We start from the raw sequence: 55,275 nt of genomic DNA on the forward strand, positions 1-55,275 counted from the left end.
TTCTCGTGTTTCTGGTTCTGGTGATCGGATTGGGTCTGGTCCCGCCGATCATCGCGTTGGTGCTGCTCGGCATTCCTCCGCTGTTGGCAGGCACGTACTCCGGTATCGCCAACGTCGACGCCAACGTCGTCGACGCCGCCCGGGCGATGGGGATGACCGAAACCCAAGTGCTGTTTCGGGTCGAGATTCCCAACGCGCTGCCACTGATCCTCGGCGGGTTGCGTAACACCACACTGCAGATCATCGCCACTGCGACCATTGCGGCCTACGTCAACCTCGGTGGGCTCGGCCGCTACATCTTCGACGGACTCGCGCTCTACGACTACGGCCGCGTGCTGGTCGGCGCGATCCTGGTGGCGCTGCTGACCCTGATCGTCGACGGCCTTCTCGCCCTCGCGGTGTGGACGTCCGTTCCGGGAACCGGTCGCCTGCGGCGGATGCCGACCGGACTCGCGAAGGTCTGACTCGTCCCACGACGAAAGACACCGGCGAACCACAGGCCCGGGTGGGGGCCGGGTTCGCCGGTGTTTTCTTTCCGTTTTCCTACGCGACGCCCTCGGCTCGCGCTGCTGCCGCAACTGCGTCCGCAACGGCCGGGGCGACACGAGGATCGAGTGGGCTGGGCACGATTTTGTCCGCAGCCAACTCGTCGCCGAGAACCGAGAGGATTGCCTCGGCAGCGGCGAGCTTCATGCCTTCGGTGATGCGACGGGCACCCGCGTCGAGCGCGCCCTTGAACACACCGGGGAAGGCGAGAACATTGTTGATCTGGTTCGGGAAGTCACTGCGTCCGGTCGCGACGATGGCGGCGTACTTCCTCGCCACCTCCGGATGGATCTCCGGATCCGGGTTGGACAACGCGAACACGATGGAGTCCGCGGCCATCGAAGCGATGTAGCTCTCGTCGATCCTGCCCGCGGACAGACCGAGGAACACGTCGGCTCCGGCCAGGGCGTCGGCGGCTCCGCCTGCCAGCGCACGGGGGTTGGTACGCGCAGCGAGATCGGTCTTGACGCCGGTGAGATCCAGGCGATCGGAGGAGACGATCCCCTTCGAGTCCAGCACCACCACGTCCCGGATGCCGGCCAGAAGGAGCATGTTGGCGCACGCCACACCTGCTGCCCCGGCTCCGGAGATGACGACCTTCAGTTCGGAAGTGTTGCGGCCCTGCAGCTTCGCGGCCCCGTTGAGCGCGGCGAGGACGACAATGGCGGTGCCGTGTTGGTCGTCGTGCATGACCGGGCACTCGAGCGCCTCGACGACGCGGCGTTCGATCTCGAAGCAGCGCGGCGCCGAGATGTCCTCGAGGTTGACGGCACCGAAGCTGTGGCGCAACCGCACGATGGTGTCGACGATCTCGTCGACGTCGTTGGTGTCGAGCACGATCGGGATGGAGTCGAGGCCCGCGAACTTCTTGAACAGTGCGGCCTTGCCTTCCATCACCGGCAACGATGCGCGAGGACCGATGTCGCCCAGGCCGAGCACTGCGGAGCCGTCGGAGATGACGGCGACGAGGCGATCGGTCCAGGTGTATCGCTTGGCCAGCGCGGGATCGGCGGCGATGGCGCGGCTGACCTGGGCCACTCCTGGGGTGTAGGCGATCGAGAGATCGCGCTGCGTGTCGAGCGGCGCTGCCAACTCGACCGACAGCTTGCCGCCGAGGTGCCCGGCGAAGATCTCCTCGTCGGTGATCGCTGCCGGCCCTGCCGGTGCGGTGTGTGTTGCTGCGGTGTCTTCGACTGCCGTCACGGTGAAAGCTCCTCGCACTGTCGACCTCGACCAGCAAGGCGACGAAATGTCAACGAAGTGAGTGGTGGAAATGAGGGCCGTCGGAGTGCGCCAGTGCTGGCTGCAAACTGCCGAGAGCGTGTCTCGCATGTGAGGCGGGTGTGCCTGCACGATCAGCGATGGGCTGTAGCCCTGTCGGTGCCCCAGTGTGCCACATCGCCACCCCACCTGACCACAGAGTCGAGAGCGGGCAGATTTATGCCACCACGGCTTCTACTGCCACCATTGTGTCCACAGGACGAGGCCGGTGACGACGAACACCACGATCGCCCCGAGAACAGCCGAGAAACCGCGACGGTGATCGGCGATGCGCTGCGCGAACACGGCCACGACCGCGGCGACGATGTGCGCGGCGACCGAGACACCGCCCGGACCGGGGAAGCCGCGGGAGTGGCCCAGGTACTGCGTGACGGCGACGCCGATGGCGAGTACCACCAGTCCCGCGGTGACGATGCCGCTGAGCCCGCGCAGGAATCGGAGCCCGTACGACGCCCCGGTCATCCGCCGGCCACGAATCCGCGAACCGAATCCGCGATCAACTGCACCGCGATGGCGGCGAGCAACAGACCTGCGATGCGCGCCAACAGCGAGATCCCGCCCTCCCCGAGGAGCCGGATCAGCGCCGTCGAGAATCGCAGCACCAGGAAGAACAGAACGTGAATGGTGATGATGCCCAACGCAATTGCAAGGAACGAACCGACGTCACCGTCGGCCTGACTGACGTAGACGATCACCGCGGCAATGGCACCGGGGCCGGCCATCAGCGGAGTCCCCAGCGGCACGAGTGCCACGTTCACGTCCTCCGCGGCGGTGTCGCCGCCAGCACCCTTTCCGGTGAGCAGCGACAACGCGATGAGCAGCAGCAGCAACCCGCCTGCGCCCTGCAGTGCCGGGATGCCGATGTGCAAGTAGCTCAGGATCGCCTGACCGCCGATCGCGAACACCGAGATGACGGTCAGCGAGACCGCGGGTGCCTGCCACGCGGCCTTGTTGCGTGCTTCTTTGCTCTTGCGGCCCACCAGTGACAGGAACACCGGGATCGCGCCCGGTGGGTCCATGATGACGAACAGGGTGATCAACACCGTCAGGTAGAGCGTCACGTCGAATGTCATGGGCGTGCCGCCGCAATAAGACGGTCGTATTGTTCTGGGGCCGTGGTGTATTCGCCCAGCTTCACCGTCTTGTTGGTGCCGTGGTAGTCCGAGGATCCGGTGACGATCAGGTCCAGTTCGGCGGCGAGATCGGCCATCACCGCGGTGTCCTGCGGCGAGTGGTCCATGTGGTGCACTTCCACTCCCCCGAGACCGCGCGCTGCGAGTTCGCGAATGTGATCGAGGTCGAGGATGCGACCGCGGGCACGAGCTCTGGCGTGCGCGAGCACACTGACACCGCCTGCCGCGGCGATCATGTCCACCGCGACCTCGAGGGGGGTGTCGACCTTCTCGACGTAGTACTTGCCGCTCGTCGCCAACGGGCCGGCGAACGCGGCATCCATGTTCGGAACGTAGCCGGCGTCGATCAGCGCGCGGCCCAGGTGCGGTCGTCCGGCAGCGTCTCCGGCCGAGGCCAGCACCGCGTCGGGGTCGATGGGCAGACCGTCCGCCGCCATCTTCTCGGCAATGGCACGCAATCGAGTGACCCGCTCGCCGCGCAACCGAGCGCGCTCGCCCGCGAACGCCTCATTCGCGGGATCGAACAGATACGCGAGCAGGTGCACCGGAACCGGCTCGCCGTCCTCGCCTCGCCCGGTGCAGGAAAGTTCCATGCCGCGCACGAGCGTGAGACCGGACGGCAGTGCCGAGGCCGCTTCGTCCCACCCCGAGGTGGTGTCGTGGTCGGTCAGAGCCACCACCGACAGTCCTGCCTCGGCTGCGGCGTGGACCAGCTCGGTCGGGCTGTCGGTGCCGTCGGACGCCGTCGAGTGGGTGTGGAGATCGATGAGCACCTGCACAGTGTTCCAGGCCCACTCTCTCGTCGTTTTGCTGGCGTACGATTGCCCGCCATGCCGTCCCTTCCACCACGCCCGTCGCTGCCGTCACTGCATCGACGATCGGCCAAGGCCGGTCCCGAGCCGACACCGCGGATTCCGGTGCCCACGGCCCGCGCGATCGTCGACTGCGCGGTCTACGTCGACGGTGCTCGACTTCCCGGCAGATTCACTCACACGTCGGCCATCGCAGAGGTGCGTGCCCGCGGCGAGGGATTCGTGTGGGTCGGTCTGCACGCACCCGACGAGCACCAGATGAGCGCGATCGCCCAGTGCTACGGCCTGCACGAGCTGATGGTCGAGGACACCGTCCACGCCCATCAGCGGCCCAAGCTCGAGCGCTACGACGACGTCGCGTTCCTGGTGCTGCGCACGGTGAAGTACGTCGAGCACGAGTCGGTGACGACCGCCAACGAGATCGTCGAGAGCGGCGAGATCATGGTGATGGTCGGCCGTGACTTCGTCATCACCGTCCGGCACGGAGAGCATTCGGGGTTGGCCGGCGTGCGTCAGCGCCTCGAAGCGAACCCCGAACAACTCGCCCTCGGTCCGTCGGCGGTCCTGCACGCGGTGGCCGACCACGTCGTCGACGAGTACCTCGCGGTGACCGACTCGATCGAGCGAGACGTCGACGGCATGGAGGAGGAAGTGTTCTCGCCGCACCACCACGTGCCCATCGAGAACATCTACCTCCTCAAGAGGGAGGTCGTCGAGCTTCGCCGATCGGTGACACCTCTGTCGACGCCGCTGGCGCGTCTGGTGCAGGAGCCGAGCGTCCCGAAGGCCGTGCGACGGTATCTGCGCGACGTGCAGGACCATCACACGACGGTCGCCGAACGCATCTCCGAGTACGACGAGGTGCTCAGCTCACTGGTCGACGCGGCGCTGGCGCGAGTGACGATGCAGCAGAACCTGGACATGCGCAAGATCTCGTCGTGGGTGGCGATCGCCGCTGTGCCGACGATGGTCGCGGGCATCTACGGGATGAACTTCGACAACATGCCCGAGCTGCACTGGACGTACGGCTACCACTTGATGGTCGCGGTCGTGTTGTGTGTCTGTATCGGACTGTGGCGGACGTTCCACAAGAACAACTGGCTCTAGGAGGTGGGCCCGGTTGGACGATGTCCAACCGAATCGAGCGGTCGTTGGTGATTGTCCCGACTGCTTCCACGTGACGAACCCACCGGTTCGTCCCGGATGAGACTGCAGAAGTCCTGCAGTGTCATCCGGAAGGGATCGATGAGAATCCGCTCGCTGGTACTGGCTTCGGCCGTGGCCATCATCTTTTCGTACGCCCCAGGGGCCGCGTCGGCTCAGCCGGTTCTCGCAGATCCAGCCGGCCCGCCGCTGACCGTCGCGAAGGCCGATCTCGACGAGGCCCTCACCTGCACCACCGATCTGCACGACGCCACCCGCGATCCGGTCCTGCTCACACCGGCCTTCGCCACCGATCAGCAGTCCTTCGGCTGGAATTACCTGCAGTCACTGCCGGCCGAAGGGATACCGGTGTGCAGCCTCTCCCTTCCCGACGAGGGGTACGGCGACCTGCAGATCGCCGCCCAGTACGTGGTGCACGCAGTCCGCACCATGGCCGCCGACAGCGGTCGCCAGGTCGTCATGATGGGTCACCAACACGGTCCACTGGACGAGCTCTGGGCGTTGACGTTCTGGCCGGACCTGCCCGCGCTGGTGTCGGATTTCGTCTCGCTTGCCACCCCGTACAACGGCACCGACTCGGCGCGCTCGGGATGCGACGAGTCGCAGGAGTGCCCGCCTGCGAATTGGCAGATCGCCACCGGATCGAAATTCCTCACCGCGCTGGCGGCGCGTCCGTTGCCCGCGGGACCCAGTTACACCTCGATCTTCACGACATTCGACCAATTGATCTACCCGCAACCGCACGCGAGCACTCTGGCCGGAGCCGCGAACATCGCCGTCCAGGACATCTGTCCGCTGCGGCCCGTCGAACACTTCGACATCATCGGCGACGACGTCGCCTTTCATCTCGTCCTCGACGCGCTCGACCACGACGGACCTGCTGTGCGCGAGCGCATCTCGGACAACCTGTGTTTCAGCACCGCGATGCCGAACCTGCGCTACGACGCGCGTGCGGCGATCACCGGACTGAAGTATCTGGCCCAGGTACCTCGGCATCTGATCGACGATTCCGTCAGTGCCGAACCGGATTTGGCAACCTACGCGCGGTGAGTGGGCGTCAAAGACTGGCCGCGGACCGATTCGGATCGCGCACGTCGATCCCTGCCTCGGTCCAGGCCTCCCGCAGGGCTGCGGCACCGCGTAACCGCACCCACGCCGCCTCGGTACCGGTCAACGGCACTGCGGCGAGGAAACAAACCGGATCGTAGGGCTCGGGCAGCGTCAGATCGGCGATATCACTGACTCCGAGCAGCACCGCGGTGAACGGCGCGTTGGTCCACAGCGGCTCGCCCAGGTCCAGCAGCGCATCCTCGACGAGAACGACGCCCTCCACCGCGGGAGAGGCAGCGAGCACGGCCAGGGACTTGTGCACGCCCGACGCCACGCCTGCCCCACCGCGAAGGGTGAGCACCAGTTCGGCGCGGGGTCCGCGCGAGGGATCTGCGACGAGTTCGTTGGGATCGGCCATGGGGTGCCGAGAGCAGCCGAGACTGACGTACCGGACCACGTCGGAGTCCGCGCCGAATCTCAGCACGTCCAGCGACTCGAGGCCGAGGAAGGTCACCGACGCCGACGACGGATTCTCGTCGCCGATCTCGGTCACCAGATGTGCGCGTACCGCTGCAATGACACTGTCGCTCACCTGACCCATCCAACACCACCGATGCCCGAGAAGTCCGTTCGGAGGTACCACCGCACCGGAGGTGGGTACCGTCGTACCCGTGGTCTCCGTTCTCGCAGTCGCCGACGAAACGATCGAATCCCTGTGGAGTCCGCAGGTGAAGTCGCTCGGAGTCGACCTGATTCTCGGCGCGGGCGACCTGCCGTTCGATTACCTCGAGTACCTCACCGACGCGTTGAACGCACCGTGCGTGTTCGTGCCGGGCAATCACGACGCGGACCTCACCGGCTACTCGGCCGGACGTGCAGGCTGGATGCGCGCCGGGCTGCCCGCCACCTGGCCCGGACCGGTCGGTGCCGTCAACGTCGACCGTCGCATCGTGTCCGCGGCAGGCGTGCGGATCGCCGGTCTCGGCGGGTCCATCCGCTACAACGGTGGGCCCAATCAGTGGACCCAACGGCAGCAGCGACGGCGATCACGCACCCTGACCCGGACGTTCGCATGGCATCGCAACGTGCGCAAGGATCTTCGGCCCGTCGACATCCTGCTCACCCACAGTCCACCTCTGGGCGTCGGCGACGACACCGACCCCGCGCACATCGGCTTCGACTGCCTGGACGAGGTGACGCGCCGACTGTCCCCACAGTTGTTGTTGCACGGCCACGTTCATCCGCACGGTCACACCCCGGACGATCTGACCCTGCACGGCGCGACGGTGATCAACACCGTCGGATACACCCTTCTCGAGATCGAACCGGGCGGCGAGAGAACGGATTTCGAGACACCGAAGATCGTGAGGCGCAGACATGGCACGTGACACCGGATTCCCGGCCGCCGATGCGGAGAACGACTTCACCCGCCAGCGCCGACGCGCCGACGTCGCACGTCTGGTCGGGTGGCTGCGTCGTCAACCCGACGACGTCAACACCATCCTGCCGTTCGACGAGGTCGTCGCGGCCCTCGGCAAGGTGGGTGAGCGTCACCTCGGACTGCAGGTCATTCGCGTCGACACCATCGTCGGCAGCGTCGATCGCACACGCGACTTCGATCGCTTCTTCCGCCCGACATCGGCGCGCATCCGCGAACGTTGGCAGCGACTCGCGGCTGCTCAACGTCGCGGCGAAGCGATGCCGCCGATTCAGGTCTATCGCATCGGCGGAATGCACTTCGTCGTCGACGGCCATCACCGAGTCTCCATCGCGTTCGCCATGCACCGAACGTCGATCGACGCCGTCGTCACCGAGATCATCACCCGCATCTCCCCCGAAGGAATCACCCGACGTGGCGATCTGCTGATCAAGGATCACCGGCGCATCTTCCTCAGCCGAGTGCCGTTGGTGGGCAAGGCACGCGAGGCCGTTCAGGTGACCGATCCGTTCGATTACGCCCAGCTGAGCGAATCGGTGGAGGCATGGGGCTTCCGGTTGATGCAGGAGGTCGGTGAATTCGTCGACCGCGGTACCGTCGCGCGACGTTGGTTCGGTGAGGAGTACCTACCGGTGGTGCGCATGGTGCGCGCGGCGGAGATCCTCGAGGACCGCACCGACGCCGAGGCGTACCTCTGGATGAGCCGGGAGCGTTACCGCCTGGTGCGCGAACACGTCTGGAACGACGAGATCGTCAGCGAACTGCGGCAGAAGGCGCTGGGTAAGCCCACCCGTCCGCAGTGACCCCGTTCTCGTTTCCGTAGTCGACCGATGTCTGGTAACTACTTAGATGCGTTCAACATTTTTGTTCTCACGCGATTGTGCACTTCCATCACGTAACGAGGTAGTTCGTTCATGTCCACCCGCCGCATTCTGCTGCCCGGACTCTGTTTCGTCGTCATGACCCTCGCCGTCCTGCAGACGATGGTCGTACCCATCGTGGGAACCATCGGCACCCAGCTCGGGGTCAGCACCACCGCAGCCGGCTGGGTACTGACGGCAAACCTCCTCGCCGCGGTGATCGCCACTCCCGTGATCGGACGGCTCGCCGACCTGCACGGCAAGCGTCCCGTCCTGGTCGGTGTCCTGACCGTGGTGCTCGCCGGATCGATGCTGGCCGCCCTGACGGATTCACTGCTGTGGCTGCTCGTCGGTCGGGTGTTGCAAGGCGTCTCGTACGCCCTGTTCCCCATCGCACTGGCCGTACTGCGCGACGAGATGCCGCCCGCGAAACTGGTCGGGTCGATGGCAATCCTGTCCGGCACACTCGGTGTCGGCGGCGGGTTCGGACTGGTGTTGACCGGACTGCTGACCGCCAACGGTGCCGACTACCACCGCGTGTTCTGGCTCACTGTTGCGTTCGTCGTGGTCGCGCTCGCGATCGCCTGGTTCGGCGTTCCCTCGCGGCCGAGAACCAGCGGCGGCTCCGTCGACTGGTGGGGCGCTGCACTGCTCGCGGTGACTCTGCTTCTGCTGTTCCTCGCCCTGACCCAGGGTCGCACGTGGGGGTGGGGTTCGGTTGCCACCATCGGCTGCGCGGTCGTCGGTGTGCTGGTGGGAACCATCTGGTGGGTCTTCGAGAACCGCACCGACGAACCCCTCGTCGCACCCCGCATGCTCACCCACGGGCCGTTGCTCGCCACCAACGTCGCCACGCTCTTCGTCGGCGTCGGGATGTTCGTCAATTTTCTCGCGTGCTCGTTCTTCGTGCAGACCCCACGCGCCGTGGCAGGTTATGGCTTCACCGCCAACGTGCTCGAAGCGAGCGTCGTGTACCTCCTGCCCGGCGCGGCGGTGGGCGTGGTCGCGGCTGTCGTCAGTGGCCGTCTCATCCGGTCGTACGGACCTCGCCGGGTCCTGGTGGCGGGAGCTCTGATCGGTCTGATCGGGTTCGTGTTCGTCGCGCTCGCCCATGATCGGACCTGGCAACTGATCACCGCCGGTATCGTCATCAACCTGTTCGTCAGCCTCGCGTTCGCGGCCCTACCCAACCTGCTCATGGCCGAGGTCAGCGCAGCGGACACCGGAGTGGCGAACAGCGTCAACTCGATCGTGCGCACCGTCGGCACCTCGATCGCAAGTGCCACGCTGTCCACCGTGCTCGCCATGTTCACGATCGACGGAACGACCGTCGCCCGCGAAATCGTCTACACCGCGGCCTTCCTCACCGGTGCTGCAGCATGCGCCGTCGTCGCCCTTGCGGCCCTCGCCATCAAGAGCACCCCGCCGGATCGGGAGTCGACCGTCGTTGCCGATTCCGAATCGACCGATGAGTCGGGGCCGAAGCTGGGAGCACTGCCAGGCGTCTGACGACAACCGACGACGACCGCACCGGTCCGACCAGGCCGGGAACAACGAAAACACCGGTCGTCGCCCTTGGGAGAACGCTCGTAATCTCCTGGGAGTCAGCCGTTTTCCCTGTCGCGGGCCCACCGTGTCGACCTAACGTCGGAGAAGTACGAACACCGACGAAAGGGAACACATGAACACCCGAAAGATTCTCACCCGCGCAGCAGTGACCGGGGCTCTGGTGGCCATTCCTCTGGTGGCGATGGCGGGCACCGCGTCGGCCGATCCGCTGTGGACCGATCGGGGCGACAACCACACCCGATACGACGACAACCGAAACGACCAACCGAACCAATTCGAGCTCCCCGAGCTGTTCCCCCAGGCACCGGCACCGCAGCTGCAGAACCCGGCACCGAACGTGGTGCCGTTCGACTTCTTCCAGGGCTACCAGCTGCCGAGCACCGGCTCTGCGTTCTGAGTGCTGCGCAGTGGTGTGGTCGAGTGCCCTCCAAGGCACTCGACCACACCACTGCCGTAGGCACTACAGCGTCAGGTTCGCACCCGAGGCCTGGTCGAACACCGAGATCTTCGCCGGGTCGAACCACAGTTCCACCTGACCACCCTCGGCGGCCTTGGATTCGGCGGCCAGACGTGCAACCACCTGTGCGCCACCGAGATCGGCGATACCCGCGTCCGCTGCGAGCTCCTGCAGCTCGCTGGATTCGACCCGCGCGCCCTTGAGCGTGAAGTAGACGTACTTGTCGCTACCCATCGACTCGAGTACGTCGACGGTGGCGGTGAAGGTGGCACCGCTCATCTTCTGGTAACCGTCGATCAGAGCCGCGTCCTCGAAGTGCTCGGGGCGGATGCCGACGACCACCTCGCGGCCCGGGTTCTTGGCCTTGATCGCATCCATCCGCTCGAGCGGGATGTCGATATCGCCCAACGCGGTCGAGACACCGTTCGAGGTGAGCTGTCCGGGAACGAAGTTCATCGAGGGCGATCCGATGAAGCCGCCCACGAACAGGTTTCGCGGCTTGTCGTAGAGCTCTTGCGGAGAACCGATCTGCTGCACAAGCCCGCCGCGCAGCACCACGACGCGATCGCCGAGGGTCATGGCCTCGGTCTGGTCGTGCGTGACGTACACGGTGGTGGTGCCGAGCCGCTTCTGCAGGCGCGAGATCTCGGCGCGGGTCTGCACGCGCAGCTTCGCGTCGAGGTTGGACAGCGGCTCGTCCATCAGGAACGCCTTGGGTGTACGAACGATGGCGCGGCCCATGGCAACTCGCTGACGCTGACCACCGGAGAGATTCGCCGGCTTGCGGTCGAGATGCTGGCTGAGGTCGAGGATCTTGGCTGCCTCCTCGACCTTGCTGTTGATCTCCGACTTCGAGAGCTTGGCGAGCGTCAGTGGGAAGGCGATGTTCTGCCGCACCGTCATGTGCGGGTACAGCGCGTACGACTGAAAGACCATCGCGATGTCGCGATCCTTCGGTGCCTTCTCGTTGACGCGCTCCCCCGCGATGCGCAGCTCGCCGGACGAGATGTCCTCGAGACCGGCGATCATGTTGAGGGTGGTCGACTTTCCGCAACCGGACGGCCCGACGAGGATGATGAATTCGCCGTCGGCGATGGTGATGTCGACGTCGCTGACCGCGGCGGCGCCGTCGGGGTAGAGCTTGGTGACTTTGTCGAGAACGATTTCGGCCATGACGGTTATCCCTTCACTGCGCCGGACGTCAAGCCCGCCACGATACGTCGTTGGAAGAAGAGCACAAAAATGATGATCGGGATCGTGATGACGACTGCTGCCGCCGCGATCGACCCCGTGGGCTCCTCGAACTGAGAGCTACCGGTGAACTGCGAGATGGCCGCCGGGACGGTGACCGAACGTTCTGTTGCCGTCAACGAGATGGCGAGCAGCAGGTCGTTCCAGGCGAAGATGAACACCAGAATGGCGGCGGTGACGATGCCGGGGGCGGCCAGCGGGGCGATGACCTTGCGGAACGCCTGTGCGGGCGTCGCGCCGTCCATCTTCGCTGCCTTTTCGAGCTCCCACGGGATCTCGCGGAAGAACGCCGACAGGGTGTATATCGCCAACGGCAACGCGAAGGTGATGTACGGAATGATCAGTCCCGGCCAGGTGTCGAACAGTCCCAGCGAGCGGGAGATGTCGAACAGCGGTGTCACCAGCGAGATCTGGGGGAACATCGCGATGAGAAGTGCTGCACCGACCAGTGCCTTCTTTCCCGGAAAGTCCAGGCGAGCAACGGCATACGCGGCCATCGTGCCGATCACCACGGCGATCACGGTGGTGATCAGTCCGATACCGATCGAGTTCACCAATGCCGAGGTGAACTGATTGGTCGAGAAGATGCCCTTGTAGTTGTCGAAGGTGATCGAACGCGGAATGAAGTTGCCGTCGGCGATGGTGGCCGTCGACTTGAACGAGAGGCTGATGATCCACAGCAGTGGAACCAGTGCGTAGAGCAGGACGAGGACGTTGACGACCGTCCAACCGACCTTCTTGCGAGGCGTAACAGTGGTCATTACTTGCGGCCTCCGTCGTCGGATCCCGGTGCCGATGCACCGAACAACTTGATGAACACGAACGCGATGATCGCGACGCAGAAGAAGATCAGAATGCTGATCGCCGACCCGAGTCCGAGGTTGAACGCACCGAACAGGTTGTTGTAACCGAGAATCGAGACCGATCCGGTTTCGTTGCTGCCTCGGGTGAGCACGTAGATGTTGTCGAAGATGCGGAACGCGTCGAGGGTGCGGAAGAGCACCGCGACGAGAATCGCCGGCTTCATCAACGGAATCGTGATGCGCATCAGCCTGGTCCACGCACCCGCTCCGTCGACCTCGGCCGCCTTGAGCAGATCGTCGGGCACCAGAGCCAGGCCCGCCAGCAACAGCAGCGCCATGAACGGCGTCGTCTTCCAGACCTCGGCCAACACCACGATCGCCAGGGACGGGAACTGCTCGGTGAGCGGAGCACTACCGTCGGGCAGCAGATTGGCGAGATAGCCCGTGCCGGGAGTCCACGCGTAGTACCAGCTGTACGCGGCGGCGACGGTCACGATGCCGTACGGGATCAGCACCACGGTGCGCACGAGTCCGCGACCGAAGATGGTGCGATGCATCACCAGTGCCACCGCCAGGCCGAGGATGAACTCGATGATCACCGAGATGATCGTGATGCCCGCGGTGACGCCGAACGCCGTCCACCAGTAGCCGTCGGACAGCACGGTCACGTAGTTGGAGATACCGACGAATTCACGATCCTCGGGGAATGCGAGGTTGTACTTCTGCAGGCTGAGCCAGAACGCGTAGATGATCGGATATCCGGTGACCGCGATCATCAGCAGCGCGGCGGGTGCGATGAGCATCAGCCCCAGTCGACGTTCGGCCTTCTTGCCGTCGGAGACGTTCTTCAGCGCCGCTTGCTTGTCGACGGGCTGCGATGCGGGCTGTGACTCGGTGGTGGTGCTCATGGAATCAACCCTTCGGAATTGACGGCCTTGGAGACCAGATCTGCGAGCTTGTCCACGTCGGCCACCGGATCGATGCTCTGCGGCGGGTTGAGCGCATCGGTCAGCAGAATCGAAATGCTCTGGTAGGCAGGCGAAACGGGCCTCACAGCCGCCGATTCGATGGAACCGAGCACGCCTTCCCATGCGGGGTAGGAGGCCTGGAACTCCGGATCGGAGTACAGCGACTTCAGCACCGGCGGCACGCCACCGTTGATGGCGTTGTTGCGCTGGTTCTCCTCGTTGGTGAGGCACTCGACGGCCTCCCAGGCGAGGTCCTCGTGCTGAGTGGTCTTCGCGACGCCGATGTTGAATCCACCGATGGTGACCTTCGCGGGCTCGCCCGCATTCACCTCCGGATACGGAGCACTGCGGAAGACCTCGGCGATCCGCGCATCCTGCTGATCGGCTGGCACGTTCGCGAGGTCGAGGAACGAGACGGCACCGGCGATGGCGTTCTCCTTCAGCCCGGGCAGCACGAACGGGTAGTTGACCTGGAAGGCCATCCGTCCCGATTCCATGCCGAGGCGCGCAGTTGCCTCGTCGCTCTGCGAGACCGACGGATCGCGGCCGTCGGCCGTGGCCACTCGCTTGATGATCTCGAGGGCCTTCTCGGTGGCCGCGCGATGCTCGGGAGTGTCGTTCAGCGTCACCGTCGTTCCGTCCTCGGCGACGACCGAACCACCCGCGCTCTCGAGCAGCGAGTTGAACCACACCATGAAGCCCTCGTACTGCTTGGCCTGAACGCCGATCTGGCCCGGCTTACCCTCGGCCGCATTGGCCTCGGCCACGTCGATCAGCTGATCCCACGTCTGCGGCGGTACTCCGTCCGGCACCTCGTCGGGTCGGTACCAGAGCAACTGGGTGTTGGAGTTGAGCGGAACCGCGTACAGCTGGTCCTGCCATTCCGCCGTCGCGAGCGGGCCTTCGAGGGTGGAGCCGTCGCGAAGCTTCGCGGACAGGTCGTCGGGTACCGGCAATGCCCATCCGGCCTCGGCGAATTCGGCCGTCCACACCACGTCGAGTGTCATCAGATCCAGCGTCCTGTCGTTGCCGGCGAGACGCCGCGCGAGCTGGAGACGCTGATCGTTCGCGCTCTTGGGCAGAGTTCGCTGCTCCACGCGGTAGCGGCCGTTCGAGGCGTCCGAACACACCTGTGCCGCAGCGGCGTACTGCTCTGCGCCGTCTGCGGCAGTGTAGAAACTCAGAACCGGAACCGAACTGTCGGACGAACCACACGCTGCGAGCAACGGACTCGTCACCAGAGCCGCTGCCGCCAACACCCCTATTCTCGTCGCTCTTCCACGCCTACGACCACGATGTCTCGGCACTTTCCGCCTCCGTACGTTCAATTACTCGCGCAGCACACTGTGTGGGACTGCCGTGCACGAAAGAAACGTAACCGAACTCACTGGCATAGAGGGCGATTTGGGGCTATTCCGTTACCTGTCGGTTGCCTGGTCGTCCACCAGGTGTGATCAGATCGACAGTTTGGCGAGCAGGTCGCGTGCTTTCTCTGCCGTTCGAGGCTCGCAGAGGACGTCGTAGCGACCCGCCACCAACTGCATGCTCGACGCGAAATCGCGCTGTCCCTTGGTGGCCGCATACGGAATGGAGGCCGAGATCAGGCCGAAGATGATGCCACCGCCGACGCCGATGAGCAGCGCTCCGAAGATGTTCTCACTGAAGATTCCGAGGACCAGACCGAGGAACACACCCAGCCATGCACCCGAAACGATGCCTCCACCAATCACTTTGGGCCACGTGAGGCGGCCGAGGACGCGCTCGACCTGCATCAGATCGACGCCGACGATCGTGACGTCCTGTACCGAGAACTCCTCGTCGGACAGGTAGTCGACGGCGCGCTGTGCCTCGGCATAGGTGGGGTAGGAACCGATCGGCCAACCGGAAGGCGGCGTCGGCAGTCCCTGCCCTGGGCGGCCCGACTGCGAGAGGGGATTAGTCATGACTCCATTGTGCCCCGAAACGGACAACCGGCACACCCGTTGTAGCGGTTCACAGCAGGTTGACGGTCGGTCAGGACGTGGGCGGCACGAAGGCGGTCGTACGCGTCATTCCTGCCGCCCGGCCCTTCGCCGAGACGACGAGCGCCATCTTGCGGCTCGCCTCGTCGATCATCTCGTCGCCCAACATCACTGCGCCGCGGCCGCCGCCCGCCGCGGACGTGTGGAACTCGTACGCGTCGAGGATCATCTCGGCCTTGTCGTAGTCGGCCTGGCGCGGCGCGAAGATTTCGTTGGCCGCCTCGATCTGCGTCGGATGCAGCACCCACTTGCCGTCGAAACCGAGACCTGCCGTGCGGCCGGCCGCCCGGCGGAAAGCGTCGAGATCGCGAATCTGCAGATAGGGACCGTCGATCGCCTGCAGACCGTGCGTCCTGGCGGCGAGAAGAATGGTCATCAGAATGTGGTGATAGGCGTCGCCCGTGTCGTATCCGACCGGCTGCTCGCCGACGACCAGAGTGCGCATGTTGACGCTGGCCATCAGATCAGCGGGACCGAACACCAGGGTTTGCACCCGCGGGCTCGCAGTCGCGATCTCGTCGATGTTGCGCAGACTGCGGGCGCTCTCGATCTGCGGTTCGATCCCGATCGCACCGACGTCGAGTCCGTGCTCTTTCTCGACCTGGGTGAGCAGCAGATCCAGTGCCTGCACGTGCGCGGCGCACTCCACCTTCGGCAGCAGGATGGCGTCGAGAGTGCGGCCGGCACCCGACACGACGTCGATGACGTCGCCGTACGTCCACTGCGTCGTCCAGTCGTTGACGCGAACGACCTTGATCTGGTCGCCCCAGCCATCGGAATTGAGTGCGTCGACGATGCGCGCGCGGGCCTCGACCTTCGCGATGGGCGCAACGGCATCTTCGAGATCGAGAAAGATCGCGTCCGCCGGTAGACCCTTGGCCTTGGCGATCATCTTGTCCGAACTGCCCGGAACGGCCAACACCGATCGCCGCGGGCCCGAAGTATTCACGACGAGCACAACCCCTGTCTGATTCACCCTCTGTATTGCGAAGCCTCTAACCTTGCCATCATGGCAGCACTGAGCAAGGTATTCGCGGCCAGGCTCGCCGGCCTGGGTGTCCTGGGCCCCGACGGCGAATCGATCGGACGGGTCCGTGACGTGGTGATCTCGATGCGCGTCGGTAGAGCGCAACCGAGAGTGCTCGGCCTCGTGGTCGAATTGGCAACTCGGCGAAGAATTTTCGTGCCGATGCTCAGAGTCACCAGCATCGAACCGAACTCGGTCCAGCTCACGACCGGGAACGTCAGTCTGCGGCGATTCACTCAGCGCGCGAACGAGATTCTCGTGTTCGCGCAGATTCTCGACTCCAAGGTGCGCGTCGACGACCCCGAGCTCGACGAGCTGCACGACGTCGATTCCATCGTCGTCGACCTCGGCATCGAACTCACCCGAACTCGCGACTGGGTGGTCGCACGGGTTGCGGTACGCAAGCAACGGCAACGGCTCGCGCGCCGTGGTGCGATCCACGTCGTGGACTGGCAGCACGTGCAGGGGCTCACTCAGAACGAATTGTCGATGCCCGATCAAGGTGTCGCACAGCTTCTCATGCAGTTCGAGGATCTACGCGCGGCCGACGTCGCCAACGCGATGCGTGAGCTCCCCGTCAAACGTCGTATGGAGGTGGCGCGGGCGTTGGACGACGAACGTCTCGCCGACGTCGTCCAGGAACTGCCCGACGACGACCAGGTGGAAATGATGCACTACCTCGGCGTCGATCGCGGTGCCGATCTGCTCGAGGCCATGGACCCCGACGATGCCGCCGACCTCCTCGGCGAGCTGCCCGAGACCGAAGCGGAATCGCTTCTGCGACTGATGGATCCGGAGGACTCGGCACCGGTCCGCCGTCTGCTCGAGCACTCCCCCGACACCGCAGGCGGTCTGATGACCCCCGAACCCGTCGTACTCACCGCATCGACGACGGTGGCCGAGGCGCTCGCCCGGGTGCGCAACCCCGACCTGACGCCCGCGCTGGCCTCGCTCGTGTTCGTGGTGCGGCCACCGACGGCCACCCCCACCGGCCCGTATCTCGGCTGCGTACATCTGCAGCAATTGCTTCGAGAACCGCCGGCGAGTCTGGTCGGCGGCGTGGTGGACAGCGCGCTGCCGCGGTTGTCCCCCGAGGACAGCCTCACCGCCGTGACGCGGTACTTCGCGACGTACAACCTCGTCTGCGGCCCGGTGGTCGACGACGAGGACCACCTGGTCGGGGCCGTGACCGTGGACGACGTCCTCGATCACCTGCTGCCCGAGGACTGGCGAGATCAGGAAGTGGCCGGACAGTGAAAGAAACAGCACGCCAGAGAATGGACACTCCGCGCGGATCGCGGATGTTCAACGTCAATCTCGACTTCGATCTCGGCAAGTCGGGCGAGAAGGCTGCCAGATTCCTCGGTACCGGCCGCTACCTGGCAATCCAGACGGGCATCGTGATCGTCTGGATCTTCCTCAACGTCGTGGCCGTCAACCTCCGGTGGGACCCCTATCCCTTCATCCTGCTCAACCTCGCGTTCTCGACCCAGGCCGCGTACGCGGCTCCGCTGATTCTGCTGGCCCAGAATCGGCAGGACGACCGAGACCGAGTCTCGCTCGAAGAGGACCGTTCTCGCGCACAACAGACGAAGGCCGACACCGAGTTCCTCGCTCGCGAACTCGCAGCGCTGCGCATCGCCGTCGGAGAAGTCGCCACCCGCGACTATCTGCGCCGCGAACTGGACGAGGTGAAGGCACTGCTCGAACAGGCGACGGGACAGCCGGTCGCAACGCCGAAGAAGTCACGCAAGAAGGCAGCCGGCCGGGTGCCGGAGGACGCATCGGGCCCGGATACGGCGACATTCGACCCCGAAGCGCACTAGACCCCTCCTCCGCTGATAACAGCCCGGTAACGGAACAGTCTCGAATCAGGTACCCTCGACCCCGGTCATCAGGTCGGGCCCCGGTTGTCATCCGGGGAAATCAGGAGGTACAGCACGCGTGGGTCGTCACAGAAAAGCATCGACTTCCAAGGTCCGACGGAATTCGGTGATTGCTCTGGCAGGTCTCGTCCCCGCAGGACTCGTCACCGCCGCCACCAGCGCCGGAGCCACGGAATACATTCCTTTCGTCAGTGCGAAAACCTCGCCTGCAGCGCAGGAATCCAACTCGGTGGTCGAAACCCCGCAGCCGATCGCCCAGGAGCAGCAGGCGCAACCGGTGGCCCAGGCCGAGCTTCCGATACCCGCTGCGGTCCCGGCACCCGCCCCGGTCCCCGAGATTCCGCCCACACCCGAACTGCCCACCAACCTCGCGGTCAGCCCCATCGCGATTCCGGTCGTCAACGTCTCGGCCTACAAGAACGCCGAGCGGATCCTGGCCCAGCAGCAGCCCGGCTGCGGCATCAGCTGGACCGTCATCGCCGGCATCGGCCGCGTCGAATCCACCCACGCCAACAACGGCAAGGTCGACGACTCGGGCGAGCTGCACGAGCCCATCCTCGGTCCACGCCTGAACGGCACCCTCGCGGGCAACCAGGTGATTCGCGACACCGACGGTGGAGCTCTCGACGGCGACACCGAATACGACCGCGCAGTCGGACCGATGCAGTTCCTGCCCTCGACGTGGAACCTCTACCACGCGGACGGCAACGGAGACGGCGTCTCCGACCCGCAGAACCTCTACGACGCGGCCCTGGCCACCGGCATGTACCTGTGCGACGACGGCACGGACATGCGCGACCTCGGATCGACCACCAAGGCGATCCTGCGCTACAACAACTCGATGGCCTACGTGGCGAACGTGCTCGCATGGTCGGCCGGATACGCCACCGGCATCGTGCCGTCCTCGGACCAACTGCCCCGCATTCACTGATCGGGTGCACCGCTGTTCATCGGGACACGGCCCACCGCCTAGCATGAAGCAATGGCTGTACTGACCGAATCCGACGTTCGGACCGCGCTCTCGAAGGTGATCGACCCGGAGATCCGCAAACCCATCACCGATCTGGGGATGGTCAAGAGCATCGACATCGCCGACGACGGCGCAGTGGGTGTCGGCATCTACCTCACCACCTCCGGTTGTCCGATGAAGACCGAGATCAGCGACCGCGTCAAGAACGCCGTCGCCGACGTCGCAGGCGTCGGCACCGTATCGGTCGAACTCGACGTGATGAACGACGAGCAGCGCACCGAACTCCGCAAGTCACTGCGCGGCGATTCCGCAGAGCCGATCATTCCCTTCGCGCAACCCGGATCCCTGACCCGCGTGTACGCGGTGGCGTCGGGCAAGGGCGGCGTCGGCAAGTCCAGTGTGACGGTCAATCTCGCCGCATCGCTGACCGCTCGCGGTTTGTCGGTCGGCGTGCTCGACGCCGACATCTACGGTCACTCAGTACCTCGCATGCTCGGCAACGACGCACGACCGACCCAGGTCGAGAAGATGATCATGCCGCCGCAGGCACACGGCGTGAAGTTCATCTCGATCGCGCAGTTCACGCAGGGCAACACCCCGGTCGTGTGGCGTGGACCGATGCTGCACCGCGCGCTGCAGCAATTCCTGGCCGACGTCTTCTGGGGCGATCTGGACGTACTGCTGCTCGACCTTCCGCCCGGCACCGGAGACGTGGCGATCTCTGTCGCTCAGCTCATCCCGAGCGCGGAAATCCTCGTGGTCACCACCCCGCAGCAGGCCGCGGCCGAGGTCGCCGAGCGCGCCGGTGCAATCGCACTACAGACTCGGCAGCGCGTGGCAGGCGTCGTGGAGAACATGTCGTGGCTCGAACTGCCCGACGGCACCCGCATGGACATCTTCGGATCCGGTGGCGGACAGGACGTATCGGACAGACTCACCAAGGCAGTGGGTGCCAGCGTTCCCCTTCTCGGCCAGATTCCGCTCGACACCGCCGTCCGAGAGGGCGGCGACGCCGGGACGCCTATCGTGCTGAGCAACCCGGAATCGCCTGCGGCACAAGCCTTGGAGGCGGTAGCTGCGAAGTTGGCAGTCCGCGAACGTGGGCTGGTCGGAATGTCACTCGGCATCGATTCGGCGCGCAAACTGTAAGTCGCGCTTATACCCGACAAACGACGCGGGAAACAGGGTTGGGGCCTTAGGATTTGCCTTCAATCCTACTGTCGATAGAGAGTGGCCTTCATGAAGAAGCCGCATCGGGTCAGGCCGGTCGTCGTTCCGGTTCTGATCGCACTGCTGATCACCCTGTTGGGATCGCTGCTCGGTCCCGCCATGGCATCCGCACAACCCGCCCCGCCTGCACAGAACTATTCGATCGCGACCGACACCACGTTCGCACCCTTCGAATTCCAGGACGAGAGCGGCAAACTCGTCGGAATCGACATGGACCTACTCGCCGCGATCTCGGTGGATCAAGGCTTCGACTACACCGTCGAGCAGGTCGGTTTCGATACCGCACTCCAGGGCGTCACCAGCGGCCAGTTCAACGGAATGATCGCCGGCATGTCGATCACCGACGAACGCAAGGCCACCTTCGACTTCTCCGAGCCGTACTTCGATTCCGGTGTCCAGATGGCGATTCTGGATTCCAACGACGAAATCACGGGCTACGAGGATCTGCGCGGTAAGTCCGTCGCGGTCAAGAACGGCACCGAGGGCGCGACCTTCGCCGCGTCGATCGCAGACCAGTACGGCTTCACCATTCGCAGCTTCGACGACTCCGCCACGATGTTCGAGGAAGTGCGTACCGGCAACTCGGCGGCCGCCTTCGAGGACTACCCCGTGCTCGCCTACGGCATCACCCAGGGCAACGGATTCAAGACCGTCACCGAGAAGGAAGCCGGTGCCAGTTACGGATTCGCGGTCGCCAAGGGCACCAACGCCCAGTTGCTCGAACAGTTCAACACCGGACTCGAGAACCTGCGCGCCAACGGCCAGTACGACCAGATTCTCGACACCTACCTCAACGCCGATGCCTCCACCGCCGACACGTCCATCCCCGGTCTGATCGCCAGCAGCTGGCAGTTGCTGCTCAAGGGCCTGTGGCTGACCATCGTGTTGACCGTCATTTCCATCGCCATCGCGTTGGTGCTCGGCGGGATCTTCGGTCTGTTCCGCGTCTCCACCAACATCGTGCTCCGCGGCATCGGCACCACCTACGTCGACATCTTCCGTGGCACACCGCTTCTGGTGCAGGCATTCTTCATCTACTTCGGTGTGCCCGCGGCGCTGAACTTCCAGATGTCGGCGTTCACCGCAGGCATCATCACGCTCTCGCTCAACGCCGGTGCCTACATGGCCGAGATCGTCCGCGGCGGCATCCTCGCCGTCGACAAGGGACAGATGGAGGCCTCCCGCAGCCTCGGCATCAGTTACCTCAAGTCGATGCGAAAAGTGGTGATGCCACAGGCAATTCGCACGATGATCCCGTCGTACATCAATCAGTTCGTCATCACGCTCAAGGACACGTCACTGCTCTCGGTCATCGGCCTCGCCGAACTGACCCAGACGGGTCGTCTGATCATCGCTCGCAACTTCGAGTCGTTCAACATGTGGCTCATCGTCGGCGTCCTGTACTTCATCATCATCATGGCTCTCACCAAGCTGTCGAACCGGCTCGAGAAGAGGATCAACAAATGAGCACCGAACTGACCAAGGACCTGCCGGTCGACAACGGTCCGGGAACGAAGATCTCGATCAAGGGCCTGCAGAAGGCGTTCGGCGACAACACGGTTCTCAAGGGCATCGACGCCGAGATCGCCAACGGTGAAGTGGTGTGTGTGATCGGCCCCTCGGGCTCGGGCAAGAGCACGTTTCTGCGCTGCCTCAACAAGCTCGAAGACATCACCGCCGGATCGGTTGTCGTCGACGGCACCGACCTCACGGCCAAGAACGTCGATCTGGACAAGGTGCGCCAGAACATCGGCATGGTGTTCCAGCACTTCAATCTCTTCCCACACATGACCGCCCTCGAGAACGTCATGCTCGCGCCAGTCGAGACCAAGAAGATGTCGAAGTCGCAGGCCAAGGATTCGGCCGTGAAATTGCTCGAACAAGTGGGCTTGTCCGAGCGTGCGGACTACAAGCCGGCCAACCTCTCCGGCGGGCAGAAGCAGCGCGTCGCCATCGCCCGGGCACTGGCCATGAGCCCGTCGATCATGCTGTTCGACGAAGCCACCAGCGCACTCGACCCAGAAATGGTGGGCGAAGTTCTGCAGGTATTGCGCGACCTCGCCAAGGGCGGCATGACCATGGTCGTCGTGACCCACGAGATGGGCTTCGCACGCGAGGTCGCCGATCGAGTGATCTTCATGGCCGAGGGCGTCATCGTCGAAGAGGGCACCCCCGACGAGTTGTTCGGAAACCCACAGAACCCACGTACTCAGGACTTCCTGAACAAGGTGCTCTAGCCCGCCCGCCCCCGCCCCCGTTTGCGTCAATGGACCACTGCAGCGCTCAGACGTATGCAATGGTCCATTGACGCAGCAGCGGGGTCGGCGTGAATGGACCATTGCCGCGCTCAGACGTATTCAAGGGTCCATTGACGCGGACGGGTGAGACCGAACGAAGAACGTTTCGGGCTTATGTGGCGTCGGCGTCGATCGGCGGGGTGTCGCCGGCCGACAGTTTCGGCTCGTTCTTGCTCATCGACACCGTGCCGCCGGACGCATTGCCCGAGGACACGCCGTTCCGAGGCGTCGGGCCGCCCGGACTCTTCGGCTTGGCGTCGAAGGGCTTGCCCTTGAAGGTGTCCTCGAGTGGGTTCTTGAAGACCGAGTCGTCGCCGTCGAGCAGGTGCTTGGTGATCACTGCCCGGGGGGTCATGCCCCGGAGTTGATTGAGATCCGCGAGCGGTTTGCGGAGGTCCTCGAAGTCGGTACCGAGTTCGTCCTTGAGCTGTTGGCTCGCGCCGTTGGCATAATCCTTGACCTGGCGGATCGACTTGGACACCCAGCTGATGGCGCCGGGGAGGCGATCGGGGCCGAGGATGACGAGAGCTGCTACGAGGAGAATGACGAGCTCTCCCCAACCGATGTTGCCGAACACGCCTGCCAGCCTACGTCGTCAGTCCGAAACCGGCGTGACGGAGAGGTCCACCAGCCGCCCCGACCGGACGAGTTGCACCGGAACGGGCTCCCCGATGGTCGTGGCCTGCACGGCGACGACCAGTTCGTCGGCGTCGCCCACGGCTCGGTCGCCGACCTTGGTGATGACATCGCCTTCGACGATTCCGGCCTGCTGGGCAGGACCGTCGGCGCGGACGTTCGCCACTTCCGCGCCTGCCGAGGTGTCGTTGATGACCGAGCGGGCATTGATTCCGATGTCGGGGTGCCGCATGACACCGTCCCGGATCAGTGACTGCGTCACCTCGAAGACCTCGTCGACCGGAATGGCGAAGCCGAGGCCGACCGATCCGCCGCTCTCGCTGCGGATGGCCGAGTTGATGCCGATCACGCGGCCCTCGAAGTCGATGAGTGGACCGCCGGAGTTGCCGGGGTTGATGGCGGCGTCGGTCTGCACGGCATCGATGACGGCGTTGGTGTCGGTGCCCTCACCCGACAGGGCGACGGGCCGATCGAGCGCGCTGACGATGCCCGAGGTGACGGTCTTGTTCAAGCCCAGCGGTGAGCCGACGGCGATCACGTCCTGCCCGACGCGAACGTCGGCGGAACGACCGAGTTCGGCGACGGTGAGGTTGCCGACATCGGTCTTGAGGACGGCAAGGTCGGTCTTGGTGTCGCGTCCGACGATGTCGGCCGGCACCTTGGTGCCGTCGGAGAACGTCACTTCCAGGGTCGAGTTCTCCGGGTCGGATGCGGCCAGTGAGATCACGTGGTTGTTCGTGACGATGTAGCCGGCACCGTCGATGACGACGCCCGAGCCGGTGCCGCCGGTCTCGCCGAGCGTCACCTGGATCGAGACGACGGACGGCAGGACGGCGTCGGCGACCTTGCTGATCTGCCCGCGCGGGATGTCGTCGCCGCTGGACTGGGTCAGGGTCACTTTTTGACTGGTCAACGCCCCGGTGACCTCGGCGGTGAGGCGACCGAACAGCCCGCCGACCAATCCGATGACGAGGGCGAGAACGCCGAGTACGACGAGAGCTCGGACGGACACCGACCGACCGAACAGCACGTCGCGCACACCGAGCTTGGTGCCCGGTGGAAGAACGGGAGGAGGTGGGGAATCGAGCGCCGCGCTGCCGAGTGACACCCGAGCGGTTGGATCGCGCCACGGATCGGCCGGAGCCGACGGGGCCGTGTCGCTGTCGTCCTCGGCGTTCGGGTCGCGCTGCAGCGAGTCCTGGGCATCGTCCGGACGTCCGAACGCCTCGGCGAGGATGGGATCGGGTGGACGAACCGATACGCGCGAGGGAAGTTCCTCGCCGGGCCTACGCGGGGAGAACGAACCGTCCACATCGTCGGGACGTCCGAACACCGAGGCCGACACCGGATCGACGGACGGCCGATAGACCGGCCGCGGTGGCAACCGAGGACCTTCGGGACCGGTCCCTGCGCCCTCGAAATCTGCCGGGTCGGTGCCTGCGGTCTCGGTGCTGGTCGAATTCGATGTCACGCGTCCGGTTACCCCTCGCATACGTCGGTGTGAGAGTTCAGTATCACTCGAGCGGTCGGCGCGGCTCGATGCAGGTGAGAAGTCGTCGCGCAGATCTCGGTGCGATCAGCGTCGGCGTCGGCGGACGTCGGCGACGGCGGACATGAAGGTTCGCTTGGTGTGGGACGGCCGATCCTCGCCCGCGCAGGACGGTATCTGACTGAGCAGTCCGAGCAGAGAATGCGGCATCGACATCTCCCCTGCTCCGCGCAATGCCTTCCGTGCCTGCTGCTGGGCCTCGACCTCGGCAGCACATTCGGGGCATTCGGACAGGTGGTCGGCTGCACGGAGGTAGGCAGGCATTCGCAATTCGCCATCGACGTACGCCGCGACGGCCTCACTGGCCAGATGTTCGGTGGAGCTGAATCGCCTCGGCTTGCGCGCCTGCGTCATCCAACCCTCCTCGTAGCTAGTGGACACTTGCGTGACCCGAGTCGACCTTCCCGTGCACTCGAAGGTACTCGCGTAGCGCCTGGCGTCCACGGTGAATGCGACTGCGAACCGTTCCGAGCTTGACGCCCAGTGTCGCACCGATCTCTTCGTACGACAGTCCTTCGATGTCGCACAGCACGATTGCGGCGCGGAACTCCGGTGCCAGCGAGTCGAGCGCGGACTGCAGATCGGGGTCGAGGCGCGCATCGTGGTAGATCTGCTCGGGGTTGGGCCGGTCGGAGGGGACGCGGTCGTAGTCCTCGGGGAGCGCTTCCATGCGGATGCGGCTGCGCCGACGAACCATGTCGAGGAACAGGTTGGTGGTGATGCGGTGCAGCCAGCCCTCGAAGGTGCCCGGCTGGTAGTTGGACAGGGAGCGGAACACGCGAATGAAGGTGTCCTGTGTCAGATCCTCGGCGTCCTGGGCGTTGCCGGACAGGCGGTAGGCCAGGCGGTAGACGCGGTCGCCGTGTTCGCGGACCAGTTCGTCCCAGGACGGCATGGTGGAGTCCTCGCCGGTCGCATCGAACACTGCGGTGCCGCTGAGATCGTCGGGCGCGGGTACGGACTCGGGTAGACGCGCGGTGTCGCGATCGCCGTTGATCTTGTAAATAGTTGGATCCTCCTGCTCAGGACTGCGTACGTCCTTCTGATTCAACCGACGACTACCCTCGGATGTTCCAGCTCACACTTCGCAATCGAGATGGACCTTCGATTCCTCCACAGCCTGACGGACCCGCGTGTGGGTCCGGTATGAAACAGCTGAGGCGCACCTGAGAATGTGCGCGTGAGAATGTGCCCTGGGCACGATAGCCTCGGGACGTGCCGACCAACGCCGAGAAGATGCTCGCCTACGCCGAAGACTCCGCTCAGGAGGACGAGGTTCTGATCGCAGCCAGAGAGCGAGCCGTCGACCTGGGTGCCGCCCCGGTACCGCCGTCTGTCGGAGCGATTCTGTCGATCTTCACCCAGATGCTCGGCGCGAAGACGGTCGTCGAAATCGGAACCGGCGCAGGGATCAGCGGTTTGTGGCTGCTCGACGGGATGCGCGCAGACGGCGTCCTCACCACCATCGACACCGAACCGGAGCACCAGCGTGCGGCCCGAGAAGCGTTCCGCGCGGGGGGAATTGCGCCCTCGCGTACCCGGTTGATCAACGGCTGGGCGCTCGACGTGCTCCCCAGGTTGGCCGACGACACCTACGACTTGGTGTTCATCGACGCCAGCCCGGCCGACCACCCGCACTTCGTCGCCGAGAGTGTTCGACTCCTGCGCCCAGGCGGAGTTCTGGTGCTGCACAACGCATTACTGGGTGGGCGCGTGGCCGACCCGACTCAGCGCGACGCGACCGCGGTGGCCGTCCGCTCCGCTGCCCGGGCCATCGCCGAGGACGAGCGTCTGACGACGGTGCTGCTGCCTCTGGGTGACGGGCTGATCTGCGCGTCGAGAGCGTGAGCGGCTGCGCCGCATGTGAGTGGTAACTCGTAGCCTGCTACGAGGCAGGAGTGGAGCCCGCGAAACGACCCGAGGGCTCCACCACTCACATGCCGCAGGCTCTAGATCCAGACGCCCTTGCCGACCGAGACCACTCCCCCGGCGCTGACGTTGAAGCGCTCGCGATCACGTTCGTGGTCGACGCCGATGATCTCGCCGTCGCCCACGACGACGTTCTTGTCCAGGATCGCGTGCCGCACCACGGCACCCTTACCGATCTTGACGCCGGGCATCAACACGCTGCCCTCGACCGTCGCGCCACTGTCGATCATGACGTTGGAGCTGAGCACCGAGTTGCGGACCGTGGCGGCGGACAGGATGCAGCCGGCACCGACGACCGACTCCTGCGCCAAGCCGCCCTGGACGAACTTGGCGGGCGGCAGGTTCTCGGCCGATCCGCGGATGGGCCAGCGGCGGTTGTAGAGGTTGAAGATGGGGTGCACCGACACGAGGTCCATGTGGGCGTCGTAGAAGGCGTCGATGGTGCCCACGTCTCTCCAGTAGCCGCGATCGCGTTCGGTGGCACCGGGAACGACGTTGTCGTTGAAGTCGTACACCGAGGCGACGCCCGCTTCGACGAGTGCCGGAATGATGTCGCCGCCCATGTCGTGGTCGGAGTCGACGTTCTCGGAGTCGGCCTTGATGGCGTCCACGAGCACCTTGGTGGTGAAGACGTAGTTGCCCATCGAGGCGTAAGTGACGTCGGGGTCGTCGGGGGTGCCGGGCGGTTGAGCCGGCTTCTCCAGGAACTGGGTGATCTTGCCGTTCTCGTCCGAGTCGATGCACCCGAAGGCGAATGCCTCGCTGCGCGGAACCCGGATACCGGCAACGGTGACGCCTGCACCGGAGTCGATGTGCTGCTGCACCATCTGCTCCGGGTCCATCCGATATATGTGGTCGGCACCGAACACCATGATGTATTCGGGGTCCTCGTCGTAGACCAGATTCAGTGACTGGAAGATGGCGTCGGCGCTGCCGGTGTACCACCGGGGCCCGAGACGCTGCTGAGCCGGAACCGGGGTGATGTACTCCCCGGCGAACCCGGACAGTCGCCACGTCTGCGAGATGTGGCGGTCCAGTGAATGGGACTTGTACTGGGTGAGCACGCAGAGCCGGAGGTAACCGGCATTGACGAGATTGCTCAGTACGAAGTCGATGAGTCGGTAGGCGCCCCCGAAGGGAACGGCTGGCTTGGCTCGGTCCGCGGTCATCGGGTAAAGGCGCTTACCCTCTCCGCCGGCAAGCACAATCCCTAGTACGTGCGGTTGTGTCCTCACCCACTCAACCTATCCGCACCGAGAGAACCTTGCTAGCAGTACACGCACAACTGCTGGGGAATGTAGGTTCGTTCACGTGCGCGTAGCAATGATGACCAAGGAATATCCCCCGGAGATCTACGGTGGCGCAGGAGTTCATGTCACGGAGTTGACCGCGCAGCTGAAATCGCTGTGCGACGTGGACATCCACTGTATGGGCGCGCCGCGCGACACAGCGCAGGTGCACGACCCCGATCCGGCGCTCGCCGGAGCGAACGCTGCGCTGACGACGCTGTCGGCAGAGCTGCGGATGGCGAACGCCGCAGCCGACGCGGACGTGGTGCATTCACACACCTGGTACACCGGCCTCGCCGGTCACCTCGCGGCCGAGTTGTACGACGTCCCCCACATCCTCACCGCACACTCCCTCGAGCCGCGACGGCCGTGGAAGGCCGAGCAACTCGGCGGCGGCTACCGCATCTCGTCGTGGTCGGAGCGCAACGCGGTGGAATACGCCGACGCCGTCATCGCCGTCAGCGAGGGCATGGCCAAAGACGTGCTCGACGCCTATCCGCGACTCGATCCGAGTCGGGTTCATGTGGTGCGCAACGGAATCGACACGCAGCGGTGGTTCGCCGACCACGGCACCTCGACCCTGGACGAGATCGGCGTGGATCGAAGCAAGCCGATCGTCGCGTTCGTCGGGCGCATCACCCGACAGAAGGGCGTCGGACACCTGATCGCGGCGGCCCACCACTTCGACCCGTCGATCCAGCTCGTTCTGTGTGCAGGCGCCCCCGACACTCCGGAGATCGCCGCGGAAACCGAGCGGGCCGTGGCGCTGCTCGCCGAGCAGCGCAGCGGCGTGTTCTGGGTCAAGGACATGCTGCCCACCGACAAGATTCGCGAGATACTCACCGCAGCAGCCGTGTTCGTCTGCCCCTCGGTGTACGAGCCACTCGGCATCGTCAACCTCGAGGCGATGGCCTGCGAAACTGCCGTCGTGGCATCGGATGTCGGAGGCATCCCCGAGGTCGTCGACGACGGCCGCACCGGACGCCTGGTGCACTACAACTCCTACGAACCCGACGCCTTCGAGCGGAACCTGGCGGACACGGTCAACCAAGTAGCCCTCGACCCCGCACTCGCGGAAGCGATGGGCAAGGCCGGCCGCGAGCGAGCCGTCGCCGAGTTCTCCTGGGCGTCGATCGCGAAGCAGACTCTCGCCGTCTACAACGACGCTCTGGCGCGGCGGCGATAGGTCGATACCGTCACCGATGCGGTGACCTCGGTGGTCTCCGGTAGCTGTGTCAGCGCCGCAGATCGCGCCTCGGGGTCACCGTGTCGCGCCGACGGTCCCATGCCGATCAAGGCCTCGATATCGTTGTGCGAGAGCATCATCGAGTATTCCAGCGGGGATTCGTCCACCGGCTCGAACAGACCGGACAACGACTCGCTCAGGCGGCGAGTCTTGTCCTCCTCGACGCCGATCAGACCCAGCGGCCCCCGCAGCTCACGCTGATGCCGGGACGTCGGCGTGACGACCACCAGAACGCCGTCGTCGACGAGAACCCGATGCAATTCACCGGCGTTGCGCGGAGCGAACACGCACGTCACCGCGGACAGAGCACCCGATCGCACCGGCAGTCCGCTCCAGATGTCCGCGACCACGGACCCCAGCCTGGGATGGGACCGCGCGGCGCGCCTGGCCGCGAACTTCGACACGTCGACGCCTATGCCCCTGGCGTCGGCATGGGCGTCGAGAACAGCCGCGAGGTAGTGACCGGTTCCGACCCCGACGTCGAGCACCACCTCACTGTCCGCCGGGACACCCGCCGAGACCGCTGCGGCGATCGGGTCGAAGTGCCCCTCCCCCAGGAACACGTCGCGCGCCGCGATCATCTCGGCCGAGTCGCCGGTGAACTTGCCGCCGTCACCGGTCAGCAGACTGACGTAGCCCTGCCGAGCGACGTCGAACGAGTGCCCTCGATCGCACCACAGCGTCCGATCGGTGTCGCCTGCGCCGAGCCCGGAGTCGACCTCACGCACTCGGCACTGCGGACACAGCAGCACGTCCACGATGTCGGTCAGCATCCGACTCCTCCTTCATCCCGACTCTGCCGGACGCCACAGTCGTGAACACAACACAAAGCCCCGCTTGCCGGTACGGCGAGCGGGGCTGAGCGATGATCGATCGACAGGGCGATCAGCCGGTGACACCCTTCAGTTCGTCACCGAGTGCTGCGGCCTCGTCGGGGGTCAATTCGACGACCAAGCGGCCGCCCCCCTCGAGCGGGACACGCATGACGATTCCTCGTCCCTCTTTGGTTGCTTCGAGGGGACCGTCCCCGGTCCGGGGCTTCATCGCCGCCATCCTCTGCTCCCTCCAGATCTGCGCCCACCAGCTCGGCGCCTAGGCCAAAAAGATAAATTCGTCGCGGGGCGACGGGTGTTGTCACCTATTCTTCCCTATCCCCGTCGATACCGGGAACCGGAGTCGGTATTGACGACCTGCACCCAGCACCCCGACAGGTGATCGTCGACCATTCCGGTGGCCTGCATCAAGGCGTACGCGGTTGTCGGACCGACGAAGCGCAGGCCCCGCCGCTTGAGCTCCTTGGCCAGAGCCGTGGACTCCGGAGTCGAGGCGGGTACATCGGAGAGCTCGGTCAGGCGCGCCGGCCTGGGTTCGGGAGCGAAGGACCAGAGCAGGGTGTCGAGGTCGGTGTCGTCGAGATCGACGATGGCGCGCGCGTTGCTCACCGCTGCGTCGATCTTGAGCCGATTGCGCACGATGGACGCGTCGTTCATCAGCCGTTCCACATCGGCCTCGCCGAACCGGGCCACCAGCTCCGGATCGAAACCGGCGAATGCGGTGCGGAAACTGTCACGCTTGCGCAGGATCGTGATCCACGCCAGACCCGATTGGAACGCTTCGAGACACAGACGCTCGTACAGCTCGTTGCGGCCGTGGAGCGGCTGTCCCCACTCGATGTCGTGATAGTCCCGGTACAGGTCGTCGTCGGTGGCACCCCAGGGGCAGCGCAACCGGCCGTCCGGTCCGGCGACCGCGCTCATCGCTCGTCCGGTTCGGCCTCGACCGGGGACGGGGACCGGGCAACCGTGTCCTGCAGCTGCTGCGCTGCCGACAGCCGCGAACGGAGCATGTCGATCTCGCCGCCGAGTCGCTGCAGCGCCCAGTCGACCTCGCTCGGCTTGTAGCCCCGCAGGGTCTGCTGAAACTTCAGCGCGTGCACGTCGGCACCGGTGACGCCCTCCGCGGGCAGAACGGTCGCGGTGGTTCCCTCGGGCAGCGGGCCCAGTTCCTCACCGCGACCGAACACCGCTGACGCCACGAAGAACAATGCAGCGGCGACGACGGCAATGACGACGACGTAGATCAGCAGCGTCAACATGCCACGATCTTGTCACGTCCCTCGGACACGCTATTTCAGCGAGTTCATCGCCGGTCGGTCCAGCAACGACACCTCGGTCGAGAACGGCTCGAACGAGTCACCGTCGACCCGGAACTGCATCAGACCGGCACCGGAATCGACCATCCCGCACCGATTGAGCATCGTCCCGACGATCTGCCTGCTCATCGCCCCGAGTTCGACCAGCGGGCGGTTGCGGTGCTTGCGCACACCCAGATTCACCTGGCCGATCGCCCGTAGCCCGAGCCTGTCGTACGTGTCGAGCAACAGCCCGATCTCCACGCCGTAGCCGGGTGCGAACGGCACCGCGGACAGCAGCTCACGCGTACCGGCGTACTCGCCGCCGAGGGGCTGAATGACCCCGGTCAGCTCGGGCCGCAGAGCAGCGAGCAGCGGCCTTGCCACGAGTTCGGTGACGCGTCCACCGCCGTTGGCGTCCTCGGTTCCACTGGTGCGCAACGGACGGCGGTAGTAGCCCTTGACGAGGTGGATGCCGTCGCCCATCAGCAGGGGGCCGAGCAACTTGGGCACGAACGCCGGATCGGGGTTGATCAGGTCCGAGTCGACGAACGCGATGAGGTCACCGGTCGACGCGGCGACCGATCGCCACAGCACCTCGCCCTTGCCAGGTACCGGGTCCACGCCCGGTACCGCCTCTTCTCGGCTGATGACACGTGCACCGGCCGCGGTCGCGCGAACGGCCGTTTCGTCGGTGGACCCGGAGTCCAACACGATCAGCTCGTCGACGAGGCCACCGAGCAACGGGTGGATCGTGTCGATGACGGCGGCTACCGTCTGTTCCTCGTTGAGTGCCGGGAGTACCACCGACACCGTTCGGCCCGCTTTGGCGGCCTCGAGTTCGGCAATGGTCCATTCGGGGGTGTCCCAGCTGTTGGTCTCGGACCACGCTCTGGTCACGTCCGTTCGATCTGCGAGCGTCATGCCAGACCCCTGACCGTCCGCGCCGGGGTTCTCAGACCCTGGATCGCTGCCACCATGTCCACGACTCTTCTGGTCGACGCAACTTCGTGCACCCGGAACATTCGGGCTCCGCCTGCTGCGGCCAATGCTGTCGCTGCCAATGTTCCCTCCAACCGGTCGGCGAGCTCTACACCTAGAGTCTCGCCTACGAAGTCCTTGTTGCTCAGCGCCATGAGCACAGGCCACCCGGTGTTTACAAGATCGTCCACGCGACGCAACAACTCGAGCCCGTGATAGGTGTTTTTCCCGAAATCGTGCGTCGGATCGATAAGAATCGAGTCTTTTTTCACCCCCTCCGCGACGGCGTTCTCGGCGGCGGCGGTGACTTCGGCGATCACGTCGGCCACCACATCGGCGTACCGAACCCGATGCGGGCGAGTACGGGGCACCGCACCGCCGGTGTGCGAGCAGACGATGCCGACCCCTTCGGCGGCAGCGACGCGCACCAGCTCCGGGTCGGCCCCGGCCCACGTGTCGTTGATCAGATCCGCTCCGACGCCACAGGCCAGTCGAGCGACCTCGCTGCGCCAGGTGTCCACACTGATCAGCAGCTCCGGATACGCGTCCCGGATGGCCTCGACGAACGGAACGACGCGGCGGATCTCCTCCTCGGCATCGACGATGTCGCCGGGGCCGGCCTTCACACCACCGATGTCGATCATGTCGGCACCCTCTGCGACAGCCCGGTGCACCGACGCCATCGCAGCATCGTCGCTGAAATTCGCACCCCCGTCGTAGAACGAATCGGGGGTGCGATTGACGATGGCCATGACCAATGCGCGATCGTCGGCGACCGGTTTGCCGCAGAGGGTGCTCATGAAATCAATAGTGGCACGCGCGCATCTTTCGAGTGCTCAGCCCTTGGGTGCCTTACCTGCGGCGACCTCGGCGACGTACCCGTCGTACGCCTTCTCGTAGCCACCGGACTTGCCGCGCAGCACGTACAGGTCGCTGTCGCTGTCCTCCTCGTAGCCGAGCTTGCGCAGGGCCACCTTCTGGCTCTTGAACGTCGACGTCTGCTCGAGACTGTCGACGACCCTGACGAAGAGCGGCACCGCGTACGTCGGGAGTTTGTCGTAGAGGTGCTCGGCCATCGTCTTGCCGTCGAAGGTCTCGCCCTCGCGCAGCGTCACCGCAGCCATGCCGGCTTTGCCGTCGGTTCCCTCGATGTCGACGCCGTACACGACGGCCCCGTCGATCGACGAGTGCCCACCGAGGGCTCCCTCGACCTGGGTGGTCGCGACGTTCTCGCCCTTCCAGCGGAAGGTGTCACCGAGTCGATCGACGAACGCGACGTGCATGAAGCCTTGCTTGCGGACCAGGTCGCCGGTATCGAACCAGGCGTCGCCGTCCTTGAATCCGTCGCGCACCATCTTCTTCTCGGTGGCCTTGTCGTCGGAGTAGCCGTCGAACGGCGCCCGGTCGGTGATCTTGGACAGCAGCAGTCCGACCTCGCCGTTGCCGACCTTGCGGAGCTTGCCGTCCTGGCCGCGCTTGGCCTTGCCGGATTCCTCGTCGTACTGGACGACGGCGTACGGCAGCGGGCAGATGCCTGCGGTCTTCTTCATGTTCAGGGCGTTGATGAACGCGATGTTGCATTCGCTGGCGCCGTAGAACTCGGCGACGCGGGAGATGCCGAATCGCTGAGTGAACTCTTCCCAGATCTCCGGGCGCAGTCCGTTGCCGACGATCAGCTTGACCGAGTTGTCTCGGTCGGAGGGCTTCTCCGGCTGAGTCAGCAGGTAGCGGCACAGCTCACCGATGTAGGTGAACGCGGTGGCCTTGTTGACGCGGACGTCGTCCCAGAAATTGCTCACCGAGAACTGCTTGCCGATGGCCATGGTCGCGCCACCGGCGAGCACCGAGGACAGCGTCACCGTCAGGGCGTTGTTGTGGTAGAGCGGAAGGCAGCAGTAGATGACGTCGTTGCTGCGCAGCCGCACACCCATGTTGCCGAGACCGGACATCGACTTGAGCCAGCGGAAGTGGCTCATCAGGCTGGCCTTCGGCATGCCGGTGGTACCCGAGGTGAAGATGTAGAACGCCTTCTCCTTGGCCTGGATCTCCGCGGTGACCTTCGGGTTGGCCGTCGACGCCGTAGCCGCGAGCTCGGCCAACTTCTTCAGCGGCAGAACTGCTCCGACCTTCGGCTGCCCGTCGAGCGAATCGAGAGCTTCCTGTGCGTTCTCGTCCAGTACGAGGACGGTCGCGTCGAGAATGCCGAGGCTGTGCTCGAGCACGTCACCGCGCTGGTTGTAGTTCAGCATTCCCGCGGTGGCACCGAGCTTGACGGCAGCGAGTGCGGAGAAGAGCGCCTCCGGGCGGTTCTTGCTGAGGATGCCGACGACGTCGCCGCGCTTGACTCCGTGGTCTGCGAACACCGCGGCGTACTGGTTGACGAGCTCGTTCGCCTCCCGGTAGGCGATCGACTCACCCTCGAACCGCACGAACGGACGGTCGCTGTTCTTCGCGGCGGCGTCCTGGAAGATCTGACCGATCGACGCTTTGTGGTCGGGCTTGCGAGTGAATCCCGCCAGGCCCTTGAGCAGGCTGGGCACCTCCGTCACCATTTTCGGCAACGCGACCGCGAGGTCGGTCACTCCAATTTTCTGACGGGCATCGACAGCCATGAACTCCCCTTTGAAGACGATGTGAGATTTCTTACCCTACTTGAGGGTAACAACTTTGAGCATCTCTCTTCACGGCCGCGCTTTATGACCTGTCACAACGTTGCGCATGCATTCAGAGCTGCATCGACGGTCGTCGTTCTGACCAGGGCGTCCAGAGCGCGCTGTTGCACGAATCCGGTCTCTCGCAGGCCTTCTATCCACTGCATCATGCCGTCGAAATGTCCGAATGGGTCGAGCATCACCATCGGCTTGCTGTGCATGCCCAGGTAGCCCGCAGTCCATGTCTCGAACAGCTCCTCCAACGTCCCGATCCCACCCGGCAAGGTGATGAACGCGTCGGCGCGGTCCTCCATGATCTTCTTCCGCTCACGCATGGTGTCGGTGACGATCAGCTCGTCGGCGTCGACATCGGCGACCTCGCGGTGCACGAGCGCTTTCGGAATCACGCCGACCGTGTTGCCGCCCGCTGCTCGCGTCGCCGCCGCGACCGCGCCCATCATCGAGACGTTGCCGCCACCCGAGACGAGCTGCCAGCCTCGTCGACCGATCTCGGTGCCGACCTCGCCGGCCAGGTCGATGAACGACGCGTCGACGGGGCCCGACGCGCAGTAGACGCAGACACTGAGCAAGCGTTCGGTCGATGTACGATCGCTCACTGCTGGGCCTCGCGGACGATCCGGACGGCCTCGTCGACGCTGTCGGTGCAGTGGATCAGTTCGAGGTCCTTCTCGGACACCTTGCCTTCTTTCACGAGAGTCGTCTTGATCCAGTCGAGCAGTCCCGACCAGAAGTCCTTGCCCAGCAACACGATCGGGAACCTGGTGACCTTGGCCGTCTGCACCAAGGTCAGCGCCTCGAAGAGTTCGTCGAGAGTACCGAAGCCGCCGGGTAGACACACGAACGCCTGGGAGTACTTCACGAACATGGTCTTGCGCACGAAGAAGTAGCGAAAGTTGACGCCCAGATCGACCCATTCGTTCAGGCCCTGCTCGAACGGCAACTCGATCCCGAGTCCGATCGAGTACCCGTCGGCCTCGCTCGCACCTCGGTTGGCCCCTTCCATCGCCCCTGGACCACCACCGGTGATCACGGCGAAGCCCTCCTTCGCGAGAGCGGCTCCGAGTTGCCGGGCTCGGGCGTACTCGGGATGGTCTGCGGGGGTGCGCGCCGAACCGAACACGGTGACGGCCTTCGGGACCTCGGCGAGGGCACCGAATCCCTCGACGAATTCGCTCTGGATACGCAGCACTCGCCAGGTGTCGGAGTGAATCCAGTTCCCTGATCCTCGCTCGTCGAGCAGGCGCTGATCCGAGGTGGACGTCTCGGTGTTCCGGCCACGCCTGAGCACGACGGATCCTTTGTGCTTGGCCGGCTTCTCGGTGCCGGGTTCCTCGAAACCGCCTGGGTCCTGGTCGCTGTTCATGGCGTTCAGGCTATCCGGCAGAGAGGTAGCTCCGGAGAACCTGTGTGACGTGGGTGATCTGCTCGACGGGTACGCGCTCGTCGCGCTTGTGAGCGAGATTGGGGTCGCCGGGTCCGTAGTTGACCGCCGGGATACCGAGCGCCGAGAACCGGGAGACGTCCGTCCAGCCGTACTTGGCTCGGAACTGTCCGCCCGCGGCTTCGATGAGTGCCGCCGCTGCGGGTCGGTTCAGACCGGGAAGCGCCCCGGGCGACGAGTCGGTGACCTCGAAGCCGAGATCCAGTCCCTCGACCACCTCACGAACGTGTTCGACGGCGTCGTCGACGCCGCGATCCGGCGCGAAGCGAAAGTTGACGTCCAGTTCGGCCGCGTCGGGAACGACGTTGCCCGCGACCCCACCGGAGATCCGGACTGCTTGCAGCCCTTCGCGATACACACAACCGTCGATGTCGACGGTGCGTGCGCGATACGCGGCGAGTCGGTTCAGCACCGCACCGAATTTGTGAATTGCATTGTCACCCAACCAGGATCGGGCACTGTGGGCCCGCGTTCCCGACGCCGTCAGCCGAACCCGCAGCGTCCCTTGGCAACCGGCCTCGATGAATCCGCCGGACGGTTCGCCGAGGATCGCGACGTCCGCAGCAAGCCATTCGGGAAGTTCGCGCTCGATGCGACCCAGTCCGTTGCGGGCGGCCGCGATCTCCTCGCAGTCGTAGAACACCAGAGTCAGATCGTGAGCAGGGTTGTCGATCGTGGCCGCGAGGTGCAGGAACACTGCGTCACCCGACTTCATGTCGACAGTTCCGCACCCGTGCAGAATGTCGCCCTCGGCGCTGTCGTGCTCGCGCCTGGACGGCACGTTGTCTGCGATGGGAACCGTGTCGAGATGCCCGGCGAGCATCACCCTCGACCCGAGTCCGCGGTTGGTTCGGGCCAGAACGGCGTTGCCGCTGCGGATGATCTCGAAGCCCGTGGTCTGCTCGCGGAGCGCCTTCTCCACCTCGTCTGCAATGCGCGATTCGTCCTCGCTGACACTGGGGATGTCCACCAGTGCCGCGGTGAGGTCTATCGGGTCGGCATTCAGTTCGAGCGTCACGGGAGAAAACTCTAGGCCGTGGATCCCGGAATCTCGCGGACCACGCCGTCGAAGCCCGCACCGAACAATCGTCCGCTCGAGAATCCCTGGTCGGAGCGGCCGTAGGTGACGACGCTGGTCAGCCGAGTTCCGGTGCCGATGACACACGTCGCCCCCGGTGCATCGATGCGGACGACGGAGCCGCCTGCGTTGAGCGGCACCACCGGGCGTCCGGCATCGTCGAGGGTGAGCCCGTCCGGAGCTGCGAAGCTGTCCAGTCCCGACAGGTCGAGCACGCTTTCCGGTGCCGAGGGGTTGGCGATCGGGATCCGGCTGACGCCTGGGTTCACGAACGTGCGCGATACGTAGAGGTACCGGTCTGCGGCGTCGAGCACTGCACCGTTGGCACTGGGGAAGCTCGCCCACGCCGGGTCGACCGAACCGTCGGGACCGATCCGGCCGATGAGCGAGCCGAAGTCGTTGGTGGCGTACACCGTTCCGTCGGCGGCGACTGCGAGTCCGTTGGCTGCGCTCAGACCGGTCGCGAACGGGGTGACGGTGAGAGTGTTCACGTCGAGCCGAACGATGCCCGCGGCCTTGACGATGTCTCCGACGAAGACGCGGGGGTCGGCTCCGTAGCCGACCAGCAGGGTGCCGTCGGGCATCCATGCCAGCGCGCCACCGCCGCCGCTGGGGACCGTCGCGATGGGGTACGCGGCCTGTCCGGGCGCGTCGATGCGGTACACCCGGCCCGAGACGATGTCGGTGACGTAGGCGCGGCCCGACGCGTCGACGGCCAGGCCTTCGAGAGCTGCCCCGGGGATTCGCGCGACCACGGCCGAAGAACCGCCGGCTCCGGCGCAGTTGGGATCGGCGGCAGCGGTGCCCGAACCGACAACGGCACTGCTCACGGCGATCAGCGCCGCAGCGATCACCGTCACTGCCGAACGCGTACGTGTGGACTTGCTCGAACTCATGACGTCCCCCAGACTCGGCGACCCCCTGTCAGCCGATGGGCATGTCTACCACGCGCCTGTGACAACCAAACCCAGGGCGATTCCGAGGACGATCGTCGTGGCCAAGGTCGTCACCAATCCGGTGAAGGAGACGCCGCCGGCCATCACCGAGGTCACTCCGCGACTGCGGGAGGCGGTACGGGTGGTCACCGGAGAAACTCTGTCAGCTTCCCCACCGCCGACGCGTCCGCCGGCGTCCCGATGCGATCACGCTCGGTAGTCGAACCGATAACGAACCGACGCTTCGCCCGAATCGCGGTGCTCCCACAATCCGCGCGCCCGACACGGCGGGCAGAACAGTCCCCGACCGGAGCCGTTGCCGAGCCCCCACCGCATTCGGCCCACCGCGTATTCTTCGTCCCGTGAGCGCACATGGAGCATCAGCAGTAGGTATCGCCAACATCACGACGTCGGGCGTTGTTCTCGACACCTGGTTTCCGAGCCCGGAGCTCGGGACCGGCTTCGAGACCGGCACCACCCGGCTCGAGGGTTCGGACGTCCCCGAGGAGCTGGCCGCTCTCGTCGGATCCGACGAGGCGCGCGGCGTCGAGGTGGTCGCAGTGCGCACCAGCATCGCCTCCCTCGACGACGCCCCGATCGACGCCCACGACGCGTATCTGCGACTGCATCTGCTCTCGCACCGGTTGATTCAGCCGCACGGGCAGAATCTCGACGGAGTGTTCGGCCTGCTGGCCAATGTGGTGTGGACCAACTTCGGTCCCGCAGCGGTGGACGGTTTCGAGACGGTGCGCGCGAAGCTGCGCGCCCGCGGTCCGGTGACCGTGTACGGAGTCGACAAGTTCCCACGCCTGGTCGATTACGTCGTTCCCACTGGAGTTCGTATCGCCGACGCCGACCGCGTTCGCCTCGGCGCGCACTTGGCCAGCGGCACGACGGTCATGCACGAGGGCTTCGTCAACTTCAATGCCGGCACGCTCGGCAACTCGATGGTCGAGGGTCGCATCTCCGCGGGTGTCGTGGTGGGCGACGGTTCCGACGTGGGCGGCGGTGCGTCGATCATGGGCACGCTCTCCGGTGGCGGCAAGAACGTCATTTCCGTCGGGAAGAGCTGCCTGCTGGGTGCGAACTCCGGTCTCGGCATTTCGCTCGGTGACGACTGCGTCGTCGAGGCGGGGCTGTACATCACGGCAGGCACGAAGGTGAGTGGTCCGGATGGGACAGTGGTGAAGGCGGCAACATTGTCCGGCAAGTCCAACCTGCTGTTCCGTCGCAACTCGCTCTCGGGTGCGGTCGAGGTGGTGCCATGGAAGGGCACCGGCGTCGAACTGAACGCAGCATTGCACGCCAACGACTGAGAGTCCACTTCACCCGAATCAGGCTGTCGAACAACCTCTTCCAGCCCCGCACCGTGTTCTCGCTGCGGGGCTGGAGTCGTTGTGTGGACGGTGCGCTCGGTTCAGGCGATGTGGGGGCCTGCTCGGGCGTGGGATGGTCTCGGTTGTCGGTAGGGATCCACGGTTGCGGGTGGTACGAACCAGGGGTGGTTGTCGGTGCCGATGAACACTTCCCAGTCACTGTGGTGGATCAGGCGGTGGTGGAATCCGCAGAGCAGAACCAGGTTGTTCATGTCGGTGGGGCCGCCGTCGCCCCAGTGCCAGATGTGGTGTCCTTCGGTCCAGGCGGCGGGTTTTCCGCAGCCGGGGAACGCGCACCCGTGATCGCGGGCGGTGAGAGCTTTACGTTGTTTGGCGGTGACGGTGCGGGCGGTGCGGGCGAGATTCAACGGGTTGCCGTTCTCGTCCATCACGATGGCAGTGAGGACACAATCACACGCCAACTGACGGGAAGTATTGCGGGACAGCGGTCCCATCCACGGCAGCCACCCGACCGAAGTGCCGTCGCCGAACAAGTCGCGATACGCGCCACGATCGGTGGTCGGCCCGCTTCCATCGCAGTTGCTGCTGGGTTCGGTTGCTGCCCGGGTGTTCTCGTCGTCGGTGATGTCGTGAACCCCACCCTGAAGATCGGCGAGGTCCTGCAACCGGATGTGCAGGTTCACGTGCGGGCGTTCACCGCCTTCGATGGGGCGATCACTCGAGGCGAGGTATTGGTCGAGGATGTGTCCGAAGGCGTCGGCTCTGCGCCGGGCAGGGCTGCGATCGTCTTGGGTGCCGTCGGCTGCGGGGTGGGGTTCGGTCAACGGCGAGAGCGCGATGAGCAGCTTCTCTCCGGTGATCGCATCGAAGTCACCTTTCAACACCAGCCGCCCGTTCAGGGTTGTGGAGGCGAAGAGTTCGTTGCGGTCGGTGTTCTCGGCGGGTGGTTTCTTGGTGCCGAAGCTGTCTTCGAGTCTGGTGATCGCTGCACGAATCCGGCCGGTACGAGCGTCGGGTCCTGTCGCAGCCTTGATCAGAGCTCTACGTGCGGCATCGCGACCCTCTTCCGGCAGGTTCTCCGGGGGTGTTTCGGCGAAGGTGAGGATCAGAGCGGCGTGATCGACGGACATGACGCCGGTGTTCACGGCGTCGGCGATGTCGGGAAACGCAGCCATACCGCGGGCGAGCGCAACGATCTTGGTGGCCTTGGACGGTGAGAGAAGGGTGGTGGAGGCCAGCCATCCGGCAGGTCCGGGAAAACCGAGCTTCTCCCGGCTCACGCGGGTGTCGATCTCGGCGACGAGAGCAATCCGCCGAGCCTCCAACAACTGGATCTGGTGGGAGACCGCAGCGGCGTCGGCGAGGAGTTCACTCTCGCTCAGTTGCCAAATCTCCGCGGTCATGGGAGCAAGCGTATCGAACGCGCGTTCGATTGGCAACCATCGTTGAACCGAAAACTATTGCCCTGCAGAACTATTGGGAACTCAAAGTCTGTCGGTAGCCCATGATAGAGGTCGACTCATCCCCCACACATCACGATTTGTGGGCTGCGATCACGGCTCCTCGATGTTGGAGAATTGTCCAGTTACCGTCCCGTCGCTGCCACAACGTCCCTCTACGGGTATGCACGCAGTCGAGCAGCAGTGTGTACGTCAGCAGGTAGGTGGCTGGGGCAGTTCCCGTGGCTGAAACTCCCCGATCATCACCGCCGCGCCGACCGCCCGGGTCTTACACGTACCGGTCTTCGAGGACCGATCAGACGTGCTCGCGACTGCAGAGCCGACCCGGAGCGTCGATATCCCAAAAACTTCGATCGGCGAGGCACTAGGCGTCGTTGCGCGTGGTGCCGTACTCGCAAAGATAGAAGATCCGTTCGCGCGGTTCGAGTTCCGCGAGTACTTCATGCAACTCAGGCGCAGGGAGGCATTCGGCCCCGGCCCAAAATCGGCCCCAGCGTCAGCCGATGGTTCCCAGCGACGCCAGGGTTTTGACAACGGCCCGCGCCGCTTCGGCACCCTTGGTTTCGAGGTGGGCGGTGAAGAACGCTGCGTGGTCGGCGTGCTCGTGGAAGTGATGGGGAGTGAGCACCACCGAGAACACCGGCACATCGGTGTTCAGTTGCACCCGCATGAGGCCGTCGATGACCGCCGTTTCTACGAAGTCGTGTCGATAGATTCCTCCGTCGACGACCAGCGCGGCGGCAACGATCGCCGAGTACTTCCCGGTCTTGGCCAACCGCTGGGCGTGCAGCGGGATCTCGAATGCCCCCGGCACCTCGAAGACGTCGACACGAGTATCGCCCTGGCCCAGCCGCTCGAGTTCGGCCGCGAATCCCACTCGCGCTCGGTCGACGATGTCCAGGTGCCAGCTGGCGTGGACGAAGGCAATGGATCCGGCGAGTGGAGTCGTCATGGGTGCGATGCTAGCGGTACCGCTCGTCGAGCAAGTCGAGTGTCGCGCCATCGAATTCGCCGCCGAAATACTTCTGCAACACTTCACCGAAAACGGACTGGCCCTTGGTAGCTTCGGCGAAAAGCGTCATGGACGAATGCAGTTTCAGATTGTCGGGGTAACCGAAGATCTCGTCCACCGTTCGACCCTCGATTCCGACGGTCAGCCGGGCCGCCTTCTTCAGACGCGGACCCAGCACCTCGTGGGACAGATACAGTTCCGCCTCCGTCAGGTCGGCGATACCGAAGTGCTGAGCAGTCGCACTCCGTCCCAACCCCGCCAACTGCGGGAACACGAACCACATCCAGTGGGTGTGCTTCCTCCCTGCCTTCAACTCCTTCGTCACTGCACTCCACACGGGATCCTGGGCGTCGACGAAGCGTTGCAGGTCGTATTCGGTCATGCCACTCAACCTAGGGCACCGATTCGGTTCGCCTCGACAGCAATCTTTCAGCTAATATCTAGACCTGGACGGTGTCGAATTCGCAGACGATGCCGGCTGCCGGATGCGAGGCCACCCCCCGCAAAGCACGACAGGCCTCGCATCCGGATTCGACCGCATCACGTCGCCTCTGCGATCCAGACTCGTCCAGCTCATGAGACAGAGGGGTAGTCGAGATGTATTCGGTGTTGATATTCGCGATCGTGGCTGCGCTTGCATTGATGGCGCTGTCGCTGGTCACGTTGATCGTCGGCGAATCGATCCGAATGATTCGGCACATCGCTCAGGGCCGGCCCAGCGCCACCCAACGCGGATTTCGACCGTGAACAGCAGAGCGGGTTTATCGAAGCCGCCGGACGGTTACCATTTGGTTACTGAAATGTCGGCTACCGCCGCGGGACAAGTTGGGTTCACATGATCAGAGGGAAGACAAAGGTGCCGGTCGAAGACGGATCGTTCGCGGCCAGGTTGAACAAGCTGTTCGACACGGTCCATCCACCGGGACGTCGGCCTCATACCAATGCCGAGGTCGCACAGGGGCTGGCCGACGCGGGCCATCGCATCTCCAAACCGTATATTTCGCAGCTTCGATCCGGACACAGGACCAACCCGTCGGAGGAGACCGTGACAGCGTTGGCGCGGTTCTTCAAGGTACGGGCGGATTATTTCTACGACCCGGTCTATCAGGATGCGGTCGATCGCGATCTCGAAATGCTCGCGCAATTGCGGAATCAAGGCCTGCGGCGACTGTCGGCACGCGCATTCGACCTGTCCGACGAATCGCAGAGCCTGCTGACCTCGATGGCCGAAAAGCTACGCGCAAGCGAAGGATTGCCCGCGGTGCCACCGGACAGCACCCCGTAGCGCTCGCTGCCCGGCCGGCCCCGTCCGCTACCGAGCAGTCGTGTCGGTAGCGGAGTCCGGTGATGTCGCGTCGTCGAGCGCGGCGGTGGACGTCGATCGATGCGCCCGGGCGATCAAGGCAACCCACTGCGGAGGGGACCAGTCGGGTGGGGGCACGATCCAGTGGGCACCGAGGATGGGGTGGGCGAGAGGGTCGTGGACCGTCCGAGCTATCCGTGCTGCGCGATCCACCGGATCGTTCGGCGCGGCGACTCCGTCGTCGAACTGTCCGGCACCCACCTGCAAGTACAGCCCGTCCATGACGTCCGACACGTGATCGGACGCTTGCAGCACAGTGGGTGCCCGCGATCGGTCGGAGTCGCGAAGTTCGGGGAATCGGCGGAGCAGGGCGTGGTGTAGATCTTTGATGCGGTAGAGCAGGATCCGGGCGCGTATCCATGTCTCGATCAACACCGACACTGCACCGATCGACATGATCGACGCACCCACTGTGAGCACCCCGCGGTTCGGTTCCGCACCGAGAATCACTGCGATGGCGATCGACAGCGGCGCCACAGCACCGAGACAATAAAGGGCAACCGCACGCCCGATCGGCGTGCGGGCGATCACCCGAACCCCGGCCGCGATCACGGCGGCGAACGCCGGCAGAACCGCGCACCAGCCGGCCACCGGGTTCAAGAGCGAGCCCGCCATCGCACCGGCTGTGGACACCGCGATGACGACGGCACACGATCGGTACCACCGCCGCAGAAGTGTCGGCCATGCTCTGATGGCGATCACCATCGACGCTCCGGCCCCGCCGGCCCAGCACATCGCCAACGCTGCGGCCGCATTGTCGCGGCCGAGCGTGGCGGCGACGTCGTCGATGGCCACCGTCTGGGCCGCCGCTGTGCACACCATGGCCAGGACCATGCAGATCCGAACCGTGGTGGCAGGTCGCACGACCATTCGGCCCACTCGTGCACCGGCCGCAAGCCAGACCACCAGTGCTGCAATCCACGCCATGTCAGCCCAACGCCTGGTCGAAAGAGACGATCGATCGAGCTGCGCCTCGGGTGTTCGCACGACGCAATCGCTGCAGCAGCTGCCCGGCGAAGGCCTCCGCTTCCCATTCGTCGTCGTTGTCGGCACCGTCCACCACGGCCGATTGCAACGTGCGTTCGCTCAGCAAGTACGCCAGCAGCTCATCGCTGACGGCGCGCAGGGAACTCTCGATGGGTATGCCGTCGTGTCGAAAGACGATGTGGCCCAGTTCGTGGGCGAGCGTGCGATCGTAATTCGGAAGGTCCGTACCGATCACGATCACGTCGCGATCGGGGTAGGCGCGGCGCTGCCCACACACCCCTGGCGGCAGGACTGCACCCTCGATGACGATCGGCCGCCTGCGTTCGCGGGCGATCGCCTCGATCACGCCGTCGAGCGTGGACCGATCGGCATCCGCCGCAATTTCGCAGACCACGTCCACGGCCGCCGAGATCCGACGATGTGAGCGCGTCACGAGAAAATCTCCCCGCGAGCTCGATCGAGACGCACCTGCTGCGCGCGGGCTCCCCTGGCGCTGATGACACCCGCTCCGGCTCCGGCGAGCATCAGACCCACGACTCCACCTGCCACCGCGCGTGCGTCCAACAGACCGGACGACGCGGTGAGTTCGGTATCCGGATCAGGACCGTTCGCGCCGGGACCCGATGCGCCGGGACCGGAAGCGGACGACGACGGCGAGGCCGCACTGGTCGACGCCGGGCCGGCCGGTTCTGTCGACGGTGCGGTCGAGGAAGATGCCGCCGCCGTCTCCTCGTCCTCGACATCGGGTAAATCGAGGCCGGCTCCTGGCGGGACACCGCCTGCACCGCCGACAGGCGGAACGGCTGCAGGCGGCCCGGCTGCAGGAGGAACGGCTGCAGGAGGCCCGTCGACCACCCCGGACGTCGGCGTGCGCGACGGCTGCGAGCGAGTCGACGACTGTTCCGACTCCGTGGTGGGTTCGTGGGTGGGTCGTGGGCGTCTCGACGACGAGGTGCTCGACGCTGCTGTTGTGGTCGAGGTCGCCGACGTGGTGGTGGACGACGTGGTGGATTCGGTGGTCGTCGAATCATCCACCGTGGTGGTGACATCGATGCTGGTGGGGGCGGGGTGATGGCACGCGTGCAGATTTCCGATACAGATCGGATACGCCGACGAGACGCCGGCCCCGGTGCCGATCATGACGCCACCGACCGTCGCGGCTCCCGCCGCCACTGTCAGCGCCGCGACACGCCACCTGGCCCCAATGCTCATTCGCTGTCCCCGATTGTCGTTCGTTTCGAGCCGGCAGCCAGGATCGGCACGCCACTGCATCGAGTATCGGCCTCGCCGGGCAGAAGTCGAATACTCACGACGTGCTGTAGCGCAGCAACCGCGTCCGCACCCGGGCGTCGACGTCCACTGCACCGTGCCCGGAACGCGTCAAGGCCTGGTACAAACGCGCCCGGTACTGACTTTCGCTCAAACCGAAGCAGACGAAGATCTCCGAAGCATCCGCACCGCCGTACGGCTCCCAGCGAGCCGCGAACGTGATCAAGGCTTCGTCGCGGTTGTCAGCCATCGAAGCGACCCGCATGCGTCTCCAACAGATCAGCGGGCGACGTACCGAAACGACTACCACCGAGCAGCGCGTGAGCTGTCCCGATCGTGCCGATTGCGGTCACTCCCGCCACGATCCCCAGCATCGGCTGGGCGAACATCCAACCCAACGCCGTGAATCCTGCGAGCAACGCTGCCGCCACACCGAAGACGTACACCGCCCGGAAGCTCGCGCTGTCGATAACAGCAAGATTTTCGGCTCTGCTCCATGCACTCGTCACCATGCCCCCGTCCTTCACATTCGACTAGCGAGCAGCGTACCCAAACTGCCCGAAGTCAGCAATTTTCTAGTTATCCATCCGAGGACAGCGGCACCGCAGCAGCGGTCTGCCGACTGGACGGGCAGCACACGGAAACGCCCGCTTTTCATACGCGAGCCGACGTCACGTTGCCTCACTCGACTCGCCCGCGGCCGTTCACCGAGACAATCGGTATCAACGCAGTTCAGATCGCACTTTTCGAAGCGGAGGCATACCTCCGCAGCGGACCACCCGCGACGCCGGCCGTGCTCACCGGACTCCCGCGCCATCGGATCCGTCACGGCCGCCGACACCGACCGAGTGGAGTTGCGAGAATCACAATTGGTAACGGGAAAATAGCTGCGGCGATGGAGCAGACGTGAATGCCGTATCGACACCCCACGCCTCGGTGCCCGTCGTCGCTCAGCGAAGAGAGGCCCGAAAAGTGCTGGCGGCAGTCTTGCTACTGCTGATCGTATCGGCTCTCACCGGAATAGGAACGACGCTCGACTCGTTCTCGGTACCCGACGTCGAGCAGTCGTGGACGACGGTGAGCGGACTGGTCGCGTCCATCGTCTTCTCGATCGTGGGTACGGTCGCGAACAGACCTGTGCACATCGGACGCGTGCAGCTCGACTCGACCGTCGTGTGGGCTGCGTTTGCAGGCCTGTTCGGTATCGCCTTCCAGGTGCACACGGCTCTCCGCATGAGCGCAGTTGCCTCGATACTCGTTCTCGTCGTATACATCCGAACCATGCACCGAGCCTCGATCGCACGGGTTCAGTGTTCGGTACTGGCACTGGCCGTGGCCGGTTCGCTCGCCCTCGGTGAAGCCGCGAGTTCGCCGAGCGAGGTCATCGTCGCCCTCTTCTGTGTGGTCGCGTTCACCGAAGTACTGGGGTCGGCCGGAGCAAGTCTTCGCTCGGCAGCGTTGCGCGACCCACTGACGGGGGTGTTCAACCGCACGGGTGCCGAGCACGGGTTCGCCCGTCTCACAGCGCAACTGCGCCGAAGGACCGACCGCGTCGCGATCATTGCTTTCGACATCGACAACTTCAAGGATCTCAACGACAACTACGGGCATGCAGCCGGTGACCGGGCCCTTGCAGAGCTCGCTCTCTCGTGGTCCTCACGCGCGCCGTCGCGGTCGATCCTCGGACGTGTGGGCGGCGACGAGTTCGTCCTCATCACCCCGGTCTCGAACCACGCCGAGGCGAGGCAGTTGGCCGAAACCATGGTTGCCAGCCAATCGGTCTCTGCCTCTTACGGTTTGGCCGTGTCGACGCCCAAAGACAAACCGTTCGAGACTTTACTGGCCGACGCCGATGCCGATCTGTATCGGTACAAGCGCCGACCGAACGGAGAGGTCGGGTCGCCGCGGAACTCGGCCGGACCCCACCGCCTCCCGTGCAGCGGGCCCAGTGTTCACTTCGGCCCGCAGTTGTGAATGCCCAGTGGCAGCGTGCGCTCGGCGCACACCGGGGAACACACGAGATCTCGGACGTCACCGCCCGCTTACGCGCACACGGCGTGACCGCGGATACCGTCCTTGCCGTGCTGTCCGACCCGAACCGTTTCCTGAACGCATTCGAGCACGATGGACCCGGGTGGACGCACCGGTACGGCGGGCCCGTCGGTGCCGCACTCATCGCGTCGGAACTGGCTCACTACCTCAGGAGCAGGCAGCGCGCAGCAGAGCGCCTCCGGCTCGACCTCATTGCCGAGATGGCTTCCAGCGTCGCTCAGCGCCCCGACCGCCGAAGGGCACGGCCGGGACTTCACCTCGTCGATCCGGGGACGGACCCCGACGAAATACCCCTATCGGGGTCCACCTAGGGGGCTGCTCCTCGAACCGCTGCTCGGGGCCACCGGTCAGGTGAACCCGCGCAGCAGAGTGTCCACGGTCGCGTCGAGCAGATCCTCGGTCGGCACGCCGTCGAGCAGGTCGCCGGTGGCCAGCATCGCGAGTCCGTGCACGCTCGCGAAGGCGACGCGCGCGAGGATCTCGGGTGGAGCCTCGGTGATCACACCGGCCGCCATCGCCTCCTTCAGCAAATCCTCGGTGGCGGTCATACTCTCGTGCGCAACGCTTTTCAGATTCTCACTGGCGTCGGGATGATGCTTGGTGCTGTACATGACATCGAGCAACTCCGGGTGTTCGACGGCGAATCCGAGGTAGGCGCGGGCGACTCCACGGAACCGAGCCAGCAGCTCACCGGGTCCCGTTGCCGCTGCGACCATTCGGCGATTCAATTCCTCGAAACCGTGCAGCGCCAGCGCATCCAGTAGCGCCTGCTTGTCGCGGAAATGGCGCGCCGGGGCACCGTGACTGACGCCGACATCTCTGGCCAGCTGCCGAAGCGACAACGCGTCGACCCCGCCGTGCGCGATGCTCCGTTCGGCCTCGTCGAGCAAGACCGCGCGCAGGTCACCGTGGTGGTAGCGCTGCGTTGCCATGACCTCACCCTAGGCGATGTTGGCGTTGACAACAATGCTGACACTGCCTACATTTGCTGGCATGACTTCCACAGCGCTCATCACCGGAGCAAGTTCGGGCCTCGGCGAGGAATTCGCCACCCGCTTCGCCGCACGCGGCGAGAACGTCGTCCTCGTAGCTCGACGCGCCGATCGGTTGAACACCCTGGCGCGGCGCATCGAATCCGAGCACGGCGTGACGGCCACCGTCGTAGCGATGGACCTGGGTGTCCCCGGCGTGGGCGACACCCTACGAACCACATTGGCGGACAAAGGAATCACCCCCACCACCCTCGTCAACAATGCAGGTTTCGGAACGCATGGAAGGTTCGCCGACGAGGATCCCGCGCGCGTCGCTGCCGAGATCGCACTGAACGTGAGCGCCCTGGTCGACCTGACGCACGCATTTCTGCCGAACCTCACCGGCGCACTGATCAACATCGCGAGTACCGCCGCGTACCAACCCACCCCCAACATGGCCGTCTACGGTGCGACGAAGGCCTTCGTCCTCAACTTCACCGAAGCGCTGGCCTACGAGCACCGCACCTCGTCGCTGAAGATTCTCGCGCTCTCCCCCGGCCCCACGCGCACCGAGTTCTTCGATGTCGTGGGATCGGAAGATGCCGCGGTGGGTAACTACCAGACCTCCGAGCAGGTGGTCTCGACGGCTATGCGCGCGTTGGATTCTCGCCGAACCCCCGCCAGTGTCGTGTCCGGTCTGTCCAACAAGATCAGCGCCGGCAGTGTCCGTTTGGCCCCACGCGCACTGGCCACGGTGATCAGTGGCCGTCTGCTGAAGGCGTGAACCGCTAACCGCGGGTACGACGCGAATCGATCACTCCCGTGTCGAATCCGGCCAGATGCAGTCCTCCGTGGAATCGGGCGTGTTCGATCTTCAGGCACCGATCCATGACGACGTTCAACCCCGCGGCCTCCCCGTCGCGTGCCACCTGCTCGTGCCACAGTCCGAGCTGTAGCCAGATCGTCTTCGCCTGCGCTGCAATCGCTTCGGAGAGAACGTCGGGCAAGTCGTCGTACTTGCGGAACACGTCGACCAGATCCGGCGATTCAGGCAGATCCGCGAGGGTCGGATAGACCGTGGTCCCTTCTATGTCGGTGACCGTCGGATTGACGAGAAAGATCTCGTAGTTGCTCGTCGAGGACAGATACCGATTGACGAAGTAGCTTGCCCGCGAGGGGTTCTTGGACGCACCGACGATCGCGACGGTCTTCGTCTCACGCAGGATGCGTTGCCGCTGCGGCGCGGACGGGCCCTGCCAGGTGCGCTCGCTCATGACCGCGCCTTTCCTGTTGCCAGTGTCAGGGCCTGATCCAGGTCCCACAGAATGTCCTCGGCATCTTCGAGTCCGACGCTGATGCGAATCAACTCGGGACCGACACCTGCTCCGCGGAGTTGCTCATCGGTCAGTTGTCGGTGTGTGGTGCTGCCCGGGTGAATCACCAGCGTGCGCACGTCACCGATATTGGCGACGTGGCTGGCGATCTGCACGCTCTCGACGAACGTCTGCCCGGCCTCGCGGCCACCGTCGATTCCGAAAGCGAACACCGCACCAGGACCGGCAGGGAGATACTTCGCTGCTCGGTCGTGCTGCGGATGACTTTGCAGGCCTGCCCATCTCACGTAGTCGATACGTGGATCGGTTTCGAGCCACTTTGCAACGACTCGGGCATTGGCGACATGTGCGTCCATACGCTGCGGCAGCGTCTCCACACCCTGGATCAGCGTGAATGCCGATTGCGGTGCCAGTGCGCCCCCGATGTCGCGCAACTGTTCGCTGCGCAGCTTCGTCAGAAAGCCGTACTCGCCGAAGTTTCCCCACCACGACAGCCCGCCGTAGGAGGCCACGGGTGCCGTCATCTGCGGGAATTTGCCCGAGCCCCAATCGAACCGCCCGGATTCCACCACCACTCCCCCGAGCGTCGATCCGTGACCACCGAGGAACTTGGTGGCCGAGTGGATCACGATGTCGGCGCCGAACTCGATGGGCCGGCTCAGCCACGGCGTCGCCATCGTCGCGTCGATCACCAGCGGGATTCCGTGATCGTGGGCCACGGCGGCCAGACCCTCGAGGTCGGCGATCTCGCCCGACGGATTGCCGATGACCTCGGCGTAGATCAGCTTGGTCGAATCCGTCACCGCTGCTGCGTAATCGGAGGGATCGGTGCCAGGGACGAACGTGGTCTCGACGCCGAAGCGGCGCAGCGTCACGTCGAGCTGGGTCACCGTGCCGCCGTAGAGCCCGGCCGCGGCAACGATGTGGTCTCCGGTGCCCGCGAGCGCAGCGAACACTGCGAACTCGGCCGCCAACCCACTGCCGAACGCAACCGCCCCGATGCCGCCTTCGAGGCTCGCGATGCGCTCCTCGAAGGCGGCGACGGTGGGGTTGCCGATGCGGCTGTAGACGTTGCCGTACTTCTGCAGAGCGAACAGATCGCCTGCGTCCGCGGAATTCTCGAACACGTAGCTCGCCGTCTGATAGATAGGCACCGCACGCGAACCGGTGGCAGGATCGGGTCTCGCTCCGGCGTGAATTGCTCTGGTACGCAGGCCGAATGTCCGTTCGCTCATGACGTCAGGCCGTCTCGAGAACGGTGTGGATCGGGGTGGGATTGCGCGTCAGATCCAGCACGGGGCAGTGATCGTCGACGGCCTTCTGCAGCTCCTCGTACCGCTCCCGTGACTCGGGACCGGTGACGGTCACGACGACGCGCACCTCACCGAACCCGGGACGAACGTTGTCGTCGAAACCGAAGAATCCGCGAACGTCGAGGTCACCCTCGGCCGTGGCCTTGATGTCGTCGACGACGATGCCGAGCTTCTCGGCCCAGACGCGGTAGGTGACCACCTGGCAGGACAGCAGCGACGCCAGGTAGTACTCGACCGGGTTGGCGGCCTTGTTCTCACCGCCGAGGGCAGGCGGCTCGTCGACCTCGACGCTGAACTTGCCCAGGGTGACGGTGGTGGCGACGGCATCGTGCGCGGTGGCGGAGGCACGGAAGACCGCCTGGGCGTTCTTCGCGTCGGCCTGCACGGCATCGTCGGTGGCAGCGATGACGCCGCCGATGTGGGACACAGATGTGGTCATGGAGGATCCTGTTCGATTCGAGGGTTGCCGGAACTACCCGAGGAGCGCGAAATGCCCGTCGGGGATGGGTTCGATCGACAGTTACGAACAGGAAGACGTGCAGACGAGACCGAAGTCGATGGTGCGACGACGTACGAGCCTTCTGGCTGCGTCGATCACGTGTGTCTCGGTCACGACGCCGACAATAGCTTACGAGAACTGATCCGCGCCGACATCGGTCTCGTCGTCGACGATCGCCGCGACGATACGCGCTGCCACCGCCTCCGGCGTCAGACCTTGCGGTAGTTTCGGTGCCTGCCCGGCGATCGGCCGCGTCGCAAGACCCGTCTCGGTGTGCGGCGGACGCACGTCCACGATCCTGATCTTGGACTTACGTGCCTCCGTGCGCACGCTTTTCAGCAGAGCGGTCACCGCAGCCTTGCTCGCCGAATAGGCACCCATGTTCGGCATCGGCTTGTCCGCCACGACGGCACTGATGTTGAGCACGAACCCGCCCTGGCCCAGGGTGGTCAGCGCTTCTCGAAGCACCCGCAGCGGCGCGAGATAGTTGAGCAGCAACAGTTCGTCGACGGTGTCGTCGTCCACTTCGGTCACCGGCCCGAACGCCACGACACCCGCGGCGATGACGATCCCGTCCAGTCCGCCGTGGTGTTCGACGGCCTCCGCAATCACCGATCGAGCCGAATCCGGCAGCGTCAGATCGGCATTCACCGAGTGATGCTCCGACTCGATGCTCCGGCCGCTCACGGTCAACCGTGCACCGGCTTTCGCGAGCTGCTCGACGACCGGACCGCCGAGACCGCCACTGGCACCGAATACGAGAATGCGTGCACCGTCGAGTGTGGTCATTCCTCGACGTTAACCGCCGCCTCGCGCCCTCGCTGACGACTATGACAACAGCTTCTTCTGGACCTTCCCCATCGCGTTGCGCGGAAGGGAGTCGACGACGCGAATCTCGCGGGGCCGCTTGTGAATCGACAGCTCGGTGGCCACCAGATCGATCAGCACTCGATCTTCCACATCGGTGCCGACGACGAACGCCACGATGCGCTGGCCCAGATCGTCGTCGGGCACACCGACCACGGCCACCTCGTCGACGCTCGGGTGCCCCAGCAACACCGTCTCGATCTCCCCTGCGCCGACGCGATACCCGCCGGACTTGATCAGATCGGTCGAGGCGCGCCCGACGATGCGGTGGAACCCGTCGGGCTCGATGAGAGCGACGTCTCCGGTGTCGAACCACCCGTCCTCGGTGAACGTCGCGGCCGTCGCCTCGGGGTTGTTCAGGTAGCCGTCGAACAGCATGGGGCACCGGATCTGCAGTGCACCGATGGATTCGCCGTCGTGGGGCAGGATTTCGCCCTTTTCACCACGCAACCGTGTCTCGACGCCCGCGACCGGCAGTCCCACCGAGCCTGCTCGACGCTCCCCGTCGGCGCGGGTGCTGATGGTGATGAGGGTTTCGCTCATGCCGTATCGCTCGATGGGAGCCTGGCCGGTGAGTTCACGCAGCTTCTCGAACACCGGGACCGGGAGCGGCGCACTGCCGGACACCAGCAGTCGGGCACCGGACAGGGCGCGGGCCGACGCCTCGTCCGCGGCAACGCGCGACCACACCGTCGGCACCCCGAAGTACAGGGATCCGCGCGCGGCTGCGTAGAGCTCGGGCGTCGGCTTGCCGGTGTGGATCAGCGGGCTGCCCACTCGCAGTGGGCCGAGGACGCCGAGGATGAGACCGTGCACATGGAACAACGGAAGCCCGTGCACCACAGTGTCTTTCCCAGTCCACGCCCAGGCCTGCGCCAACGCGTCCAGGCCGGCGGCGATGGCACTACGCGAGATCAGGACGCCTTTCGGCGGGCCGGTGGTACCGGAGGTGTAGAGCACGAACGCGACCGAGGACGGCTGCGGTTCGGGGTAGCTGTGCCACGACCGTGCATGTTGACGCACCGGCAGGACCTCGAGCCCGGAGGTATCCGGAGGCGCTTCGCCGAGCCACGCCTGCGCGCCCGAGTCGCGGAGGATGTGCTCACGTTCGGCCACCCCGGCATCGGGCGGAACCGGCACCACGGTGACACCGGCGATCAGCGCGCCCACGACGGCGAGCACGGTCTTGACGGACGGTGTCGCGTAGATCGCGAGGCGGTCGGCTCGCGAGATGCGCTCGGCCACGGACGTCGCGGCGCCCAGGATATCGGCACGGGAGAGCGAGACCCCATCGATCGTGATGGCGTCGGGAATATCGTCTCCTCGCGCAACGGCGAGTGGGTTCAGTGAACGAAGCAGCACATGGCTACCGTACATACATGGACGTGGACGGAATCGACACCGGCGACTACGCCGAGTACATGACGGTCGCCGCCGGTGACCTGCAGGCGGGTGTCTATCTGATCGGAACCGACGCAGAGCAGGACACGGATTCCGAGGACGACCTCGACCTGGACCTGGACGACTCCGATTCGGACGATGACGACATCGATATCGCGCACGTCACCGACGGCGCACCACGGCTGGTCTACTCGGTGCAGTCCGACGACTTCTGGACCCGAGTGGAATTGGCCGATCTTCGAGCCACTCAGCTCTACGAGGAAGCTCACGCCCGCAATCCCGAGGTCAACACCGAGCCCAAACGCTTCACCACCGTCGAGGCGTTCGGCAGCAACGAGCTGGTCTACATCCTGCGTATCCGACGCGGCGGCTGGGATGTGGGCGAGCCGGACCTCGAGCCCTGATTTACGCGGCACCTCTGGTCCTCGCAAACGCGCGCGCGTTTGCTGAACGCGAGCGGTTTCGCGTCACGATTCTGCGCGCGTATGGCAAGTGCGCGCGCGTTTGCGAGATCTAGGCCGAGGATGCGACGGTTCCGATACCGAGTGCGACCAGGATTCCGGCGCTGATGCGGTCCAGCCAGTCGGTCACCGCGGGCTTGCGCAACAGCGCGACCGCGCGGGAGGCGACGACCGAGAACACACCCATCACCAGCGCGGCGACAACCACCTCGACCAGACCGAGCGTCATGGCACCGGTGAACGTGACCACGGTGAGGAACTGCGGCACCACCGCGAGGTAGAACAGCCCCACCTTGGGG

65 protein-coding genes (2 of these 65 running past the window's edge) are annotated in these 55,275 nt (G+C 65.1%); 23 read left to right on the plus strand and 42 right to left on the minus strand.

Translation table 11 applies throughout. The annotated features are described in order from the left end of the window. A protein-coding gene (locus tag CH271_RS12990; RefSeq protein ID WP_037191584.1) for an ABC transporter permease crosses the window boundary here: on the plus strand, positions 1-464 show its 3' portion. 229 nt of this gene lie to the left of the window's left edge; only the last 464 of its 693 coding nucleotides appear in the window; its start codon lies off the left edge, out of view; its stop codon occupies positions 462-464. A 79-nt stretch (positions 465-543) separates the two neighbouring features. Here CH271_RS12990 and CH271_RS12995 read toward each other — a convergent pair whose 3' ends face one another. From CH271_RS12995 to CH271_RS13010, 4 genes are all read right to left on the minus strand, one after another. After that, complete coding sequence (locus tag CH271_RS12995; RefSeq protein WP_094633852.1) at positions 544-1,749, minus strand: NAD(P)-dependent malic enzyme; 1,206 nt, start codon at positions 1,747-1,749, stop codon at positions 544-546. Positions 1,750-2,001: 252 nt separating this feature from the next. Then, complete coding sequence (locus CH271_RS13000) at positions 2,002-2,289, minus strand: hypothetical protein (RefSeq protein WP_094633853.1); 288 nt, start codon at positions 2,287-2,289, stop codon at positions 2,002-2,004. Continuing rightward, the gene (locus tag CH271_RS13005; protein ID WP_094633854.1) at positions 2,286-2,900 is read right to left on the minus strand and encodes a MarC family protein; all 615 of its coding nucleotides are present in this window, start codon (positions 2,898-2,900) and stop codon (positions 2,286-2,288) included. The genes CH271_RS13000 and CH271_RS13005 overlap by 4 nt, the downstream gene beginning before the upstream one ends. After that, positions 2,897-3,733 carry a PHP domain-containing protein gene (locus CH271_RS13010; protein ID WP_094633975.1) on the minus strand — a complete coding sequence of 279 codons (837 nt, stop codon included), beginning with the start codon at positions 3,731-3,733 and terminating at the stop codon, positions 2,897-2,899. Before CH271_RS13010 ends, CH271_RS13005 begins: the two co-directional genes overlap by 4 nt. A 57-nt stretch (positions 3,734-3,790) precedes the next feature. Here CH271_RS13010 and CH271_RS13015 point away from each other — a divergent pair, with 57 nt between their 5' ends. Beyond that, positions 3,791-4,879: a magnesium and cobalt transport protein CorA gene (locus CH271_RS13015; protein ID WP_037191578.1), complete on the plus strand. Its 1,089-nt coding sequence runs from the start codon at positions 3,791-3,793 to the stop codon at positions 4,877-4,879. Positions 4,880-5,017: 138 nt separating this feature from the next. Beyond that, positions 5,018-5,986, plus strand: coding sequence for an esterase/lipase family protein (locus CH271_RS13020; protein WP_094633976.1), 969 nt, complete (start codon positions 5,018-5,020; stop codon positions 5,984-5,986). Positions 5,987-5,993: 7 nt separating this feature from the next. On the opposite strand, the gene CH271_RS13025 is transcribed toward CH271_RS13020, so the two are convergent. Next, positions 5,994-6,587, minus strand: a complete 594-nt coding sequence (locus CH271_RS13025; protein ID WP_094633855.1) for a suppressor of fused domain protein — start codon at positions 6,585-6,587, stop codon at positions 5,994-5,996. Positions 6,588-6,657: 70 nt separating this feature from the next. Here CH271_RS13025 and CH271_RS13030 point away from each other — a divergent pair, with 70 nt between their 5' ends. The 4 genes from CH271_RS13030 (at position 6,658) to CH271_RS13045 (ending at position 10,250) form a co-directional block, all read left to right on the plus strand. Then, positions 6,658-7,374 carry a metallophosphoesterase family protein gene (locus CH271_RS13030; RefSeq protein WP_094633977.1) on the plus strand — a complete coding sequence of 239 codons (717 nt, stop codon included), beginning with the start codon at positions 6,658-6,660 and terminating at the stop codon, positions 7,372-7,374. Next, positions 7,364-8,227: a hypothetical protein gene (locus tag CH271_RS13035; protein ID WP_037191576.1), complete on the plus strand. Its 864-nt coding sequence runs from the start codon at positions 7,364-7,366 to the stop codon at positions 8,225-8,227. Before CH271_RS13030 ends, CH271_RS13035 begins: the two co-directional genes overlap by 11 nt. 111 nt (positions 8,228-8,338) lie before the next feature. Then, the gene (locus CH271_RS13040; RefSeq protein WP_037191574.1) at positions 8,339-9,793 is read left to right on the plus strand and encodes an MFS transporter; all 1,455 of its coding nucleotides are present in this window, start codon (positions 8,339-8,341) and stop codon (positions 9,791-9,793) included. Positions 9,794-9,965: 172 nt separating this feature from the next. Then, a complete protein-coding gene (locus CH271_RS13045) occupies positions 9,966-10,250 on the plus strand; it encodes a hypothetical protein (protein WP_037191572.1) in 285 nt (94 codons plus the stop codon). 63 nt (positions 10,251-10,313) lie between these two features. Here the strand turns inward: CH271_RS13045 and CH271_RS13050 are convergent, their stop codons facing one another. From CH271_RS13050 to CH271_RS13075, 6 genes are all read right to left on the minus strand, one after another. Then, positions 10,314-11,483: an ABC transporter ATP-binding protein gene (locus tag CH271_RS13050; RefSeq protein WP_037191571.1), complete on the minus strand. Its 1,170-nt coding sequence runs from the start codon at positions 11,481-11,483 to the stop codon at positions 10,314-10,316. A 5-nt stretch (positions 11,484-11,488) separates the two neighbouring features. After that, a complete protein-coding gene (locus CH271_RS13055) occupies positions 11,489-12,322 on the minus strand; it encodes a carbohydrate ABC transporter permease (protein ID WP_032375916.1) in 834 nt (277 codons plus the stop codon). Continuing rightward, positions 12,322-13,272: a carbohydrate ABC transporter permease gene (locus CH271_RS13060; protein ID WP_094633856.1), complete on the minus strand. Its 951-nt coding sequence runs from the start codon at positions 13,270-13,272 to the stop codon at positions 12,322-12,324. The genes CH271_RS13055 and CH271_RS13060 overlap by 1 nt, the downstream gene beginning before the upstream one ends. Next, a complete protein-coding gene (locus CH271_RS13065) occupies positions 13,269-14,591 on the minus strand; it encodes an ABC transporter substrate-binding protein (RefSeq protein ID WP_094633857.1) in 1,323 nt (440 codons plus the stop codon). Before CH271_RS13065 ends, CH271_RS13060 begins: the two co-directional genes overlap by 4 nt. 195 nt (positions 14,592-14,786) lie before the next feature. After that, positions 14,787-15,275 (minus strand): general stress protein, encoded by a 489-nt coding sequence (locus CH271_RS13070; protein WP_008714301.1) that lies wholly within the window; start codon positions 15,273-15,275, stop codon positions 14,787-14,789. Positions 15,276-15,345: 70 nt separating this feature from the next. Next, a complete protein-coding gene (locus CH271_RS13075; protein ID WP_037191690.1) occupies positions 15,346-16,302 on the minus strand; it encodes an HpcH/HpaI aldolase/citrate lyase family protein in 957 nt (318 codons plus the stop codon). Positions 16,303-16,362: 60 nt separating this feature from the next. Between CH271_RS13075 and CH271_RS13080 the strand changes: the two genes are divergently transcribed. The 6 genes from CH271_RS13080 (at position 16,363) to CH271_RS13105 (ending at position 22,703) form a co-directional block, all read left to right on the plus strand. Continuing rightward, complete coding sequence (locus CH271_RS13080) at positions 16,363-17,637, plus strand: magnesium transporter MgtE N-terminal domain-containing protein (RefSeq protein WP_037191563.1); 1,275 nt, start codon at positions 16,363-16,365, stop codon at positions 17,635-17,637. Between the two features lie 20 nt (positions 17,638-17,657). Continuing rightward, entirely contained in the window at positions 17,658-18,206 is a 549-nt protein-coding gene (locus CH271_RS13085) for a DUF1003 domain-containing protein (RefSeq protein WP_052047740.1), read from the plus strand. Positions 18,207-18,324: 118 nt separating this feature from the next. Beyond that, complete coding sequence (locus CH271_RS13090) at positions 18,325-19,197, plus strand: lytic transglycosylase domain-containing protein (protein ID WP_179274576.1); 873 nt, start codon at positions 18,325-18,327, stop codon at positions 19,195-19,197. Between the two features lie 51 nt (positions 19,198-19,248). Next, positions 19,249-20,385 carry an Mrp/NBP35 family ATP-binding protein gene (locus tag CH271_RS13095; RefSeq protein WP_094633859.1) on the plus strand — a complete coding sequence of 379 codons (1,137 nt, stop codon included), beginning with the start codon at positions 19,249-19,251 and terminating at the stop codon, positions 20,383-20,385. 90 nt (positions 20,386-20,475) lie between these two features. Then, positions 20,476-21,933, plus strand: a complete 1,458-nt coding sequence (locus CH271_RS13100; protein WP_094633860.1) for an amino acid ABC transporter substrate-binding protein/permease — start codon at positions 20,476-20,478, stop codon at positions 21,931-21,933. Continuing rightward, a complete protein-coding gene (locus tag CH271_RS13105) occupies positions 21,930-22,703 on the plus strand; it encodes an amino acid ABC transporter ATP-binding protein (protein WP_094633861.1) in 774 nt (257 codons plus the stop codon). The genes CH271_RS13100 and CH271_RS13105 overlap by 4 nt, the downstream gene beginning before the upstream one ends. Before the next feature lie 172 nt (positions 22,704-22,875). Here CH271_RS13105 and tatB read toward each other — a convergent pair whose 3' ends face one another. The 4 genes from tatB to sigE all read right to left on the minus strand — a co-directional run bounded on the left by tatB (position 22,876) and on the right by sigE (position 25,945). Continuing rightward, the gene (tatB, locus tag CH271_RS13110; RefSeq protein WP_037191555.1) at positions 22,876-23,340 is read right to left on the minus strand and encodes a Sec-independent protein translocase protein TatB; all 465 of its coding nucleotides are present in this window, start codon (positions 23,338-23,340) and stop codon (positions 22,876-22,878) included. A gap of 18 nt (positions 23,341-23,358) precedes the next feature. Continuing rightward, positions 23,359-24,891 carry a S1C family serine protease gene (locus CH271_RS13115; protein ID WP_371828447.1) on the minus strand — a complete coding sequence of 511 codons (1,533 nt, stop codon included), beginning with the start codon at positions 24,889-24,891 and terminating at the stop codon, positions 23,359-23,361. An 84-nt stretch (positions 24,892-24,975) separates the two neighbouring features. Further along, entirely contained in the window at positions 24,976-25,302 is a 327-nt protein-coding gene (locus CH271_RS13120) for an anti-sigma factor family protein (RefSeq protein WP_037191683.1), read from the minus strand. Positions 25,303-25,318: 16 nt separating this feature from the next. Next, the gene (sigE, locus tag CH271_RS13125; protein ID WP_052047749.1) at positions 25,319-25,945 is read right to left on the minus strand and encodes an RNA polymerase sigma factor SigE; all 627 of its coding nucleotides are present in this window, start codon (positions 25,943-25,945) and stop codon (positions 25,319-25,321) included. A 239-nt stretch (positions 25,946-26,184) separates the two neighbouring features. On the opposite strand from sigE, the gene CH271_RS13130 reads away from it, so the two are divergent. After that, entirely contained in the window at positions 26,185-26,796 is a 612-nt protein-coding gene (locus CH271_RS13130) for an O-methyltransferase (protein ID WP_032365496.1), read from the plus strand. Between the two features lie 101 nt (positions 26,797-26,897). Here the strand turns inward: CH271_RS13130 and glgC are convergent, their stop codons facing one another. Beyond that, a complete protein-coding gene (glgC, locus tag CH271_RS13135; protein WP_037191552.1) occupies positions 26,898-28,112 on the minus strand; it encodes a glucose-1-phosphate adenylyltransferase in 1,215 nt (404 codons plus the stop codon). A 76-nt stretch (positions 28,113-28,188) separates the two neighbouring features. On the opposite strand from glgC, the gene glgA reads away from it, so the two are divergent. Beyond that, positions 28,189-29,352, plus strand: a complete 1,164-nt coding sequence (gene glgA / locus CH271_RS13140) for a glycogen synthase (protein ID WP_037191550.1) — start codon at positions 28,189-28,191, stop codon at positions 29,350-29,352. Here the strand turns inward: glgA and CH271_RS13145 are convergent. From CH271_RS13145 to CH271_RS28835, 12 genes are all read right to left on the minus strand, one after another. Then, entirely contained in the window at positions 29,322-30,185 is an 864-nt protein-coding gene (locus CH271_RS13145) for a methyltransferase domain-containing protein (RefSeq protein WP_094633862.1), read from the minus strand. The two genes, glgA and CH271_RS13145, sit on opposite strands and share 31 nt — an antisense overlap. A 112-nt stretch (positions 30,186-30,297) precedes the next feature. Then, on the minus strand, positions 30,298-30,465 hold the full coding sequence (locus CH271_RS13150) for a DUF3117 domain-containing protein (RefSeq protein ID WP_008714277.1): 168 nt from the start codon (positions 30,463-30,465) through the stop codon (positions 30,298-30,300). A gap of 95 nt (positions 30,466-30,560) precedes the next feature. Then, positions 30,561-31,169: a DNA-3-methyladenine glycosylase I gene (locus CH271_RS13155; RefSeq protein ID WP_037191541.1), complete on the minus strand. Its 609-nt coding sequence runs from the start codon at positions 31,167-31,169 to the stop codon at positions 30,561-30,563. Next, on the minus strand, positions 31,166-31,507 hold the full coding sequence (locus CH271_RS13160; RefSeq protein WP_094633863.1) for a DivIVA domain-containing protein: 342 nt from the start codon (positions 31,505-31,507) through the stop codon (positions 31,166-31,168). The genes CH271_RS13155 and CH271_RS13160 overlap by 4 nt, the downstream gene beginning before the upstream one ends. A 30-nt stretch (positions 31,508-31,537) precedes the next feature. Beyond that, on the minus strand, positions 31,538-32,467 hold the full coding sequence (locus CH271_RS13165; RefSeq protein WP_032394090.1) for a glucosyl-3-phosphoglycerate synthase: 930 nt from the start codon (positions 32,465-32,467) through the stop codon (positions 31,538-31,540). Further along, positions 32,464-33,324 carry a dihydropteroate synthase gene (gene folP / locus CH271_RS13170; protein ID WP_037191539.1) on the minus strand — a complete coding sequence of 287 codons (861 nt, stop codon included), beginning with the start codon at positions 33,322-33,324 and terminating at the stop codon, positions 32,464-32,466. Before folP ends, CH271_RS13165 begins: the two co-directional genes overlap by 4 nt. Positions 33,325-33,360: 36 nt before the next feature. Further along, complete coding sequence (locus CH271_RS13175; RefSeq protein WP_094633864.1) at positions 33,361-35,136, minus strand: long-chain-acyl-CoA synthetase; 1,776 nt, start codon at positions 35,134-35,136, stop codon at positions 33,361-33,363. A 92-nt stretch (positions 35,137-35,228) separates the two neighbouring features. Further along, entirely contained in the window at positions 35,229-35,792 is a 564-nt protein-coding gene (locus CH271_RS13180; protein ID WP_179274577.1) for a TIGR00730 family Rossman fold protein, read from the minus strand. Further along, positions 35,789-36,559, minus strand: coding sequence for a TIGR00730 family Rossman fold protein (locus CH271_RS13185; RefSeq protein WP_037191537.1), 771 nt, complete (start codon positions 36,557-36,559; stop codon positions 35,789-35,791). The genes CH271_RS13180 and CH271_RS13185 overlap by 4 nt, the downstream gene beginning before the upstream one ends. 10 nt (positions 36,560-36,569) lie before the next feature. Further along, complete coding sequence (gene dapE / locus CH271_RS13190; protein WP_094633865.1) at positions 36,570-37,655, minus strand: succinyl-diaminopimelate desuccinylase; 1,086 nt, start codon at positions 37,653-37,655, stop codon at positions 36,570-36,572. Positions 37,656-37,666: 11 nt separating this feature from the next. Further along, entirely contained in the window at positions 37,667-38,611 is a 945-nt protein-coding gene (locus CH271_RS13195) for an SMP-30/gluconolactonase/LRE family protein (RefSeq protein ID WP_037191536.1), read from the minus strand. 45 nt (positions 38,612-38,656) lie between these two features. Continuing rightward, positions 38,657-38,800 carry a hypothetical protein gene (locus CH271_RS28835; RefSeq protein WP_155292927.1) on the minus strand — a complete coding sequence of 48 codons (144 nt, stop codon included), beginning with the start codon at positions 38,798-38,800 and terminating at the stop codon, positions 38,657-38,659. 212 nt (positions 38,801-39,012) lie between these two features. Between CH271_RS28835 and dapD the strand changes: the two genes are divergently transcribed. Continuing rightward, positions 39,013-39,966 (plus strand): 2,3,4,5-tetrahydropyridine-2,6-dicarboxylate N-succinyltransferase, encoded by a 954-nt coding sequence (gene dapD / locus CH271_RS13200; protein ID WP_037191535.1) that lies wholly within the window; start codon positions 39,013-39,015, stop codon positions 39,964-39,966. A gap of 101 nt (positions 39,967-40,067) precedes the next feature. On the opposite strand, the gene CH271_RS13205 is transcribed toward dapD, so the two are convergent. From CH271_RS13205 to CH271_RS13215, 3 genes are all read right to left on the minus strand, one after another. Next, positions 40,068-41,390 carry an HNH endonuclease signature motif containing protein gene (locus CH271_RS13205; protein ID WP_094633866.1) on the minus strand — a complete coding sequence of 441 codons (1,323 nt, stop codon included), beginning with the start codon at positions 41,388-41,390 and terminating at the stop codon, positions 40,068-40,070. A 553-nt stretch (positions 41,391-41,943) separates the two neighbouring features. Next, complete coding sequence (locus tag CH271_RS13210; protein WP_094633867.1) at positions 41,944-42,399, minus strand: 6,7-dimethyl-8-ribityllumazine synthase; 456 nt, start codon at positions 42,397-42,399, stop codon at positions 41,944-41,946. A 10-nt stretch (positions 42,400-42,409) separates the two neighbouring features. After that, positions 42,410-42,841 carry a DUF1810 domain-containing protein gene (locus CH271_RS13215; protein WP_037191514.1) on the minus strand — a complete coding sequence of 144 codons (432 nt, stop codon included), beginning with the start codon at positions 42,839-42,841 and terminating at the stop codon, positions 42,410-42,412. 242 nt (positions 42,842-43,083) lie between these two features. Between CH271_RS13215 and CH271_RS29310 the strand changes: the two genes are divergently transcribed. Beyond that, complete coding sequence (locus CH271_RS29310) at positions 43,084-43,206, plus strand: hypothetical protein (RefSeq protein ID WP_256986403.1); 123 nt, start codon at positions 43,084-43,086, stop codon at positions 43,204-43,206. Between the two features lie 109 nt (positions 43,207-43,315). Further along, positions 43,316-43,744 (plus strand): helix-turn-helix domain-containing protein, encoded by a 429-nt coding sequence (locus CH271_RS13225; RefSeq protein ID WP_037191674.1) that lies wholly within the window; start codon positions 43,316-43,318, stop codon positions 43,742-43,744. A gap of 27 nt (positions 43,745-43,771) precedes the next feature. On the opposite strand, the gene CH271_RS13230 is transcribed toward CH271_RS13225, so the two are convergent. Further along, positions 43,772-44,749, minus strand: coding sequence for a hypothetical protein (locus CH271_RS13230; protein ID WP_094633869.1), 978 nt, complete (start codon positions 44,747-44,749; stop codon positions 43,772-43,774). 1 nt (position 44,750) lies between these two features. Continuing rightward, on the minus strand, positions 44,751-45,242 hold the full coding sequence (locus CH271_RS13235) for an ImmA/IrrE family metallo-endopeptidase (RefSeq protein ID WP_252342070.1): 492 nt from the start codon (positions 45,240-45,242) through the stop codon (positions 44,751-44,753). A gap of 63 nt (positions 45,243-45,305) precedes the next feature. Here CH271_RS13235 and CH271_RS28430 point away from each other — a divergent pair, with 63 nt between their 5' ends. Then, positions 45,306-45,881 carry a hypothetical protein gene (locus CH271_RS28430; RefSeq protein ID WP_143546055.1) on the plus strand — a complete coding sequence of 192 codons (576 nt, stop codon included), beginning with the start codon at positions 45,306-45,308 and terminating at the stop codon, positions 45,879-45,881. 234 nt (positions 45,882-46,115) lie between these two features. Here CH271_RS28430 and CH271_RS13245 read toward each other — a convergent pair whose 3' ends face one another. Both CH271_RS13245 and CH271_RS13250 read right to left on the minus strand, forming a co-directional pair. Beyond that, positions 46,116-46,328: a hypothetical protein gene (locus tag CH271_RS13245; RefSeq protein ID WP_141217040.1), complete on the minus strand. Its 213-nt coding sequence runs from the start codon at positions 46,326-46,328 to the stop codon at positions 46,116-46,118. Then, complete coding sequence (locus CH271_RS13250) at positions 46,321-46,590, minus strand: hypothetical protein (RefSeq protein ID WP_141217039.1); 270 nt, start codon at positions 46,588-46,590, stop codon at positions 46,321-46,323. The genes CH271_RS13245 and CH271_RS13250 overlap by 8 nt, the downstream gene beginning before the upstream one ends. Before the next feature lie 394 nt (positions 46,591-46,984). Between CH271_RS13250 and CH271_RS13255 the strand changes: the two genes are divergently transcribed. Then, complete coding sequence (locus CH271_RS13255) at positions 46,985-48,052, plus strand: GGDEF domain-containing protein (RefSeq protein WP_141217038.1); 1,068 nt, start codon at positions 46,985-46,987, stop codon at positions 48,050-48,052. Continuing rightward, complete coding sequence (locus CH271_RS13260) at positions 48,049-48,441, plus strand: hypothetical protein (protein ID WP_094633873.1); 393 nt, start codon at positions 48,049-48,051, stop codon at positions 48,439-48,441. Before CH271_RS13255 ends, CH271_RS13260 begins: the two co-directional genes overlap by 4 nt. A 36-nt stretch (positions 48,442-48,477) precedes the next feature. On the opposite strand, the gene CH271_RS13265 is transcribed toward CH271_RS13260, so the two are convergent. After that, the gene (locus CH271_RS13265; RefSeq protein WP_094633874.1) at positions 48,478-49,062 is read right to left on the minus strand and encodes a TetR/AcrR family transcriptional regulator; all 585 of its coding nucleotides are present in this window, start codon (positions 49,060-49,062) and stop codon (positions 48,478-48,480) included. Positions 49,063-49,123: 61 nt separating this feature from the next. Between CH271_RS13265 and CH271_RS13270 the strand changes: the two genes are divergently transcribed. Next, a complete protein-coding gene (locus tag CH271_RS13270; RefSeq protein WP_252342069.1) occupies positions 49,124-49,885 on the plus strand; it encodes an SDR family NAD(P)-dependent oxidoreductase in 762 nt (253 codons plus the stop codon). Positions 49,886-49,889: 4 nt separating this feature from the next. Here CH271_RS13270 and CH271_RS13275 read toward each other — a convergent pair whose 3' ends face one another. The 5 genes from CH271_RS13275 to CH271_RS13295 all read right to left on the minus strand — a co-directional run bounded on the left by CH271_RS13275 (position 49,890) and on the right by CH271_RS13295 (position 54,491). Beyond that, positions 49,890-50,375, minus strand: a complete 486-nt coding sequence (locus CH271_RS13275) for a CoA-binding protein (RefSeq protein ID WP_037191497.1) — start codon at positions 50,373-50,375, stop codon at positions 49,890-49,892. Then, on the minus strand, positions 50,372-51,670 hold the full coding sequence (locus CH271_RS13280; RefSeq protein WP_094633876.1) for an O-acetylhomoserine aminocarboxypropyltransferase/cysteine synthase family protein: 1,299 nt from the start codon (positions 51,668-51,670) through the stop codon (positions 50,372-50,374). The genes CH271_RS13275 and CH271_RS13280 overlap by 4 nt, the downstream gene beginning before the upstream one ends. Positions 51,671-51,674: 4 nt before the next feature. Continuing rightward, complete coding sequence (locus CH271_RS13285; RefSeq protein ID WP_094633877.1) at positions 51,675-52,187, minus strand: OsmC family protein; 513 nt, start codon at positions 52,185-52,187, stop codon at positions 51,675-51,677. 189 nt (positions 52,188-52,376) lie between these two features. Then, positions 52,377-53,036, minus strand: a complete 660-nt coding sequence (locus CH271_RS13290; RefSeq protein WP_037191489.1) for an SDR family NAD(P)-dependent oxidoreductase — start codon at positions 53,034-53,036, stop codon at positions 52,377-52,379. Between the two features lie 39 nt (positions 53,037-53,075). Then, the gene (locus tag CH271_RS13295; protein ID WP_094633878.1) at positions 53,076-54,491 is read right to left on the minus strand and encodes an acyl-CoA synthetase; all 1,416 of its coding nucleotides are present in this window, start codon (positions 54,489-54,491) and stop codon (positions 53,076-53,078) included. 2 nt (positions 54,492-54,493) lie between these two features. Between CH271_RS13295 and CH271_RS13300 the strand changes: the two genes are divergently transcribed. Next, on the plus strand, positions 54,494-54,919 hold the full coding sequence (locus CH271_RS13300) for a hypothetical protein (protein WP_094633879.1): 426 nt from the start codon (positions 54,494-54,496) through the stop codon (positions 54,917-54,919). Positions 54,920-55,028: 109 nt separating this feature from the next. Here the strand turns inward: CH271_RS13300 and CH271_RS13305 are convergent, their stop codons facing one another. Further along, positions 55,029-55,275, minus strand: partial view of a LysE family translocator gene (locus CH271_RS13305; RefSeq protein WP_094633880.1) — the 3' end only. Its footprint extends 371 nt past the window's final position; the window shows 247 of its 618 coding nt (coding positions 372-618); its start codon lies beyond the right edge, outside the window; it ends in the stop codon at positions 55,029-55,031.

This window comes from Rhodococcus sp. 05-340-2 (genome assembly GCF_002258915.1).
Taxonomy (GTDB): domain Bacteria; phylum Actinomycetota; class Actinomycetes; order Mycobacteriales; family Mycobacteriaceae; genus Rhodococcoides.

What these genes read in the sequence shown, in the direction of transcription:
- CH271_RS13000 (WP_094633853.1), bottom strand. Translation starts at nt 2,289, where the DNA reads ATGACCGGGGCGTCGTACGGGCTCCGATTCCTGCGCGGGCTCAGCGGC.
- CH271_RS13005 (WP_094633854.1), bottom strand. Translation starts at nt 2,900, where the DNA reads ATGACATTCGACGTGACGCTCTACCTGACGGTGTTGATCACCCTGTTC.
- CH271_RS13015 (WP_037191578.1), top strand. Translation starts at nt 3,791, where the DNA reads ATGCCGTCCCTTCCACCACGCCCGTCGCTGCCGTCACTGCATCGACGA.
- CH271_RS13020 (WP_094633976.1), top strand. Translation starts at nt 5,018, where the DNA reads ATGAGAATCCGCTCGCTGGTACTGGCTTCGGCCGTGGCCATCATCTTT.
- CH271_RS13025 (WP_094633855.1), bottom strand. Translation starts at nt 6,587, where the DNA reads ATGGGTCAGGTGAGCGACAGTGTCATTGCAGCGGTACGCGCACATCTG.
- CH271_RS13035 (WP_037191576.1), top strand. Translation starts at nt 7,364, where the DNA reads ATGGCACGTGACACCGGATTCCCGGCCGCCGATGCGGAGAACGACTTC.
- CH271_RS13040 (WP_037191574.1), top strand. Translation starts at nt 8,339, where the DNA reads ATGTCCACCCGCCGCATTCTGCTGCCCGGACTCTGTTTCGTCGTCATG.
- CH271_RS13045 (WP_037191572.1), top strand. Translation starts at nt 9,966, where the DNA reads ATGAACACCCGAAAGATTCTCACCCGCGCAGCAGTGACCGGGGCTCTG.
- CH271_RS13050 (WP_037191571.1), bottom strand. Translation starts at nt 11,483, where the DNA reads ATGGCCGAAATCGTTCTCGACAAAGTCACCAAGCTCTACCCCGACGGC.
- CH271_RS13055 (WP_032375916.1), bottom strand. Translation starts at nt 12,322, where the DNA reads ATGACCACTGTTACGCCTCGCAAGAAGGTCGGTTGGACGGTCGTCAAC.
- CH271_RS13060 (WP_094633856.1), bottom strand. Translation starts at nt 13,272, where the DNA reads ATGAGCACCACCACCGAGTCACAGCCCGCATCGCAGCCCGTCGACAAG.
- CH271_RS13070 (WP_008714301.1), bottom strand. Translation starts at nt 15,275, where the DNA reads ATGACTAATCCCCTCTCGCAGTCGGGCCGCCCAGGGCAGGGACTGCCG.
- CH271_RS13080 (WP_037191563.1), top strand. Translation starts at nt 16,363, where the DNA reads ATGGCAGCACTGAGCAAGGTATTCGCGGCCAGGCTCGCCGGCCTGGGT.
- CH271_RS13085 (WP_052047740.1), top strand. Translation starts at nt 17,658, where the DNA reads ATGGACACTCCGCGCGGATCGCGGATGTTCAACGTCAATCTCGACTTC.
- CH271_RS13095 (WP_094633859.1), top strand. Translation starts at nt 19,249, where the DNA reads ATGGCTGTACTGACCGAATCCGACGTTCGGACCGCGCTCTCGAAGGTG.
- CH271_RS13100 (WP_094633860.1), top strand. Translation starts at nt 20,476, where the DNA reads ATGAAGAAGCCGCATCGGGTCAGGCCGGTCGTCGTTCCGGTTCTGATC.
- CH271_RS13105 (WP_094633861.1), top strand. Translation starts at nt 21,930, where the DNA reads ATGAGCACCGAACTGACCAAGGACCTGCCGGTCGACAACGGTCCGGGA.
- CH271_RS13115 (WP_371828447.1), bottom strand. Translation starts at nt 24,891, where the DNA reads ATGCGAGGGGTAACCGGACGCGTGACATCGAATTCGACCAGCACCGAG.
- CH271_RS13120 (WP_037191683.1), bottom strand. Translation starts at nt 25,302, where the DNA reads ATGACGCAGGCGCGCAAGCCGAGGCGATTCAGCTCCACCGAACATCTG.
- CH271_RS13130 (WP_032365496.1), top strand. Translation starts at nt 26,185, where the DNA reads ATGCTCGCCTACGCCGAAGACTCCGCTCAGGAGGACGAGGTTCTGATC.
- CH271_RS13145 (WP_094633862.1), bottom strand. Translation starts at nt 30,185, where the DNA reads ATGCTGACCGACATCGTGGACGTGCTGCTGTGTCCGCAGTGCCGAGTG.
- CH271_RS13150 (WP_008714277.1), bottom strand. Translation starts at nt 30,465, where the DNA reads ATGGCGGCGATGAAGCCCCGGACCGGGGACGGTCCCCTCGAAGCAACC.
- CH271_RS13155 (WP_037191541.1), bottom strand. Translation starts at nt 31,169, where the DNA reads ATGAGCGCGGTCGCCGGACCGGACGGCCGGTTGCGCTGCCCCTGGGGT.
- CH271_RS13160 (WP_094633863.1), bottom strand. Translation starts at nt 31,507, where the DNA reads ATGTTGACGCTGCTGATCTACGTCGTCGTCATTGCCGTCGTCGCCGCT.
- CH271_RS13165 (WP_032394090.1), bottom strand. Translation starts at nt 32,467, where the DNA reads ATGACGCTCGCAGATCGAACGGACGTGACCAGAGCGTGGTCCGAGACC.
- folP (WP_037191539.1), bottom strand. Translation starts at nt 33,324, where the DNA reads ATGAGCACCCTCTGCGGCAAACCGGTCGCCGACGATCGCGCATTGGTC.
- CH271_RS13175 (WP_094633864.1), bottom strand. Translation starts at nt 35,136, where the DNA reads ATGGCTGTCGATGCCCGTCAGAAAATTGGAGTGACCGACCTCGCGGTC.
- CH271_RS13185 (WP_037191537.1), bottom strand. Translation starts at nt 36,559, where the DNA reads ATGAACAGCGACCAGGACCCAGGCGGTTTCGAGGAACCCGGCACCGAG.
- CH271_RS13195 (WP_037191536.1), bottom strand. Translation starts at nt 38,611, where the DNA reads ATGAGTTCGAGCAAGTCCACACGTACGCGTTCGGCAGTGACGGTGATC.
- CH271_RS13205 (WP_094633866.1), bottom strand. Translation starts at nt 41,390, where the DNA reads ATGACCGCGGAGATTTGGCAACTGAGCGAGAGTGAACTCCTCGCCGAC.
- CH271_RS13210 (WP_094633867.1), bottom strand. Translation starts at nt 42,399, where the DNA reads ATGACGACTCCACTCGCCGGATCCATTGCCTTCGTCCACGCCAGCTGG.
- CH271_RS13215 (WP_037191514.1), bottom strand. Translation starts at nt 42,841, where the DNA reads ATGACCGAATACGACCTGCAACGCTTCGTCGACGCCCAGGATCCCGTG.
- CH271_RS13230 (WP_094633869.1), bottom strand. Translation starts at nt 44,749, where the DNA reads ATGGCGTGGATTGCAGCACTGGTGGTCTGGCTTGCGGCCGGTGCACGA.
- CH271_RS28430 (WP_143546055.1), top strand. Translation starts at nt 45,306, where the DNA reads ATGACACCCGCTCCGGCTCCGGCGAGCATCAGACCCACGACTCCACCT.
- CH271_RS13245 (WP_141217040.1), bottom strand. Translation starts at nt 46,328, where the DNA reads ATGGCTGACAACCGCGACGAAGCCTTGATCACGTTCGCGGCTCGCTGG.
- CH271_RS13250 (WP_141217039.1), bottom strand. Translation starts at nt 46,590, where the DNA reads ATGGTGACGAGTGCATGGAGCAGAGCCGAAAATCTTGCTGTTATCGAC.
- CH271_RS13265 (WP_094633874.1), bottom strand. Translation starts at nt 49,062, where the DNA reads ATGGCAACGCAGCGCTACCACCACGGTGACCTGCGCGCGGTCTTGCTC.
- CH271_RS13270 (WP_252342069.1), top strand. Translation starts at nt 49,124, where the DNA reads ATGACTTCCACAGCGCTCATCACCGGAGCAAGTTCGGGCCTCGGCGAG.
- CH271_RS13275 (WP_037191497.1), bottom strand. Translation starts at nt 50,375, where the DNA reads ATGAGCGAGCGCACCTGGCAGGGCCCGTCCGCGCCGCAGCGGCAACGC.
- CH271_RS13280 (WP_094633876.1), bottom strand. Translation starts at nt 51,670, where the DNA reads ATGAGCGAACGGACATTCGGCCTGCGTACCAGAGCAATTCACGCCGGA.
- CH271_RS13285 (WP_094633877.1), bottom strand. Translation starts at nt 52,187, where the DNA reads ATGACCACATCTGTGTCCCACATCGGCGGCGTCATCGCTGCCACCGAC.
- CH271_RS13290 (WP_037191489.1), bottom strand. Translation starts at nt 53,036, where the DNA reads ATGACCACACTCGACGGTGCACGCATTCTCGTATTCGGTGCCAGTGGC.
- CH271_RS13295 (WP_094633878.1), bottom strand. Translation starts at nt 54,491, where the DNA reads ATGTACGGTAGCCATGTGCTGCTTCGTTCACTGAACCCACTCGCCGTT.
- CH271_RS13300 (WP_094633879.1), top strand. Translation starts at nt 54,494, where the DNA reads ATGGACGTGGACGGAATCGACACCGGCGACTACGCCGAGTACATGACG.